The organism is Rhodococcus sp. UYP9, assembly GCF_040547235.1.
GTDB lineage: Bacteria > Actinomycetota > Actinomycetes > Mycobacteriales > Mycobacteriaceae > Rhodococcoides.
In genome coordinates this window covers 172,586-230,256 of record NZ_JBEPPH010000003.1, presented here as the reverse complement: position 1 = coordinate 230,256, position 57,671 = coordinate 172,586, and the positions used below count along the sequence as shown (strand labels likewise).

Sequence of the window (57,671 nt, the reverse complement as noted above, 5' to 3'; positions counted from 1 at the left end):
TTTGATCAGGGGTCTCCAGCCCATCAAAGAGCGGGCCGTCCAGCCTGTATCAGGTGTTCTCACATCGAAATTCGGGTCACGTTGGGGCGCGCACCACGGTGGTCTCGATATCGCTGCTCCGATCGGAACACCGATTTTGGCCGCGACCGACGGCCAGGTGACCGCAGCGGGCCCGGCCTCCGGATTCGGCCTGTGGGTAAAGGTGCTGCACGAGGACGGTACCGAGACCGTCTACGGGCACATCAACGATTATTCGGTGACACCCGGACAGCATGTGACGGCAGGTCAGCAGATCGCCACGGTGGGTAACCGCGGCGAATCCAGCGGCCCGCACCTACATTTCGAGGTCCACGATCCGAGTGGCGTGAAGGTCGATCCCGCCGAGTGGCTCTCCATGCGTGGAGTCGCGGTCACATGGACCGACCCGGCGCTCAACGCCTGATCTCGAAGGTCGTTTTCCGGCGCGCGCAGCGCTGTAGAACCCTCGCCGAGAACGTGAGGTAGTAGCGGGCGCTAGTGTGGAGCCTGCTCTACACGACGTTCAGGCCCCATTCGCAATCGGCTCAGGAGTGCAATCGGTGTTCGAATCCCTTTCCGACAGGTTGACCGGGACCCTCAAAGACCTGCGTGGCAAGGGGCGTCTGTCGCCTGCCGATATCGATGCCACCGCCCGCGAAATTCGACTTGCCCTGCTCGAAGCCGACGTGGCGCTTCCAGTGGTGCGCGAGTTCATCACGCGAATCAAGACGCGAGCCAAGGGTGCCGAGGTTTCGGGTGCGCTCAATCCTGCCCAGCAGGTCGTCAAGATCGTCAACGAAGAACTCGTCGGGATTCTCGGCGGTGAGACCCGCCGACTGACTTTCGCGAAGACACCTCCGACCGTCGTCATGCTGGCAGGACTGCAGGGCTCCGGTAAGACCACACTTGCCGGCAAGCTCGCCAAGTGGTTGAAGGATCAGGGGCACACGCCCCTTCTGGTTGCCTGCGATCTGCAGCGGCCGGGTGCCGTCAGTCAGCTTCAGATCGTCGGAGAACGCGCGGGCGCGGCAGTGTTCGCCCCGCACCCTGGCACGTCCATCGGAGGCGGGGATAACGCGCTGGGAGTCTCGGCAGCCGATCCTGTCGAGGTTGCTCGCGCCGGTGTTGCCGAGGCCAGGAACAAGCAGTACGACATCGTCATCGTCGATACGGCGGGCCGCCTCGGCATCGATACCGAACTGATGAATCAGGCCGCAGGCATCCGAGATGCGGTCCAGCCGGACGAAACCCTGTTCGTCCTCGATGCGATGGTCGGCCAGGACGCCGTGAGCACGGCGCAAGCTTTCCGTGACGGTGTCGGTTTCACCGGTGTCGTGCTGACCAAGCTCGACGGTGATGCACGTGGCGGCGCTGCACTGAGTGTGCGCGAGGTGACCGGCGCCCCGATCATGTTCGCTTCAACGGGTGAGAAGCTCGAAGACTTCGACGTGTTCCACCCCGACCGGATGGCCAGTCGGATTCTCGGAATGGGTGACGTTCTCAGCCTCATCGAGCAGGCAGAGCAGCATTTCGACGCGGAACAGGCCGAAGCGACCGCGAACAAGATCGGGTCGGGGCAGCTGACGCTGGACGACTTCCTCGAACAGATGATGGCCGTTCGCAAAATGGGCCCGATCGGCAATTTGCTCGGCATGCTTCCCGGTGCGGGCCAGATGAAGGAACTGGCCAATGTGGACGAGAAGCAACTCGATCGCGTGCAAGCGATTATTCGTGGCATGACGCCACTCGAGCGCACCGACCCGAAGATCATCAATGCCTCCCGCAGGCTGCGTATCGCGAACGGATCCGGTGTCAAGGTTTCCGACGTCAACCAACTCGTCGACCGCTTCTTCGAAGCGCGCAAGATGATGTCGGCCATGGCAGGTCGCATGGGGATGCCGGGCGCACGCAAGCAGGTCCGCAGCAAGAAGGGCAAAAAAGGTAAGAAGGGCGCTCGTGGCCCAACCCAGCCGAAGATCCGTGGTGGCTTCCCGGGGATGCCGGGTGGCATGCCCGCCGGTATGCCCGATCTATCCGGTATGCCCAAGGGGCTCGATCAGATGCCGCCGGGCCTCGAAGGCCTCGACCTGTCCCAGCTGAAGCTGCCCAAGAAGTAGACCGGAATGGTCGGATTCAGAGTTCGGGGCCGGGTGCTGCCGTCCGAGGAACTCGTCGAACTGTGGATCGTGGATGGCCTCGTCTCGGTCGAACCGGTGGTGGGTGCGCAGACTCTGTGCGAGGACGGCTGGATTCTCCCCGGACTCGTCGACGCGCACTGTCACGTCGGTATCAAGTACGGCGGCGGCCATGAGGACCTTCCCGGCGCAGTCGAGCAGGCGAAGACCGAGCGTGATGTCGGAGCACTGCTGCTTCGCGATGCAGGATCGCCCATCGACACCAGAGAACTCGACGAGTACGAAGATCTGCCGCGGATAATTCGCGCTGGACGGCACATCGCCATGCCCAAGCGGTACATCCCGGGGTTGGCCGTCGATATCGAGGACGAATCGCAACTGCCGGAAGCTGTTGCGCAGCAGGCGCGATCGGGTGACGGTTGGGTCAAGCTGGTCGGTGACTGGATTGACAGAAGCGTCGGGGACCTCAGCCCACTGTGGGACGAGGCGATCCTGAAGAAGGCAATCGATGCAGCGCACGCCGAAGGTGCTCGGGTTACCGCGCACGTGTTCGGTGAGGACGCGCTCCCAGGCTTGATCGGGGCCGGGATCGACTGCATCGAGCACGGCACCGGGCTGACGGACGCGACGATAGAGCAAATGGTCGAGCACGGGACCGCCCTTGTACCGACGCTGATCAATATCGAGACGTTTCCCGATATAGCGGCTTCGGCCGGCAAGTATCCGGTCTACGCGCGACACATGCGGGAACTTCACGGTCGAGTGGCGTCGACCATCGGACGAGCACACGATGCCGGTATACCGATCTTTGCGGGGACCGATGCAGGCGGATCCATTCGGCATGGACGGATTGCCGAGGAGGTGCAGGCACTCGAACGCGTGGGAATGACCGCGACCGAAGCCCTGGGAGCAGCGTGCTGGGACGCCAGATCGTGGCTCGGTCATCCCGGACTCGAGCACGGAGCGTCCGCCGATCTGCTGATCTACACGGCGGATCCACGCAAGGGGCCGGATGTGCTGTCGGCGCCCGACGTCGTAATGCTTCGTGGTGTCCCGATCGAACGAAAATGACCCGACCGGGTCCGAGTGAACCCGAGAACCTTCCGCCGAGTTGGGCCGGGATGGCCCCGATGAACGCTGTTCATCACCAGAGCACCGGGTACTCGGATCGCTACTGGCGGGCCGAGTTGCTGGCTGCGAAACGGCGAAGCGGTCAGAGATGGGGGATTCCAGCAGCGGCGGCCGTGCTTGCCCTCAACCTCGCGGGCTTTCTCGCTTTGCCGTGGTTGATCGACACCGACTCCTCGCCCGCATACGTGCTGGCGATCATGCTTCCCAGTGTCCTGGCTGCGAGCCTTGCATTCGTGATCACCGCGCGCCGAGGGAACGGCCCCGTCGTGGACTTCGGCCTGCCGACCTCGCTGTCCGAATGGGGAGTTCAGGTTCGATCCGGAATCGCCTGGGGAGCCGCTGCCTTGGCGGGCGGTCTGTTACTCGCGCTGCTTGTCTTGGCTCGTACCGATCTCGAGAGTGGATCACCGCTCGGAAACCTGGTCGCCATACCCACACCCTGGAAAGTCGCGTTGGTGGCGTGGATCTGGATCGGCGCCCCGTTCTGCGAGGAAGTGATGTTCCGGGGGATGCTGTGGGGTGCGCTCGAACGGCGTGCAGCGCCGATGAGGATGTCTTGGTTGGGAAACAGATGGGTGGTTCTGGTGGTCACGGCAGTCGTGTTCGCGCTGTGGCATCGCGAAGGATGGCGTTTCCTAGTGTTGGTGTGGGGCGGATTCGCTATCGGCATCGCCCGAATGCGGACCGGTTCGGTAGTGGCATCCACCACCGCTCACTCGGTGAACAACACCCTGCCGGCGCTGGCGATTCTCTCTCTGGCAGAATAAGCAGCTGTTCGCCCGTCCAACGGTTACGTACCGCACGGCGGTCACAACACCTCCATCGCAAAACCGGGTGCGCATCCCAAGCGCACCGCAGAATTGCGGCGTGACCAACTCGAGAGGCTCTATTTTTCATGGCTGTCAAGATCAAGCTCATGCGTATCGGCAAGATCCGCACCCCGCACTACCGCGTCGTCATCGCTGACTCTCGCACTCGCCGCAACGGCCGTGCGATCGAGACCATCGGCAAGTACGAGCCCAAGCAGGACCCCAGCATCATCGACATCGATTCCGAGCGCGCGCAGTACTGGCTCGGAGTCGGCGCTATCCCGACCGAGCCGGTCGAAGCACTGCTGAAGATCACCGGTGATTGGCAGAAGTTCAAGGGCCTTCCGGGCACCGAGGGCACGCTTCGCTTCGCAGAGGCCAAGCCTTCCAAGCTGGACCTCTTCAACGCTGCACTGGCTCAGGCCGACGCCGAGCCGCTCGGCGACGCTACGACCGCCAAGAAGAAGAAGGCTCCGAAGGCCGACGAGGCTGCAAAGGCCGATGAGACGGCCAAGGCCGATGATTCAGCTGCGGCCGAGACCGCAGAAGCTCCGGCCGCCGAGGCTGCTGAGAAGTGAGTGCCGTTGTCGCCGACGCCGTCGAACATCTCGTTCGTGGCATCGTCGCCAATCCTGACGACGTTCGCGTCGAACTGATCACCGGACGTCGTGGGCGCACCGTGGAAGTTCACGTGCACCCAGACGATCTGGGAAAGGTCATCGGACGCGGCGGTCGGACGGCAACTGCGTTGCGTACCTTGGTCTCCGGAATCGGCGGTCGCGGCATTCGCGTCGACGTCGTCGATACCGATCAGTAGGTAATCTCGCAATGGAGCTCGTAATCGGTCGTGTCGCCAAGTCGCACGGCATCAAAGGTGAAGTGGTAGTCGATGTTCGCACCGACGAACCGGACGAACGCTTTGCTGTAGGAACGGTGCTGCACGGGCGCAAGCCGCGAGTATCGACCGATACAACCGAATACACGGTGGAGGCCGCCCGGGACCACTCCGGGCGGCTTTTGCTGCGCTTGAAAGGCGTCGACGACCGCAGCGTGTCCGACGCTCTTCGCGGCACACTGTTCGTGATCGATTCCAAGGATCTGCCGACCTCGTCGGACGATGACGACGAATTCTACGATCATGAGCTCGAGGGCCTGTCGGTCCGTCTGTCCGACGGTACTGTCGTCGGTACGATCCGAGAGGTGCTGCACTCGGCGGCGGGGGAGTTGTTGTCCATCCGCCCCGCCGACGGCAGCCGCGCAGAGTTACTCGTCCCGTTCGTTGCCGCGATCGTGACGTCGGTGTCGCTTGCCGGCGGTGTCGTCGTGATCGATCCGCCCGAGGGTCTACTGGATCCGGAGTAGCGCAGTGCAGCTCGATATCGTAACGATATTTCCCGAATACCTGACACCCCTTCGAACTGCTTTGCTGGGCAAGGCAATCGACAAGGGGCTCGTCTCGGTAGGGGTTCACGATCTGAGGTCGTGGACCAATGACGTGCACAAAGCCGTCGACGATTCGCCCTACGGTGGTGGACCAGGAATGGTCATGAAATCCACTGTCTGGGGTGACGCACTCGATGACGTACTCGCAGAAGACTCACTACTCGTAGTTCCGACGCCTGCTGGCGTGCCCTTCACGCAGCGAACCGCCGAGCGGTGGGCGGGCGAACGCCATCTGGTGTTTGCTTGTGGCCGGTACGAAGGCATCGATCAGCGAGTCTTCGACGACGCAGCTCGACGTGTGCGCGTCGAAGAAGTGAGTATCGGTGATTACGTCCTCATCGGCGGCGAGGCCGCAGTCCTGGTGATGAGTGAGGCCGTGGTACGGCTCCTGCCGGGTGTGCTCGGCAATCAGCAATCGCACCAACAAGATTCGTTCTCCGATGGATTGCTCGAGGGCCCCAGCTACACCAGGCCGGTGAGTTGGCGTGGACTCGAGGTCCCCGACGTACTTCTCTCCGGCGACCATGCGCGGATCGCAGCGTGGCGCGCCGAGCAGTCCCTCCGGCGTACCGCCGAGCGTCGACCGGATCTGTTGTCGGACTGAACTGTTCGGTTCAGGGGAGAGGCTAGCTGCCGATCGTTCCGTCCGGAAACAGCATCGTCACGACGCCGGTGAGCGTGTCGCGAGCGTGCTGAGCGCTACTGTCGTCGGTGACGTCTACAACCGCGGTGTCAGGATAGTGCTCCATATCGTCCTCGTAATGAATCTCCTCGCGAGAAACTAATGCCAACACGTAGCGATTGTCGATGCCTATGGTGCCCGTCGACAGATGAATCCATCGGTCGGCGATGCAGCACATCCACCCCTGTTTGACCGCGTAGACCGGCTCGGCCGGTAGGCCGTCGACAATTCCGAAATGCTGGTGATACCCATCGGTGGCCACCGGAGCCGACTGTCGGAGAAGCCCGATCATCGTTGCGGTCGATGCGGGTGAGAGTCCGCCGATGCCGTCGAGCAGTCGTGTGTAGTAGGCAACGAGGTCGGCAGCGGTCGACATCGTGTTCCACCACAGGTCATCCCACGGCGGTGTGGTCGCGGTCAATCCGTAGCGCTCGGTCACGCGCGTGATGATCTCGGACCCACCGTACTTGTCCCACAAGTAGTTTGCGGCAAAGTCGTCCGAAGACTCGAGCATCGTCGTCAACGACTCCAGGTCTTCTTCGGCAACCGGGACCTGGCTCACATCCGCCCCGTGCAGAACGTCGTCGGCGATGAACAGCTTGGATACCGACGCTGTTTCGATCGGTTCGGCATCGCCGCTGGCAAAGTACGCACCGGTCTCGCGATCGAGGAAAGCAAAATCGACCTCCGCGCCACGCCCGAGGGCCGACGCCACGGCTTCGGGGATACGCGAGTCGATGGACATGTCATCGACGGTGGCCGTGTCGGGAAAAGGTGATTCGGAGGTATCGATCGCGAGCGCGGCCGGAGTGTCGTCGGGGGCGCTGCATCCAGTGGAAAGAATCGATACCGCGGCGACAAGTGCCGTGACCGACACCGCCAGGACTTGCAACGGCCTGGACATGTCGGCAATCTCCCACGATGGTCACTGATGATCTCGTCATACAGTAGCGGTAGGGTCCAACGCCGTGACGACTGCTCTGAAATCTGTGAACAAGCGCATAGCCGAAGAACTCGACGTCCGCGAGGAGCAGGTCCGCGCGGCCGTGGATCTGTTGGACGGCGGTTCGACCGTTCCGTTCATCGCTCGGTATCGGAAGGAGGTTACCGGCAGCCTCGACGACGCCCAGCTCCGGCAGCTCGACGAGCGTCTGCGGTACCTCCGCGAACTCGACGAGCGACGTGATGCGGTCATCGAATCGATTCGATCCCAAGGCAAGCTCGATGAGACACTCGAGCAGTCTCTGATGTCGGCCGAGACGAAAGCCCGAGTCGAGGACATCTACCTGCCGTTCAAGCCGAAGCGCAGAACGAAGGCTCAGATCGCGCGGGAGGCCGGGCACGAGCCTGTCGCCGATGCACTCATCTCCGATCCGAGTACCGACCCGGCGCAGTACGACACCGAACAACTCGACGGTGCACGCGCAATCCTTGTCGAACGTTTCGCAGAGGATCCGGATCTGGTGGGCGAACTTCGTGAGCTCATGTGGACCCGCGGCAAGTTGACGGCATCGGTCCGTAAGGGCAAAGAGGATGAAGGCTCCAAATTTGCGGACTACTTCGAATTCTCCGAACCCTTCACCAGATTGCCTTCGCACCGGATTCTCGCTGCATTGCGCGGAGAGAAGGAGGAGATTCTCTCCCTGGGCCTCGAACCGGAGCAGGAGGAAACGCAGCCTGGAGTTCCCACGGTCTACGAAGGGCGCATCGCGAGTAAGTTCGACATCGCCGATCGTGGCCGCGCCGCTGACCGCTGGCTCCTCGACACCGTGCGTTGGGCGTGGCGGACCAAGCTTCTGGTGACCATGGCGATCGATGTTCGGATGCGTCTTCGGCAGTCCGCCGAAAAGGACGCGGTGGATGTGTTCGCGTCCAATCTGAAGGACTTGTTGCTTGCCGCCCCTGCAGGTAACCGTTCGACGATGGGTCTCGATCCGGGATTTCGGACAGGCACCAAAGTTGCAGTGGTGGACTCGACGGGCAAGGTCGTCGACTACGACACGATCTATCCTCACAAGCCTCAAGGAAAATGGGACCAGGCGCTCGCGACCCTGGCGGCGTTGGCCTCGAAGCACTCGGTTCAGTTGATCGCAATCGGAAACGGCACGGCCTCACGCGAAACCGACGCGCTCGCGGCGGAGCTCATCGCCAAATACCCAGCGGCAGGATTGACCAAGATCGTTGTTTCCGAAGCGGGCGCATCGGTGTACTCCGCATCGGCATACGCCTCGAGCGAGTTGCCCGAGCTGGACGTGACTATTCGCGGCGCAGTTTCCATTGCGCGACGGCTCCAAGATCCGTTGGCGGAACTGGTGAAGATCGATCCGAAATCCATCGGGGTCGGTCAGTACCAGCACGATATTTCCGAGGCATTGTTGGCCAGGTCCCTCGGTGCCGTCGTGGAGGATGCCGTGAACGCTGTCGGGGTCGACGTCAATACAGCCTCCGTTCCGCTGTTGTCCAGGGTGTCGGGAATTGCTGGTTCACTCGCCGAAAGCATCGTTGCGCATCGTGATCAACACGGTCCTTTCGCTAGCCGCTCCAAGCTCAAAGATGTCGCACGGCTCGGTCCGAAGGCGTTCGAGCAGTGTGCAGGATTCCTGCGCATCGTCGACGGGGACGATCCGCTCGATCGGTCGAGCGTCCACCCTGAGGCATACCCGGTAGTTCGGCGCATCGTCGACACGGCCGGTGTGGGGGTACGCGAGGTGATCGGCAACAGCACATTGCTGCGCGCGCTCGATCCACGAAAGTTCGCCGACGATCGATTCGGCCTACCGACCGTCACGGACATCATCGCCGAACTCGAAAAGCCCGGTAGGGATCCGCGTCCGGAGTTCAAGACCGCAACCTTCGCGGCTGGTATCGAGAAGATCGCAGATCTGAAGCCGGGGATGACGCTCGAAGGCGTCGTGACGAACGTTGCGGCATTCGGCGCCTTCGTCGATGTCGGCGTTCACCAGGACGGGTTGGTGCACGTTTCGGCGTTATCGCACAACTTTGTCAAGGATCCACGTGAGGTGGTCAAGTCGGGCCAGGTGGTCAAGGTCAAGGTCATGGAGGTCGACATCGCCCGTCAGCGCATCGGCCTGAGCTTGCGCCTCGACGACGAGCCTGGTGCCGGATCGAAGGACAAGTCTCGTGGCGGTCAGTCGGAGCGGCGCCAAGCGCCACGCAAGGAAGACCGCGGCAACGATAATCGCGGAGGTGACAACCGTGGAGGGCGCGGAGGTGACAACCGTGGAGGGCGCGGAGGTGACAACCGTGGAGGGCGCGGAGGTGACAACCGTGGAGGGTCTGGGCCCCAAGTCAGTACTCCCGCAGGTGGCTCCATGGCAGACGCGCTCCGGAACGCAGGATTCGGCAAATAGAGTTCGGCGTAGTAGTCAGCGAGCTCAGAATCGTGCGCATTCGACAGATGTCGAACCGACTGTGAGAAGGGTGGGTCACGGTGAGTGAGTGGCTGGATCGGGAGATCATCGAGCATGGCCGACTCCCTCTCCTGTGCTTCCTCATCGGTTTCTTGGTCGGGTTCGCTGTCATTCGACTCAGCGTTCGATTGATCCGGGCGCAGGTGAAGTGGTGGCCGGGAAACATCACTCCCGGTGGTCGGCACATCCATCACGTTGTGTTCGGGATCGTGCTGATGCTCGTCGCCGGCGTTGCACTTATCACGGTGTACGAGGACGGAACGACCGAGACAGGTGCCGCACTCGCTTCGTTGTTCGGGGTCGGTTCGGCGCTTGTTCTCGACGAGTTCGCGTTGATCTTCTATCTCGAGGATGTCTACTGGTCCGAACAAGGCAGAACGTCGATCGATGCGGTGTTCGTCGCGACGGCGGCAACAGGGTTGCTTCTGCTGGGATTTCACCCACTCGAACTTCTGAACGTCACCGACATTCGCCGCGACCCCAACCCCTGGGTCAGGGCGGGGTACACAGCGCTTGCCCTATTTCACCTCGCTGTCTGCGCAGTCGTTGTGCTCAAGCGGAAGATCTGGACGGGATTGATCGGTTTGTTCGTAGCGCCGATTCTTTACGTCGGTGCGATCCGGCTGAGCAGGCCCGGAGCGCCCTGGGCGCGCTGGTACTACACGAGCAGGCCCAAGCGGATGGAGCGAGCACTTCGGCGCGAGCGCACCATCAGACGTCCGACGATCAGGGCCAAGGTCTACCTTCAGGACCTGATTGCCGGGAAACCGAGTATTGGCCACGCCGTCGAAGCGACCGAATGCGAACTGGACAGGACCGTTCGTCCGGCGGCGCCACCTCCAGTGCCGGTGGCCTCTGCAGAGTGATTCGATTTCGCAACCAGGGTCTCTCTCTGGCACAATAGGCGGGTTGCCTGTGCAAGGCACAACCCTAATCGGAGTACGAACCAGCCGAGCCCCGTTCGCGGGGCCGCTCGGTTCCTCTGCTCATGCGAAGAACGCAAGGATGGACCTACCGATGAACACTCTGGACTTCTTGGACAACAAGTCGCTTCGCAGCGACATTCCTGCCTTCCGCCCAGGCGACACGTTGAACGTGCACGTCAAGGTTATCGAAGGCTCGAAAGAGCGCATTCAGATCTTCAAGGGCGTCGTGATTCGTCGCCAGGGTGGTGGCGTTCGTGAGACGTTCACCGTCCGTAAGGTTTCGTTCGGTGTCGGTGTCGAGCGCACCTTCCCGGTTCACAGCCCGAACATCGCCGAGTTCGAGGTTCTGACTCGTGGAGATGTTCGTCGCGCGAAGCTCTACTACCTCCGTGACCTTCGTGGCAAGGCTGCCAAGATCAAGGAAAAGCGCTGATTGCGGTCACTTCCGCCCAGCTTTGAAAAGCGCCGCATCGCCCCTCGGGTCGGTGTGGCGCTTTCTTGTTCTCATCACCGCTGCTCGTTTGGTCGCCACGCGTCGATGCACCGTTCGAAGCTCGGAGAGACTGCGGCTAATAAACACACGAAGACTGGGGCTAATCTAGTGCCGTGACAGATTCCCAGCAGGATCCGAACCGGCCGTCCGATTCGCACAGTGAGAAGTCGGAAGAGACGCGTCGTGAGAAAAAGCCTCGATCCTTCTGGCGTGAACTGCCGATACTGATACTCGTCGCGTTGGTTCTGAGCTTCCTGCTCCAGACATTCGTTGCCCGCGTGTATCTGATTCCGTCCGAATCGATGGAACCGACGCTGCATGGCTGCGCCGGGTGCACCGGAGATCGCATCGTCGTGGAGAAGATCGGCTATCGCTTCGGAGACCCCAAGCCGGGTGACGTCATCGTCTTCCGTGGCCCTGACTCGTGGAACAGCGAATTCACCTCCCACAGGTCGTCGAACGCGATAATCCGTGGCGCCGAGGAAGTCGGCTCGCTGATCGGTGTCGTCGCACCGGACGAAAACGATCTCGTCAAACGTGTGATCGCCACCGGGGGACAGACCGTAGAGTGCTGCGACGCTCAGGGGCGTGTTCTCGTGGACGGTAAGCCGCTCGACGAACCCTATATTCAGATGGACTTCCCGTTTACGCCTGACGTCATGACCTGCGATACCGAGCTGAAGTCCGGTCGTTGCTTTGCGCCCGTGACCGTGCCCGAGGGCAACGTCTGGGTCATGGGTGACAATCGAAGCAATTCGGCCGATTCGCGGTTCCATGTCTCGGACGAGCTGATGGGGACCGTGCCGATCGACAATGTGATCGGCAAGGCGTTCCTCATCGCACTGCCGCCATCGCGGTTCGGCACCCTCGACTCGCCCGACATCCAGGGACAGTGAGCTGAACACGGGCAATGAGTAGTTCGAGTCGATCACGAGGTCGTCCACCGTGGCCACCGCGTCCTGTCATTCGTCGCTCTTCGGGGCTGCGGACGATGGAGTCCGCACTCGAACGCAATGGACTGGGGCCGGTGGCAGGCGTCGACGAAGCAGGGCGGGGTGCATGTGCCGGACCGCTGACCGTCGCCGCCTGTGTGCTCGGCGGGAAAGCACACCCCGCGCTGGCAGATCTGAATGATTCGAAGAAGTTGACCGAGAAGCGTCGTGAGGAACTGTTTCCGAAGATCCAACGGCTGGCGCTCGCCTGGAGTGTGGTGTTCATCGATGCCGATGAGATCGATCGAATCGGTGTCCATGTCGCCAACATCGAGGGAATGCGAAGAGCTGTGGCAGGTCTTTCGATGATGCCCGGATATGTTCTCACCGACGGATTTCGGGTGCCTGGACTGCCGGTTCCGTCGCTCCCGGTGATCGGCGGCGACGCGACGGCCGCGTGCATTGCTGCGGCCAGTGTTCTCGCCAAGGTATCGCGAGACCGAGTGATGGTCGAGATGGATGCAGAAATCCCTGGTTACGGCTTCGCGGTTCACAAGGGTTACAGCACCAAAGCTCATGCGGTAGCGATGTCGGAACTCGGGCCGTGCTCGCAACACCGAATGTCGTACGCCAACGTTGCGGCTGCCGCGGCAGGCAGGACCGACGAAGTAGCGTCGGTCCTGGGCCGAATGGACTGCGATGAACGCAATGCGCGATGATTGAACTTCATGCCAGCCGACGGAGGATGAGAACTAACCGATGAGTGCCGAGGATCTCGAAAAGTACGAAACCGAGATGGAGCTCTCGTTGTATCGGGAGTACCGGGACATCGTCGGTCAGTTCAACTATGTGGTCGAGACTGAGCGCCGGTTCTATCTCGCCAACTCCGTCGAACTCATTCCCCACAACGCGGACGGCGAGATCTATTTCGAGCTGCGAATGTCCGATTCCTGGGTGTGGGATATGTACCGACCGGCACGTTTCGTCAAGCATGTTCGGGTGATCACGTTCAAGGACGTCAACATCGAGGAACTCGAGAAAACCGACCTGCGTTTGCCCGAGTAGACCATTTCCCGTGTCGGTAACACTGTGGCTGCTGTTGATTGCGGCCGGCACCTATCTCGTGGGCCGGCGACGCTCGCGCAAGACGCTCGTCATGTGTGCTCAATTGATCGGTGCAGCCGCGCTATGCTTCGTACTGGGTCAGGTTTTGTGGTCGATTGTGCAGCAGTAACTTTTCAGCTCAGTGAATCGCCGCAATCGGTGATCGAATAGCGTGAGAGTCAATTCCATATTGAGTGCAGGACAAGGGAATTGGCTGCTCGCCTGTTTTGCGGATGTCTCGAAATCGGCTGTCTTTGCTCAATATGAAAGCTGAAACGTTGCTGTGGATTTCTGTCCAATGTTGGGAGAATGAGCCAATTGGTGGTAGAAACGGCTCTATAAGCACTTCCCTCGACTGTTAGAGGTTCGGACATGGCACGCAAGACACTCGTCCAAATGATCGATGATGTCGACGGTTCGGTCATCAAGGACGGACAGGGTGAGACCATCGAATTCAGTATCGGTGGCAATCAGTACAGCATCGACCTGAACCTGAAGCATGCAAACGAACTGCACGAGCAGTTGGCATTCTGGATCGAGCATTCAGAGAAAGTATCGGGTCGTCGAGCACGCAAGACTTCACCGGCCTCCGCCCGTGGCAAGGTCGACCTGCAGGACATTCGCGCATGGGCGCGGGAAAATGGTTATGACGTGAGCGCACGCGGTCGAATCAGCCAGGACGTGCAAGCAGCGTACGAAGCAGCGCATTGAGTTCATTTCACGCAGGGAGTTAATCTCGCGTAGGGATTTCATCCACGTAGCTGGACTTCGAGCAATGCCCCGACCAAGAAGGTTGGGGCATTGCTTTGTTTGTGGTGCCTTCGGGGGTGTGGTGCCATGCACATGGGTACGTCACGTATGCCCCCCGACGAGTTGAATTTCAGTGGTAATCCACAGGCGATTCGCTTGTCCACAGGGTGATTCTCGAGCTGCGAGGATGCGGATCCTCGGTCCTTCCTTGGCGCATCGTCGGTTGTGGGTTCGGCAGATCGGCGAACCGACGACCGTGGGGAGTGCGATGTCCAATTCGGACTTGGGGGCGCGCGGGGAGGCTTTGGCCGCTCTGCGTCTGGTCGATAGCGGAATGGAAATAGTCGAGAGAAATTGGCGATGCCGGTACGGGGAACTCGACATAGTCGCGCGTGAGGGCGAGGTTCTCGTCTTCGTCGAGGTGAAAACCCGTTCGGGGACCGGCTACGGAACTCCGGCAGAGTCGGTGACGTACGCGAAACAGCAGCGGATACGTAAGCTCGCGCTGGCCTGGCTGGAGAACCGTGACAGCCCCTGGGTGAGAATGCGTTTCGACGTGGTCGCTATCGTGATGGCACGAGGTGCCGATCCGGTCGTGACGCATTTGCGTGGGGTGTTCTGATGGCACTGGGCCGCGCTTTCTCGGTGGCCGTGTCCGGTGTGGATGGCCAAGTAGTGGAGATCGAAGCAGATATCGGCCGCGGATTGCCGGGAATTCATTTGGTAGGACTCCCGGACACAGCGTTGAACGAGTCACGAGACCGAGTAAAGGCGGCCGTAACGAACTCTGGCAATAGTTGGCCGGATTCTCGTGTAATTCTGGCACTATCCCCAGCTACTTTGCCGAAAGTAGGCTCCGTCTACGACCTCGGCCTTGCGTTGGCGGTTCTGGATGCAGCCAGACAGATCCCGCGGCGATCGCTCGAAAAGACCGTTTTCCTAGGCGAATTGGCATTGGATGGACGCCTTCGTCCGGTGCGCGGCGTTCTGCCAGGTGTGTTGGCAGTCAAACGGGCGAGGTGGTCACGAGTGGTGGTGCCGATCGCGGCACTGGCAGAAGCAGGTCTTGTCGACGGTATCGAAGTGCTCGGGGCAGGGTCGTTGAAGGAAGTCGTCCAATGGCTCCGGGGGGAAGTCGAATTGAGCCGGCCGATTCCCGGGCAATTCGGGCAAGACGTGGAATATCCGGATATGAGCGAGGTAGTCGGCCAGTCCGAGGCGAGGTGGGCCTTGGAAGTCGCTGCGGCCGGTGCGCATCACGTCATGCTGACCGGACCTCCGGGAATCGGCAAGACGATGTTGGCACAACGACTTCCAGGAATTCTCCCACCCCTGACCGAATCGGAGGCATTGGAGGTGACCGCAATTCATTCGGTTGCAGGCCTGTTGACCACAGAGCGGCCGTTGATTTCCTCGCCACCTTTCATCGCGCCTCACCATTCGACGTCGGTGAGCGCGCTCGTGGGCGGTGGAACCGGCATGGCGAAGCCAGGTGCAGTCAGTCGAGCGCACCGGGGCGTCCTCTTCCTCGACGAATGTGCCGAGATGGGTCTGAAAGTACTGGAGGCGTTGAGAACTCCGTTGGAGGACGGCGAGATCAGGATTGCGCGCCGCGATGGCGTGGCTCGGTATCCGGCACGTTTTCAATTGGTGTTGGCTGCGAATCCGTGCCCGTGTGCGCCGGCCAGAAATGCCGATTGTGTTTGTGCGCCGATGGTTCGGCGAAAGTACCTCGGCAAGCTGTCCGGTCCGCTTCTCGACCGCGTCGATCTGCGTATCGCCATGATGGGAGTGGCTACCGGTGCATTGACGGACGAGCTCGGAGAGACCACCGAGCACGTGCGTGCCCGCGTCATCGCGGCACGCGAGCAGGCAGCCGAACGTTGGCGCGAATACGGGTGGCGGACAAACGCCGAGGTTCCTGGACCTGCGCTGCGGCAGAAGTTCACACTCTCGCGTGAAGCCTTGGTTCCGGTCGAGAGAGCGCTTCGTAATGGTTCGCTGACCGCCCGAGGTGCCGATCGTGCTCTTCGCGTTTCCTGGACTTTGAACGATCTGGCGGGGGGAGACATGCCAGGCATCGGCGAGGTGGGAGCCGCTTTGGACTTTCGAGACAGGGGGACGAGGTGACGACGCACGATCCACGGCGCCTGGCCTGGGCGTACCTCTCTCGTGTTGCTCAGGGGCCACATCGGGTACTTCGCGACTTCGCAGCCGAGGCAGGTCCCGAAGGTGCCGCCGATGCCGTCTCCCGTGGGGCACTCGGTGAGCGATTGCAGGTCCGCTCGCATATCGACACTGCACGCGCGGACCTCGATCTTGTTGCATCTCTGGGTGGTCGGCTCATCACCCCCGATGATGACGAGTGGCCGATGTGGAAACTTCTCGCGTTCGACGGTGCTGGGATGCCGGTGGGCACCGATCAATGTGCGCCGTTGTCCTTGTGGGTTCTCGGCGCAGCTTCCGTGGCGGAGTTGACCGAGCGAGCCGTGTCGATCGTCGGTACACGTGCCGCCACGGCGTACGGCGAGCACGTGACTGCCGAGATTGCCGGAGATTTGGCAGTCGACGGCTGGACGGTTTTATCGGGGGCGGCATTCGGGATCGATGCGGCCGCCCATCGAGCTGCATTGGGCGTGGGCGGTTCGACCGTGGCGGTACTCGCGTGCGGAGTCGACCGAGCATATCCCTCGGGACACTCCCGGTTGCTTCACCGAATAGCACAAACGGGGGCCGTTATCAGTGAGTACGCCCCCGGCACGACGCCGGCCAAACACCGCTTTCTCGCTCGCAATCGATTGGTCGCAGGCCTCGGGTCGGCTGTGGTCATCGTGGAGGCTGGTTGGCGCAGCGGTGCACGCAACACAGCTGGGTGGGCTCGCAAACTCGGACGCCCGGTACTTGCAGTTCCGGGTCCAGTGACGTCGGCGGCATCGAAGGGTTGCCACCGGATGATTCGTGAAGGCGAAGCGCGTTTGGTTGCCGATGCCCACGATGTGGTCGCCGAAGCAGGAATGGCGGGGGAGACCGACGAGGGTAGGCCCTCGATGTTCCGCGATATCGATGCATTGTCAGAGTCGGCGTTGTTGGTGTACGAGGCGCTACCTGCGACCGGAACTCTTTCGCCGCGTGAGCTTTCCGATGTGTCGTCGTTGCCTCTGACTACTGTTCGATCGGTATTGCCTCTGTTGGAACTGGACGGGTTCGTAGCAAGTGACGAGACCGGGTGGTCCCGGGTGGTTCGCACGTGAGCAACCTGGGGAACCACCGGGAACGGTAGGGTGTTAGGTAACACTTACTCCTCTAGGCAGCAAAACTATGTCAACAGCTCGGAAAGGCTGAAAAGTGGCACGACGCAAAACCGTCCTGACCGTCCTCCGTACGGAATCACTGACACCGCACATGCAACGGGTGTATCTCGGCGATCCAGGATTCGAGGACTTCCAACCGGTTGACTTCACCGACTCGTACGTAAAGCTCGCATTCGGCTCGGAGGACGCGGAAGTCAAGCGCACCTACACGGTGCGCTCTGTCGATGTCGACGCTCGCGAGATTGCGATCGACTTCGTCGTCCACGGTGACGAGGGCATTGCCGGGCCTTGGGCGGCCAACGCGAAGGCAGGCGACCGCATCGGCCTCTATGGCCCCAACGGCGCTTACAAGCCGCGTCCAGAGGCGGATTGGCATCTCTTCGCCGGCGACGAATCTGCTATCCCAGCCATCTCCGCTGCGGTCGAGGCACTGCCGGAAGACGCGATTGCGAAGGTGTTCGTCGAGGTGTCGGACCGCAAGGACGAAATCTATATGGAGACGCTTGCGCTCGTGGACGTCACGTGGATTCACCGCGGGGCCGGTTCCGGCGAGGTCGGTGACGACAAGGCCGGGGACAACTCACCGCTGATCGAGGCCGTTCGAAATACCGAATGGCTACCGGGCCAGGCCCAGGTGTTCATTCATGGCGAAGCACAGGCCGTGATGCACAACCTGCGCGGCTACGTGCGTAAAGACCGAGGTGTTCCTGCTGAGTGGGCTTCGATCTCCGGCTACTGGAGACGCGGACGCACCGAGGAGACCTTCCGGGTGTGGAAGCGTGAGTTGGCCGAGGCCGAAGCGTGACCGGCTAGCGACGGACGTCCTGTCTCGGCGCATGAACAAGGTGAGAGGTCCGGCGCGGCTGGTTGCTCCCCGGCAGTGCAGCGGTAAGGCTGTGTGAATGGCCGAAGACGAGCTCCCACCGACGCTGCGCGTACACCTCGAGGAGTATGCCGAGCATCTCGAGATCGGACGCAACCGATCGGTCAACACCGTGCGTGCATACGTGGCCGATGCAGAGTCGTTGCTCCGTCATCTCATCCGGCGTGACGCGTCGGCAACGCTGGCCGACCTCGATCTGCGGGTACTCCGGTCCTGGCTGGCGGATCAGGCTCGGCACGGATCCGCTAGAACGTCGATGGCCAGACGCACGTCTTCGGCCCGTGCCTTCACCGCATGGCTCACTCGTAGTGCCCGCATGACCTCAGATCCAGCGTTGCGTTTGGCAACACCGGCGGTCCGGCGCTCACTGCCTTCGGTTCTCAAGCAGAGTCAAGCCTCCGAGGCGCTGACCCAGGCCCAATCCGGCGCGGCAGAACTCGATCCACTTGCACTGAGAGATCGCTTGATAGTGGAAATGTTGTACGCCACCGGAATCCGAGTCGGCGAGCTGTGCGGACTCGACCTCGACGACATCGATGCCGATCGACGATTGGTCCGCGTGATCGGAAAGGGTGACAAAGAACGTTCGGCACCGTACGGAGTTCCAGCGGCGCACGCCCTCGAGGCCTGGTCGTTGCACGGGCGTCCGGCGTTGAGCAACGATCGTTCGGGACGCGCGCTGCTGCTGGGTCGCAGAGGCGCCCGTATAGATCCCCGCCAGGCCCGGACGGCTGTGCACGAGGTCGTGTCGGCGGTACCCGGTGCACCCGACATAGGGCCGCACGGGTTGAGGCACTCCGCGGCCACCCACCTTCTCGAGGGCGGTGCCGATCTTCGGGTGGTACAGGAGTTGCTCGGGCATGCTTCCCTTGCAACCACTCAGATCTACACTCACGTGTCGGTGGAGCGATTGCGGGCGGTGCACGACCAAGCGCATCCGCGAGCGTGAACCACCCTTGTCGCGGGCGAGTTTGGTAGCGTCGTGGCGAAACAAACCGTACGCAAAGTATTGTGTTGCGTAACTGCTGCTCAGTTCGAAAACTGCAGTGGAGTCCAAAGCTGAAGTCGAAATCCGGATACGGGGGGACCGTGGACCGCGAACAACCACAAGGCGCTAGCGCCGCGTGGTCGATCCGTGCCCAGGCGAGTTCTGGTCATCCTTTTCGATCGAACTCGTCGCCGATCGAGCCGGTGTGGACACAGGCATCGTCCGCAGACTCGGGTTCGCGTAGCGACGAACCCGCGACCGGCGACCGGCAAGTGGCCCCGTGGCAATCGAGTCGGTCGACCGATCGCCAGGCGCCACCGCGCTACGCTCCACCCTCGCAAGTGGTTCCCGACCCTGCTCGCAACGATCGCGTCGATGACTGGACCCCACCGTGGTCGGGTCCTTCTGCCGTCCGTTCCCAGCAGGTTCAGCCCGTCAGCGGTCGAGCCCCCAGTAGTCGAACTCCTAGTAGTCGAACCCCCAACGGCTATCCGCCCAGCGATCCGGCCTCCGGTGCAACACCGGGACCGAATCAGCCGTTCGGAGCGCAGTACCAGCCGACCAGCCAGGATCTCGCTCCCGACACCCTCCTCAAGCGTCCGCGGCGCACTTCCTCGTCGGGCTGGCGCAAGGGGGTACATCGACTTACCGGTGGGGTGATCAATCCTGGTGAATCGACTGCTGAGGAGCGCTACCGCAACCAAGTGGAGCGCATAAGGCAACCGGTTCTGGGTGACTATCGCATCGCGTTTCTCTCGCTCAAAGGTGGTGTCGGCAAGACCACGACGACCCTGGGCCTCGGTTCGACTTTCGCGTCGCTGCGCGGTGACTGCGTAATCGCGGTAGATGCGAATCCGGATTTCGGAACCCTGGGTGAACGGGTCCCGCGTCAGACGTCGTCGACGGTGCGCGACCTGCTGGCGGATGCTCCCAACGTTCGACGCTATTCCGACATCCGTGCGCATACCTCGCAAGCGCCGAGTCGATTGGAAGTTCTTGCCGGGGAACGCGATCCCGCGGCATCGGAAATGTTCGGCGAAGAGGACTATCGTTCCGTCATCGATATGCTCCAGGTCTATTACAACTTGATATTGACCGACTGCGGCACGGGCATCATGCACTCGGCGATGAACGGCGTGCTGCAACTGGCAAACGCACTCGTGCTCGTCTCCTCACCCGCTGTCGATGGCGCGCGTAGCGCAGCGGCCACGCTCGATTGGCTTCAGCTGCACGGTTATGGGCACTTGGTCGAGCGCACGGTGGTCGTGATCAGTTCGGTTCGGCCCGGTTCGTCGGCGGTCGATATGAACTTGCTGACTCAGCATTTCTTGGAACGGTGCCGCGCAGTGCTCGTCGTACCGTTCGACGAGCATTTGGCCGAGGGTGCCGTGGTCGATCTGGACCTTCTTCGTCCGCAGACGCGCTCGGCGTTCGTCGAGCTTGCGGCGATGGTGGCCGATGATTTTCCGGCAGCATCCGGACGGCATTCGGGCCCGAGTTGGCGCTGAATCGGGTGCGTCTGGCTCACGCGGATTTGTCCCTCGATTCGTGGGCCCATTCGAATTCGGTTGTACTCGAACCTCGTTCGAGCTAGCTCGCGTGAAGAGGCTTGAGTCGAATCGGTGTGAAGTGGACCAGCGCCAACGGGTCGAGGTACTCCCGGCCTCGTCGCACACCCCAGTGCAGACACACTTCCGTGCAGCTGGGATGACCCGGTTCGAGCTTGCCGACGATCTCTGAGGCTCTGACCCGCATCCCGGCGTGGACCGAGGCGGTCACCGGTTCGTAAGTGGTGCGAAGTCCGCCTGGGTGGTCGATCGAGACCACGGGTTTTCCTGCTACTCGGCCCGCGAACACGACTGTGCCAGGCCCTGCTGCGCGGACTGCCTGATTGGAGCTCCCTGCCAGGTCGGCGCCGCGATGGCCGGGGAGCCAGTCATGCTCGGGAGGGTCGAAAACGGTGATCACTGCGGGTCGCGGCGACAACGGCCAGTGAAATGCCTGCGACGGGCTCGGAGGGGAAGCTCCGGACGGGGAGGCGTCGGCCGGGCCGGCGGCGGCCGAGATCAGCGTGATGACGAGGGCTGCTGCCAGGACTTTCATGGTATTCAGAATGTCGGTTCAGGCAATTCTTCAGGGTGCGGTTGTACTGCCTGTGGACAGACGGAAAGTTTGTCCACATATCTCGTCGTCCCTTGACCTCCGCCCTGGTTATGAGCTGCGGCTTTCAGGCCGTACACTGTCGGAGCGACCTGTGCCCACACGGGTCGACTTCGCGCGTCCGCGTCTTGAGGCAGCCATTTCGTTAATGGAAGTCACATACCCGGTTGTCGGCGGTCCCACTTTATTTCGAGTGGGTTCGGCAACCAGCGGTCGCCAGGGCAGGGGTCGAACGACACTCTGCGTCAACCGGCAAATGAAAGCGAGTTATTCAGCCATGGCTGTAGTAACTATGAGGCAGCTGCTCGACAGCGGCACTCACTTCGGACATCAGACCCGTCGTTGGAACCCGAAGATGAAGCGATTCATCTTCACCGACCGCAACGGCATCTACATCATCGACTTGCAGCAGACTCTGACCTTCATCGATCAGGCCTACGAGTTCGTCAAGGAAACCGTCGCCCACGGTGGCACGGTTCTGTTCGTCGGCACCAAGAAGCAGGCTCAGGAGTCCATCGCCGCTGAGGCAACTCGCGTGGGAATGCCCTACGTGAATCAGCGCTGGCTCGGTGGCATGCTCACCAACTTCCAGACGGTCCACAAGCGTCTCATCCGCCTCAAGGAGCTCGAGGCAATGGAGCAGACCGGTGGCTTCGAGGGACGCACCAAGAAGGAAATCCTCATGCTGACGCGTGAGATGACCAAGCTGGACCGCACCCTCGGCGGAATCCGTGACATGGCCAAGGTTCCCTCGGCCATCTGGATCGTCGACACCAACAAAGAGCACATCGCCGTCGGCGAGGCGCGCAAGCTGAAGATCCCGGTCATCGCGATCCTGGACACCAACTGCGACCCTGACGTCGTCGACTACCCGATCCCGGGCAACGATGATGCAATCCGCTCCGCAGCACTGCTGACCAAGGTCGTTGCATCTGCAGTGGCCGAGGGTGTACAGGCTCGTGCGGGTCTCAACACTGCTACCGACGCGAAGCCCGAGGTCGGCGCAGGCGAGCCACTTGCAGAGTGGGAGCTCGAGCAGCTTGCACAGGCATCGCCCGCAGCGGCTGAGACGCAGGAAGCTGCAGCAGAGGCACCCGTTGCCGATGCTGAGGCGCCTGCCGCGGAAGCACCCGCCGCTGATGCGCCTGCCGCAGAAGCACCGGCAACGCAGGCTTGATCGATGGGGTCCTGATAGGCGTGAACCACGCCTATCAGGACCTTTTCTGCAGTATTCGAGAACTTTTATGCTCTGCCCACCCACAGCATTCGAGGAGGCTCGCTCAACATGGCGAACTACACCGCCGCTGACGTCAAGCGGCTCCGTGAGCTCACCGGCTCCGGAATGATGGACTGCAAGAACGCTCTAGCCGAGGCCGAGGGAGACTTCGACAAGGCTGTCGAGCAACTACGCATCAAGGGCGCCAAGGACGTCGGCAAGCGTGCCGAGCGGTCCACCGCCGAAGGTCTCGTGGTCGCCAAGGGCGGCGTGCTACTCGAGATCAACTCCGAGACCGACTTCGTCGCCAAGAACGAAGAGTTCCAGACGTTCGCGAACTCCGTCGCCGCTGTTGCCGCCGAAGGCAAGCCCGCCGACGTCGAGGCCTTGAAGGCACTGAACCTCGACGGAAAGACCGTGGACGCGGCGCTGGGCGAGCTGTCGGCCAAGATCGGCGAGAAGCTCGAACTCCGACGAGTCGCTTCGTTCGAGGGCCCGGTTGCGATCTACCTGCACAAGCGCAGCGCGGATCTGCCGCCGGCTGTCGGCGTGATCGTCGAATACACAGGTGAGGGCGAGGCTGCTGCTGAGGCTGCTCGCAGTGCTGCGATGCAGGTTGCCGCGCTCAAGGCCAAGTACGTCACGCGCGACGAGGTTCCTGAGGGCATCGTCGCTTCCGAGCGTCGTATCGCCGAGGAAACCGCTCGCGAAGAGGGTAAGCCAGAGCAGGCACTCCCGAAGATCATCGAAGGCCGTGTCAACGGATTCTTCAAGGATGTCGTGCTCACCGAGCAGTCCTCGGTTCAGGATTCCAAGAAGTCCGTGAAGGCGATCCTCGACGATGCCGGCGTCAAGATCACGCGTTTCGCACGGTTCGAGGTCGGCGCAAGCTGATCGCGGATACCGAGCAAATTTTTTGAGGTTGCCGTTCGCTCGACTCCGGTCGAGCGGACGGCAACTTTTTGTTTGCTGCCACGCCAGGATGTGTCGCGTCAGGCGGGTGTTTAGTCCGTGGCGGCTTCGATAAGGCAGGATATGGGTAGTGGGTGCCTTTGGAGTGCCCTTGATTCACCGTGCGCAATCGACCGGCGAGAACCGAGGAGAGTTATGACCGATCCCGCCACCGACAGGCCCGGATTCAAGCGAGTGATGCTCAAACTGGGTGGAGAGATGTTCGGAGGAGGCCAAGTAGGTCTCGACCCTGACGTCGTCACCAACGTTGCCGAGCAGATTGCCGAGGTCGTAGCCACCGGAGTTCAGGTTGCTGTCGTCATCGGCGGAGGCAACTTTTTTCGGGGTGCCGAACTGCAGCAGCGGGGGATGGACCGTTCCCGCTCCGACTACATGGGCATGCTCGGAACTGTGATGAACTGTCTTGCTCTGCAGGACTTTCTGGAAAAGCAGGGTGTGGCCACCCGTGTGCAGACCGCGATAACGATGGGGCAGGTCGCCGAGCCTTATCTGCCGCTTCGCGCGCGTCGCCATCTGGAGAAGGGCCGAGTCGTCATCTTCGGTGCCGGAATGGGTATGCCGTATTTTTCGACCGACACGACGGCTGCGCAGCGTGCTCTCGAGATCGGGGCAGAGGTGCTTCTGATGGCGAAGGCCGTCGACGGCGTCTACTCGGCCGACCCGAGGCTCGACCCGGACGCAACGATGTTCGAATCGATCACACATCGTGAGGTCATCGAGAAGGGCTTACAGGTCGCCGACGCCACCGCCTTCAGTCTCTGCATGGACAATCAAATGCCGATCATGGTGTTCAACCTGCTCATCCAGGGGAATATTGCCCGCGCTGTCGCGGGTGAGAAGATCGGGACACTGGTCACATCGTGATCGTTTCCGATCACGTACTCGAACATGCTGGATCATCAGCAAAGACGATGGAGGTCAAGCCGTGATAGACGAAGCGCTTTTCGATGCCGAGGAAAGGATGGAGAAGGCGGTCACCGTTGCACGCGACGACCTGTCGTCCATCCGAACCGGCAGGGCCAATCCAGGCATGTTCAACCGTATTGTGATCGAGTACTACGGTTCCCCGACGCCGATCACCCAGCTGGCGAGTATCAGTGTCCCCGAGGCCCGGATGGTAGTGATCAAGCCGTACGAGCCTGCACAGCTCGGGCCGATCGAGACTGCGATTCGCAACTCCGATCTCGGTGTGAACCCGACGAACGATGGCAACCTCATTCGTATCAGCATTCCTCAGCTGACGGAGGAGCGCCGCCGCGAGTTCGCCAAGCAGGCCAAGGGCAAGGGCGAAGACGCCAAGGTGGCGATCCGCAATGTGCGTCGAAAGACGATGGAAGAGCTCAAGCGTATTCAGAAAGATGGCGAGGCGGGCGAAGACGAGGTCCTACGGGCCGAGAACGAGCTCGACAAGACCACCTCGAAGTACACCGTGTCGATCGACGAATTGGTCAAGCGTAAAGAAGCGGACTTGATGGAGGTCTGATTCTCCCGGAAGAGTCGGACATAGATGATGAAGCAAGGAGATGGCGTCGTGGTGGGATCGGAACGGCCACTGGGCTCTGCCGTACCCGACCCCTCGACGCCAGGGGAGTCGGTCGACGCTACCCACGTCGAGCCGAAGTCGATAGGGGATCCGGTGCCGAAAGCGACGGGCAAAGCGGGTCGCAATCTGCCGGCGGCAATTGCGGTGGGCGGTGGCTTGGGTATTTCGCTGATTCTGATCATGGTGTTCGCGCCGCTGGTCTGGATCGGCGTTGTTGCGGTCGCGCTCGCCATCGCTACCTATGAGGTGGCCAGGCGCCTTCGTGAAGCCGGAGTGCTCGTTCCGCGGATTCCGTTGATCGTGGGCGGTCAAGCGATAATCTGGCTCGGCTGGCCATGGGGAACCACCGGAGTGCTGAGCGCTACCGCAGGCACTGTTCTGGTGTGCATGGTCTGGCTGCTGTTACAGCAGGGCCTCGGTTCGGCACCGAAAAACTATCTCCGCGAACTTGCGGTCACCATCCTGGTGGCATGTTGGCTGCCCCTGCTGGCATCCTTCGCGGTTCTGATGGTTCTGCAGGAGGACGGAGCAGGCCGCGTTCTGGTGTTTCTCATCGCCGTCGTGTGTTCGGATGTCGGCGGTTACGTCGCCGGGGTGCTGTTCGGTAAGCATCCGATGGCGCCTGCGATCAGTCCTAAGAAGTCGTGGGAAGGACTCGCTGGGTCGCTCCTTTTCTGTGTCATCGGCAGCCTGCTCACTGTCACACTCATTCTCGATGCGAACTCGATGATCGGTGTTCTGCTCGGCGTCGTCCTCGTTGTGACCGGCACGCTGGGCGACCTCATCGAATCTCAGGTCAAGCGCGATCTTCGGATCAAGGACATGGGGACCTTGTTGCCGGGCCACGGCGGCATCATGGATCGCCTCGACTCGCTCCTGCCGTCGGCGTTCGTCGCGTGGTTGATCTTCACAGTCCTTCTCTGAGATACCGACCCTTCTCTGACATACCGACGATGTCGCCGCCGTTTCGTTCGATTCCGAGTCCTAACATCTGGCATTGGCCCGAGGTTTACGAGTCGGAGAATCGTGCACAGGACGTCGACGGGCGTATACCTGCAGAACTGCAAAGGATCGCGCCCTGGGACGGCCGGACCATCGTCGATGTGGGATGTGGCACCGGCTTCCATCTGCCGCTGTTCGCCTCGCGGGCTCACCGAGTCGTGGGTGTCGAGCCGCATGGCCCTCTAGTGGACGCGGCGAGGACCCGAGTTGTCGGGCTCGAGAACGTCGAGGTCGTGTCGGGCAGCGCCGAGGCGTTGCCGCTCGACGACGCCTCGGTGGATATCGTGCACGCGCGGACAGCGTATTTCTTCGGGCCAGGATGCGGCCGCGGTGTATCGGAAGCGATGCGTGTGCTCAGGCCGGGTGGAACGCTCGTCGTGGTGGACCTCGACGTCGGGGCATCGCCCTACGGTGACTGGATGCGGGCGGACCTACCGAAATACGACTGTGCGGCCGTCGAATCGTTCTTTGCAGCCCAGGGTTTCGATCTGACCCGGGTCGATACGCGCTGGGAGTTCGCCGATAGAGCGACCCTGGATGCGGTTCTGGGTATCGAATTCACGGCGCGCACAGCGGCCAGGGCTGCACGGAGCATCCCCGGCCTGGGTGTCGATGTGCGATATCGAGTTCACTCGCGACGCAAGCCCGTTGGACTCGAACGAATCTAAGCGGGGTTGTTCTCGGCCGTGATGCCGAATATTCCAGCCGCTTCGCGAATTTTGATTGCCTTGGCGAGTCGTGGCAGGTCGCTGCCGTCCTTCACGTGCACGCCATCGACGCCCAGTGTGTCGATGACCTCGTCGGCCCAGGTGACATCTCCTGGGGCTGGAGCGAGTACACGGTTGACGACGGGAGCCTGTTCCGCATGCATACACAGTTTTCCGGTCATGCCCATCGAGACGGTAAGGGCCGAATCGCGCGCCAGGATGCTGTCGTTGGCGGTCAGAGTCGGGCCGTCGATGGGTCCGGGAAGGCGTGCAGCGCGACTCGACACCACCAGCCGTGAGCGTGGGTACGCCATGGCGAGTGGTTCGTCGCTCATCCCGGTGTCTCGACGGAAGTCGCCGCTGCCGAAAGCCAACCGGAAGGTGGAGTCCGCGCGAGCGATCTCCGGTGTCGCCTCGAGGCCGACTGCGGACTCGACCAGAGCGAGAATGCGTGTCCCAGCTGTCACTCGTGCCGCTGTGGCATCGACCTGGCCGCCGCTCTCGGTTTTCGCGAGCATGATGCCTGCCAGGCCGCGAAGGCCGGAGAGCGCTTCGAGGTCGTCGGCCCAGTACGGCGTCGTCGCATCGTTGATGCGGACCCATGCCGAGTTGCCCGCTTCGAGCCACGCGACGACGGCGCCGCGTGCCGCAGGCTTTGCATGCGGTGCCACAGCGTCCTCGATGTCGAGGATTACCGCGTCCACTTCCGATGCGGCTGCGGTCGCGAATGCTTCGGGCTGGGTAGCGGGTACCAGCAACCACGAGCGTGCTCGCTCCGGTGCTACGCCAAATGTCACTGGGGTCTCCATGAAAGTGGTCACGTCGGGCTCCTTGCGGTGAGATCGGGCACGACCGACATTATCGATTCAGTACGGCGTTGCCATTCTTCTGTGCATTCTGTTCACCGCGGGTTAGTTTACTTGCGTTTGGCGGCTCGCCTGACCTGGAGGATGCGAACCCTTCGTACGAGAGCGATGATCGAAGCCCTCGCGAGGGAAGATTCGGAGCAGAACGACGCCGTTCGGCTACCCCTCGCCGTGGGGCTGGAAATTGCGCGCTGAATAGGAGAGAAGTGCCCAGTAGTGGGACACTGGATTTATTATGAGTGATTCTGCTATGACCGCCGACGAATCCACAGCCGAGAGCGCCCGCCCGCGAACGAGGCCGACACTGCCGTTGGTGTTCGCGGATCGCCGTCGCGGGATGCCGTCACGACACCTCGCCGACCTGGATCGCGAAGGACTGAAATCGGCAATCAAGGATCTGGGGCTTCCTGCCTTTCGTGCCGACCAACTTGCGCGCCACTACTACGGCAGGCTCGAAGCGGATACGACCAAAATGACCGACCTTCCTGAAGCGATCCGGGAAAAGGTCGGAGCGGACCTGTTCCCGCCGCTGCTCACGGCAATCAAGCACTTGTCGTGTGATGATGGCGACACCCGAAAGACGCTGTGGAAGGCCAACGACGGCACGCTGCTGGAAAGCGTTCTGATGCGGTATCCGGATCGGGCGACTCTGTGTATCTCGAGTCAGGCCGGCTGCGGGATGGCCTGCCCATTCTGCGCCACCGGGCAGGGGGGACTGGATCGCAACCTTTCCACTGCCGAGATCGTCGACCAGGTTCGATCGGCGGCAGCGGATCTACGCGACGGCGTCGTGCCAGGAGGCGAGGGACGCCTGTCGAACGTTGTGTTCATGGGCATGGGTGAGCCTTTGGCCAACTACAAGCGTGTCGTCTCCGCTGTGCGCAAGATCGTCTCGCCGGCACCCGATGGACTCGGACTGTCGCAGCGGTCGGTGACCGTATCGACCGTGGGTTTGGCCCCTGCTATCCGCAAACTCGCCGACGAGGGCTTGTCCGTCACGCTTGCAGTATCGCTGCATACTCCGGACGACGAGTTGCGCGACACCTTGGTGCCGGTGAACAACCGGTGGTCGGTGGCCGAGGTGCTGTCGGCGGCGAGATACTACGCAGATCAGACAGGCCGTCGAGTGTCGATCGAGTACGCGATGATCAGAGATGTGAACGATCAGCCGTGGCGTGCGGACCTGCTGGGTAAGAAGTTGCACAAGGCGCTCGGTTCGAGAGTGCATGTCAACCTCATTCCGCTCAACCCGACCCCGGGAAGCGAGTGGGACGCCAGCCCGAAGCCTGTCGAACGTGAATTTGTGAGAAGGGTTATTGCACAGGGTGTTTCGTGCACCGTTCGTGATACTCGCGGTCAGGAAATCGCTGCCGCTTGCGGTCAGCTCGCCGCTGAGAACTGACGAACAGCGCAAAAAGAACCCGATATCTGCTCCGTGCAGCTATCGGGTTCTTTTGGTTCTGCGTGCTATCGAGGCTTCCGGCGGACGATGATGTCGCGAACCACGATGCCGACGAGCGCAATGGCGAAGCCGATGAGGTACAGGTCTTCGATTCCGCCTGTGTGGTTTCCGTGGATCATGAGCAGCAGGAAGACCGCGACGGCGATAGCGGCGATCCGCATCGCCTTGTTCGACTCACCGCTCCAGCCCCAATCGGCCGAAGGTACCTCTGCTATGTCCTCGTGGGTGTACTCGACCGGGTCGTACGAAGCGGGGTCCAGTTCGGTTTGTGCCACCGGTCGATCCTCTCGGGTCAGGGTGCAGCCGAAAGTCCGGCATGCGTGTGCGCACTCAGTTTGGCATACGACCGGCAGTAGTAGCGAGTAGGGGCGCAAGTAGCGGACGACGGCGCGAAGTCACACCGCGTAAGCACGCAAAGCGGCCAGATACCTGTCGGTGAAGAGTCTTTGGACCCATCTTCCGACAGGCCCGCCGAGTGCAGTGAACCAGCGACCGGGTCGTGAGAACGCGCGGATGTGCGCGAAGACATCGCCGTTCGTCGGATCGAATTCGACAGCGAAACACTCCTCGCCCTGCTCTGGGTGTCCAGTCAAGGTGCCGTACGCGAACCCCCGTCGATCGGGCGAGTCGATGAGGTACACGACGCGGCAGGGAATCCGAATCGGACCCAGCCTCAGCACTACGACGGTGTCCACCTCGGCTGTCGGGGTCGATGCGTCGACACCGAGTCCCGACTTTCGATGCATCTGCCATCCCGACAGCGCGTCGGCTGCTGTTTCGAATGCATCGCGTCCGGTGCCGATGTGCACTCGACGATCGAGGTGGTGGTAGCCGGCGGGCAACGGGCCCTTGGTGCCGCCGATCTCGGGATAGGTGAGCTCCATGAGAGCCCAGCGTGCCACGGATGGCGGCCGCACAGGTGACTCTCAGAGTCGATCAGGAACAATGAACGAGTGCCCGAGCATCGAACACCTCCAGTATCGCGTCCTGTCCGGGTGTTGCTCCTGGGCAGCACCGGTTCCATCGGAACTCAAGCCCTCGAGGTGATCGCTGCCAATCCCGAATTGTTCGAGGTGGTCGGGCTCGCTGCGGGCGGTCGCAATATCGACCTGCTCGGACGTCAGATCCGCAATACCGGGGTCTCGTCCGTCGCGGTCGCAGACCCGAATACGGGTGCCGAAGTGGAACTGGCGAACGTCCTGACCGGCGATCGGGCCGTCACCGAACTCGTCGAGTCGGTCGAGGCCGACGTCGTGTTGAACGCTTTGGTCGGCTCGCGTGGGCTCGAGCCGACACTCGCGGCGTTGAAATCCGGAGCAACGCTGGCCCTGGCGAACAAGGAATCCTTGGTCGCGGGCGGGGAGCTCGTCCTCAGGGCTGCTGCTCCCGGGCAGATCGTGCCAGTGGACTCCGAACATTCTGCTCTTGCACAGTGTCTTCGAAGTGGCCGAGCCGAGGAGGTGGAGCGCCTGGTGTTGACAGCGTCGGGTGGCCCGTTTCGCGGTTGGTCGGAGGAGGAGTTGAAAACTGTCACTCCTGAGCAGGCAGCGGCGCATCCGACCTGGTCGATGGGACAGATGAACACGCTGAACTCCGCGACGATGGTGAACAAAGGGCTCGAACTGATCGAAACCCATCTGCTGTTCGGTATCCCGTACGAGCGGATCGATGTCACGGTTCATCGGCAATCGATCGTGCATTCGATGGTCACCTTCTTCGATGGATCGACCATCGCGCAGGCCAGTCCGCCCGATATGCGTCTTCCCATCGCGCTCGCATTGGGATGGCCGAACCGGGTCGCGAATGCTGCCCGACCCCTCGATTTCACGACCGCGTTCTCCTGGGATTTCGAACCGCTCGACGATCGAGTGTTTCCGGCTGTCCAACTGGCGCGTGAGGCGGGAATTCTCGGGGGTTGCATGACGGCGGTCTACAACGCCGCGAACGAGGTCGCGGCCGAGGCGTTCCTCGCAGGCCGTATCGAATTCCCCCGGATCGTCGACACCGTCAGGGAGGTCCTCGGGGCCGGCAGCGGCGAGTGGACTGCCACTCCCACTACCGTGGACGAGGTACTCGAAGCCGATTCCTGGGCTCGTCGTCACGCCCGCGCACTTTTGAAACAGAAGGATTGATCGAAGATGGTGTTCGCATTCGGCGTCATTCTGTTCGCCCTGGGAATCACGGTATCCATCGCCCTGCACGAGGCAGGTCACATGTTGACCGCCCGCGCCACGGGCATGAAGGTTCGACGCTTTTTCATCGGCTTCGGTCCGAAGGTGTTCTCTTTTCGGCGCGGTGAGACGGAGTACGGACTCAAGGCGATACCGGCAGGTGGGTTCTGCGACATCGCCGGGATGACCGCGATCGACGAGCTTGCGCCCGACGAAATCGAGCGTGCGATGTATCGACAGAAGACGTGGAAGCGTCTCGTCGTCATGCTCGGCGGAATAGCGATGAACTTCGTTCTCGGTTTCTTACTCATCTTCACGCTCGCTGTGGGCTGGGGACTGCCGAATCTCAATCAGCCGAGCAACGCGATGGTGGGCGAGATGCCCTGTGTGACAGCGACACAGAACGAAGATCTCACTTACCCGGAATGCAGTGGACCCAGTCCGGCCTATTCCGCGGGTATCCGTGAGGGGGACGTCATCGTCTCGGTGAACGGCACTCCTACTGCAGACTTCGCCGATGTTGTCGCGGCCACCCAGCCGCTGTCCGGAACCGCAGACTTCGTGGTCGAACGTGACGGGCGTGAGCTGACCTTCCCCGTATCGATCCAGCAGGTCCAGCGTTGGGTACGCGACGGCACCGAGACCGGGCGTAAGTCGACAACCGTGGGTGCGGTGGGCATTCAGCTCGCGTATTTCTATCCGACCCAGTACAACCCGCTCGCGGCGATACCTGCATCGTTCGCGTTCACCGGCGACATGTTCGTCGAAACCGCACATCGGCTGGTGCAGATGCCGAGCAAGGTCGCGGACTTGTGGACCTCGGTCACCGGAGGGGAAAGAGACCCGGAAACACCGATCAGCGTGGTCGGTGCCAGCGTGATCGGCGGGCAACTGGTGGAGAGGTCGTTGTGGCCGGTATTCGTCCTGCTGCTCGCGAGCCTGAACTTCTTCCTCGGCATTTTCAACCTGCTGCCGCTGCTTCCCCTCGACGGCGGACACATGGCCGTCACCATCTACGAGCGGATCCGCAATTTCTTCCGCAAGCGTCGTGGTCTGGCAGACGGTGGACCCGTCGACTACATGAAGTTGATGCCCGTCACGTATGTGGTGATCGTGATCGGTGGTGCGTACATGTTGCTCACTCTCACAGCGGACATCGTGAACCCGATCCGATTGTTCTAGATACACTCGTGCTCATAGCTAGGGAAGAAGGCAACGAAGTGACTGTGTCAGTCGGATTGGGAATGCCGGCGCCGCCGGTTCCCGTACTCGCTCCTCGACGTAAGACTCGTCAACTGCAGGTCGGCACCGTCGGTGTCGGCAGCGACCACCCGATCTCGGTGCAGTCGATGACCACCACCAAGACCCACGACATCAACGCGACACTGCAGCAGATCGCAGAGTTGACGGCGTCGGGATGCGACATCGTGCGGGTGGCATGCCCCACACAAGAGGACGCCGACGCGCTATCCATCATTGCCAGGAAGAGCCAGATACCGGTCATTGCCGATATCCACTTCCAGCCCAAGTACATCTTCGCGGCGATCGATGCCGGGTGCGCGGCCGTCCGAGTCAATCCTGGCAACATCAAGGAATTCGACGGGCGTGTCAAAGAGGTCGCGAAGGCGGCCCGCGAGGCCAACATCCCCATCCGGATCGGCGTCAATGCTGGTTCGCTCGACAAACGGATGATGGACAAGTACGGCAAGGCCACACCCGAAGCGCTCGTGGAATCGGCGCTGTGGGAAGCAGGACTGTTCGAGGAGCACGGCTTCGGAGACATCAAGATCTCGGTCAAGCACAACGACCCCGTCATCATGGTCGCTGCCTACGAGCAACTTGCGGCGCAATGCGACTATCCGCTGCACCTCGGAGTCACCGAGGCCGGACCCGCATTCCAGGGGACGATCAAGTCAGCGGTGGCGTTCGGGTCTCTTCTCGCGCGGGGGATCGGGGACACCATTCGCGTGTCACTGTCGGCACCGCCGGCCGAGGAGATCAAGGTCGGCAACCAGATACTTCAGTCGCTCAACCTTCGCCCACGCAAGCTGGAGATCGTCTCGTGCCCGTCCTGTGGGCGCGCGCAGGTCGATGTCTACTCACTCGCAGACCAGGTGACCGCAGGCCTCGAGGGCATGGACATCCCGCTGCGCGTAGCGGTCATGGGATGCGTCGTCAACGGACCGGGCGAGGCTCGCGATGCAGACATCGGAGTCGCGTCGGGCAACGGCAAAGGACAGATCTTCGTCAAGGGGAAGGTCATCAAGACGGTCCCCGAAGCACAGATCGTCGAGACCTTGATCGAGGAAGCAATGCGAATCGCCGAGGAATTCGGCGATGATACGGACGCTGAGGCCGGTGCGCCGGTTGTGACCGTCAGCTGATTGGCACACTTGCGCCCGTAAGTCTGGCAATCTGGTCTTCGATGTCAGTGGATGTGTTGGTCGAGGAGGTGGCGTAGGTGCTCAAGCTCTTGGGCGCGAAGCCGCTGAGCGGGAAGGACACGGCGCATGTTCTCCGTGTCCTCGACGCCGACCCGGTTGCCTCGTGCATGATCGCGGCTCGAGTGCAGGATTCGGGGCTCGACCCTCGGTCGTTCCACGGCGAGATGTGGAGCCGAGGTGGCCCGGACGAGTCCTTGTGCTTCTACGGTGCCAACCTCGTTCCGCTCCTCGGTTCGGTCGATGATCTCCGCTCGTTCGCCGACCGCGCTTGTCGTGGTCCGCGGATGTGTTCTTCGCTTGTCGGCCGCGCCGAACTGACATTGCCGTTGTGGGAGATGCTCGAACCCGATTGGGGTGCGCCGCGCGAGCTGCGCAGCGAGCAACCACTGTTGGCGACATCGACGTATTCGGTATTTCCTCCCGACCCTCTGGTCAGACTCGTGCACGCCGACGAGCTCGACGTCTACCTCAGTGCCGCCGTAGCCATGTTCATCGAGGAAGTCGGTGTCGATCCACAGGCAAACGACGGCGGAAGGGGTTACCGCCGTCGGATCGCCAGTCTCATCGCCGCTGGCCGGGCATGGGCGCGATTCGAGGACGGACAAGTCATCTACAAGGCCGAAGTCGGATCACAGTCCGCATCGGTCGGCCAGATTCAAGGTGTGTGGGTTCACCCGCTCTACCGTGGACAGGGTCTCGGATCGGCGGGTACAGCTACCGTCGTCGACTCCGTGGTGCGGAGCGGTCGTATCGCCAGCCTGTACGTCAACAGCTTCAATTGGCCTGCGCGCCGCGCGTACAGCCGTATCGGCCTCGAGCAGGTCGCCACGTTCACCACAGTCCTTCTGGACTAGACCGCGATTCGCTGCGCTCGCGTGCACTGTCGCCGAACTACGATGAGCGCGATGAGGTTCTCGGATATGCGGCGCGTTCGACGACCCGCGGTGGCAGCGCTGGTATGTGTCTTCGTCGTCGGCACTGCCGTCGGGTGTACCCCCGCGCCGGATGGTCCCGAACCTGCAGCTCAGGAATTTCTCTCGGCCTTCGCCTCGAACGACATCGAGGCAGCCTCGGCGAAGACCGATATTCCCGAATCGGCGGCAGCAGCGCTGGCCGATACCTGGCAGAACCTGCAAGCGGAATCCATGGAGGCCCGAACAACATCGGTGCGCGTCGATGGTGACACTGCGCTGGTCGGCTACACCTACCAGTGGCACCTTCCCAAGGGCCGAGTCTGGTCCTACGACGGAGAACTGCAAATGGGCCGTGCCGACGGCAACTGGGGAGTGCGGTGGACGTCGACCGATATTCACCCTGGTCTCGGTGACACCCAGACCATGGAATTGCGCTCGACGTCGCCACCGCGGGCACGCGTCAACGAGCGGTCGGGGTCGGACGTCCTGGTGCCCGGTGTGGTGCACCGCGTCAAGGTGAACGCTGAAGAATCCGGCAACATCGTCTCGTCTGCGACCGGACTGGCATCCATTCTCGCGCCGTTCGATTCGGATATCTCGGCGCAAAGCATCGTCGAGTCGGCGACATCGACCAAGGGTGACTATCCAGTTGCCCTGCTCCGCGCCGAGGACTACGAGCCCGTCGCGGCGTCGCTGGCTGCACTGCCGGGAGTGACCGTCTCCGGCGAGTCCGATCTGCTCACGACCGATCCGACGTTCGCCCCCGATTTGATCTCTCAGGTGAAGAAAACCGTCATCGACGAGGTCGACGGTAAAGCCGGGTGGAGCGTGGTCACGGTGAACCGGAACGGGGTCGACGTCGATGTACTGACCGACACTGCTTCACAGCCCGCGCCCTCGGTGTCCATCAGCCTCGATCGCAACATTCAGGTGGCAGCACAGAATGCGGTGAACGCGCGGATCGAGCAAGCCATGATGGTGGTAATTCAGCCGTCCACGGGTGCGATTCTTGCAGTTGCCCAGAACAAGGAAGCCGATCGCGACGGTCCTGTTGCATCCGCCGGGCTGTACCCGCCCGGGTCTACCTTCAAGATCATCACGGCCGGCGCAGCCATATCGTCGGGACTCGCGACGCCGGACACGACGGTGCCGTGCCCGGGGCGCATCGTGATCGGTGAACGCAGCATCCCGAACTACAACGAATTTTCGCTCGGGAACGTATCGATGGGAACCGCGTTCACTCGCTCCTGCAATACGTCCTTCGCCAAGCTCGCCAGCGAGATGCAACCGGATGCGCTCACCGTGGCAGCCTCGCAGTTCGGGGTCGGTCCGGACTACGACGTCGTGGGATTGCCCACCGATTCCGGGTCGGTGCCACCGGCCGAAGACTTGGTCCAGCGGACCGAGGACGGATTCGGGCAAGGCAAGGTCGTGGTCTCGACGTTCGGAATGGCGCTTGCGGCTGCCACCGTGGCACACGGATCGACACCGGAACCGAATCTGATCGTGGGACGGGAAACTCGGATCGAGGGTGACCATCCACCGATCTCGCCGCTGATGGTCGACGGGCTTCGAGGAATGATGCGCTCGGTCGTCACCAGCGGTACCGCCGAGCGGATCGCCGATCAGGGCGAGGTGTACGGCAAGACGGGGGAGGCCGAGGTCGAGGGCGGTTCGCATGCGTGGTTCGTCGGCTACCGCGGCGATCTGGCATTCGCGACGCTCGTCGTTCGCGGCGGAAGCTCCGACAACGCGGTGGCGGTCACCAGGGAAATGTTCGAGCAGTTGCCCCTGGACTACTAGGGCAGTAGCCCGCGACGCCGCGCGGTGACCACTGCTTCGTGCCTCGTCTTGGCGCCCGTCTTGTTCATGGCGGTGCGCAGGTACGACTTGACTGTCTCCTGACCGAGTGACAAGCGTTGCGCTGCTTCGGCATTGGTACATCCGAGGGCGATCTGAGCCAGGACGTCGATCTCGCGAACCGAGAGTCGGACCTCGGTGTCGGGCTGCCGGTCCGCCGATAGAAGAGACGCCGACATTCGGTCCGACAGCATTCTCAGCTCGGCCCGCGTGGAGGCATCGGACGTCGTACTCGCGAGTGTCCTCAGTTCGGCGTAGATGTCGCGCAATTCCGCGGTGGCCGCCGCGTGCCCGGCGAAACCGGCTTCGGTGCCGGTGCTGGAATCGAGCAATCTGAGGCGCATGTCCACCTCGTCTCGAATGGCGATCTCGTGACTCAGCCGTCGAGACGCCTTCACCATCATCTCGGCAATTCGGTCGCCGATGGGGCCGCGCTCGCGGACAGCCGCGTACATCACCGCGCGTGAGGCGCCTGCGACGACGACCGGAACAGCGAGGATCGAGCGCAGGCCCTCGCCGAGAACGGGTCGGTCGTAGTCGTGCGTGATGTATAGCGAGCTTCCGTAGTCGCTGACCGCCGCAGGTTGTTGCTGGTCGAGGACGCGGCCGCCGAGGCCGGATCTACTCGGGATCAACAGTCCGTCCAGTCCCTTTGTGCGGGTGCCGTGGAATTCGCTCAGGTACAAGGTGTTGCCGGCGGATACTTCACCGCCGAAGACAACCGGCACTCCGGACGATGCCACGATCTGCCGCAGTTCCGCGCGAAGCGCATCACCGTCTCGCGGGCGCAACACGTCGGTGGTCGGCATGGTCACCTCTTTCGCAAACGTCAGTTCATTTTCCGAACTTCAGTGATCTGAATCATAGATGGCGCATCGACGTCGGTACATGCGCGGTCGGTCCGGGGACCGACTACGCATACACCGATGCACAGCGCATACGCTGGAGCCATGTCTGTGACAGCCGAGAGCAAGCCCCGTCAGCCACTCGTGCCAGGCGTCGTGTCGCCCACACTGCCCGTGCCGAATTCGATCGAACGCCCCGAGTACGCCTGGAAGCCGACGGCGAACGAGGGAAACGAGCCTTGGGTTCAGACGCCCGAGGTCATCGAAAAGATGCGTGTCGCCAGCAAGATCGCTGCGCGAGCACTGCAGGAGGCGGGCAAGGCGGTTGCGCCCGGGGTCACGACCGACGAACTCGACCGGATCGCTCACGAGTACATGATCGACCACGGTGCCTACCCGTCGACGTTGGGTTACAAGGGTTTTCCCAAGTCGTGCTGCACCTCTCTCAACGAGGTCATCTGCCACGGCATCCCGGACTCGACGGTGATTCAGGATGGCGACATCGTGAACATCGACGTCACGGCATACATCGACGGAGTGCACGGCGATACCAACGCGACCTTCCTCGCTGGCGACGTGTCGGAGGAGGCACGCCTGCTGGTGGAGCGCACTCATGAGGCGACGATGCGGGCCATCAAGGCAGTCAAGCCGGGTCGGGCGCTCAATGTGATCGGCCGAGTCATCGAGTCGTACGCGCATCGTTTCGGATACGGCGTCGTGGAGGACTTCACCGGCCACGGCATCGGCACCACGTTTCACAGCGGTCTCGTCGTTCTGCACTACGACCAGCCTTCGGTCGAGACGATCATCGAGCCCGGGATGACCTTCACCATCGAGCCGATGATCAATCTCGGAGGAATCAACGCCGAGATGTGGGACGACGGCTGGACGGTGGTCACCCACGACCGGAAGTGGACTGCGCAGTTCGAGCACACCCTGGTGGTCACCGAGACCGGTAGTGAGATCCTCACGTTGCCGTGAGTGGAGCCTGCGGAATGAACCGACGGGCCGTGAGTGGTTCGGGGCGCGGGGGCGCGTTGTTGGTGGCTGGGACGACGTCGGATGCGGGTAAGAGTGTTCTGGTGGCCGGTCTGTGTCGTTTGTTGGCACGCAGAGGTATGTCGGTTGCACCGTTCAAGGCCCAGAACATGTCGAACAATTCGGTGGTGACGCTCGATGGTGGTGAGATCGGGCGGGCGCAGGCGTTTCAGGCGCGGGCCTGTGGTCTGGAGCCGAGTGTGCGTTTCAATCCGGTGTTGCTGAAGCCGGGGAGTGATCGGACGTCGCAGTTGGTGGTTCGGGGTCGAGCTGTCGCGAATGTGTCGGCGTCGAGTTACGTCGAGCATCGTCAGTCGCTTCGTGCTGTCGTCGCCGCCGAGTTGGATTCGCTTCGCAGGGATTTCGATTTCGTGATCTGTGAGGGGGCTGGATCACCGGCGGAGATCAATCTGCGTGAGACGGATCTTGCGAATATGGGGTTGGCCACGGCTGCAAGGCTTCCGGTCATCGTGGTGGGGGATATCGACCGTGGGGGAGTGTTGGCCCACCTCTACGGCACGGTGGCGATACTCGATGAGGCTGATCAGGCGTTGATTGCAGGCTTCGTGATCAACAAGTTTCGCGGCGATCCGTCGTTGCTGGCTCCTGGACTCGTCCAGCTCGAAGCTTTGACGGGTAGGCCCACGTATGGGGTGGTTCCGTACGCCGACGATCTATGGATGGATGCCGAGGATTCGCTCGGTGTCGTCGCGGACGCTCCGGTGGGCAGGCCACGTCCGCCTGCGGGGTCGCAGTGGTTGCGTGTCGCTGCGGTGCGGTTGCCTCGAATCTCCAACACGACCGATGTCGAGGCCCTCGCGTGTGAGCCGGGGGTTTCGGTCAATTGGGTGACCGAGCCGTCTCGATTGACCGACGCCGATCTGGTCATCGTTCCCGGCAGCAAAGCGACACTGTCGGATTTGCATTGGTTGCGGAAAACTGGTCTGGCCGAAGCCATCCAGGACCGGGTGGAGGCTCGGCGCCCGGTTCTCGGAATTTGCGGTGGGTATCAGATGCTCGGTCGAACGATCACGGACGGAATCGAATCCGCGGATGTTCGGGCTTCGGGACTTGGATTGCTCGATCTCGATATCGAGTTCGAGGCCGACAAGGTTCTTGCGGGCGTGGGCGGGGAATCACCGTTTTTCGGCGTCGGTGATGTCACGGGTTACGAGATTCATCACGGACGCGTCGTGCACAGCGGCGATACGCCACTGTTTCGATATCGTGACGGCCGGCCGGAGGGGAGTGTGCGGGAGGCAGTGATGGGTACGCATTGGCACGGTGTACTCGAATCCGATTGTTTCCGTAGAGAATTCCTCCGATGGGCAGCCGCTCGTGCTGGACGCAATGATTTTGTCGTAGCACCGGACACCTCGGTGGTCGGGTTGCGTGAGGAGCAACTCGACCTGTTGGCGGATCTGGTCGAGAACAACGTCGACGTCGACGCCGTGCTGGCAGTGATCGAAGGCGGCGTCGACGCGCAGTAGCGGGTCGAGCCCTACGAGGAGTGCAGTAGCGTGATATCCCATGGAGTACAAGCAGGTATCGACGGGCGGCGGGACTCGCACGGTGCGTATCGCCGGACCGGAATCCAGACATGTCGTGCTGTTGCTTCCGGGTCTGGGGGATAGCCCCGACGTATTCGACGGCGTATCCGAGCGGTTGCACAATTCGGACCTGAAAACCGTTGCAGTGGAGGATGTGCGAGGACTCGACGGCGATTCCATGGTGGCAATCCTCGACGAACTGTCGTTGCCCTGGGTGCACCTCGTCGGCAATCGCGAAGGCGCTGAGCTGGCATGGACACTGGCAGCCCGAACGTTCGGTCGATTCGCGAGCCTTGTCGCATGCGACCGCGGTCATCCGGCCGTCGCAGATCAGGATGGGGTCATCCTCGCTTCTGACTGCTCGCCCGTCGAACTGCCGACCACGATCGTGATCGGCAGTTCGCTGAAACGAGCGAGTGCGGACGGTAGCGGGCGGCTGGTCTATTCGGACTTCCGGGTCGTTCAACTCGACGGCGTGGACAACATCCCGAGCGATGCAACAGCCGAACTTGCTACCGAGATCGCGCTCCGCACCAACCCTTGGTGATGCGGAGCACTCTCGCAGTTACACGTCGAGACCGAGCAGTGCGTTCTCGACCACTTCGGGCAGGCCGGGGTGAATCCAGTACTGCCCGCGGGCCATGTCGAGGGCGGAGGTTCCGAAGCTCATGGCCTGGATGAGCGGTTGTATGACCGTCGGTGCCTGAGCGCCGATGACGTGGGCTCCCAAGATGCGACCGGTCTTCTTTTCCGCAATGATTTTGCAGAAGCCGTCTTGGTCCTCCATTGCCCAGCCGTACGCGACGTCGCCGTAGTTCTGGATCTTGACCGTGATGTCGAGGCCTGCGCTGCGGGCCTGTGCCTCGGTGAGTCCGACCTCGGCGATCTGGGGGTGGGTGAACACGGCCGCCGGCACGAAGCGGTGATCGTACTTCCACAGATTCGTCGTATCCTGCCAAGCATTGTTCGACAAGTTGTGCTGCACTACTCGCGCTTCGTGGTTGGCCACGTGCTTGAGTTGGAACGGCGACGACACATCACCGAGTGCAAAGACTCCCTCGGCGCTCGTACGACCGTATTCGTCTACTCGAATGCGACCTTCCGCGTCGAGTTCGACTCCGGCCTTGTCGGCGCAGAGGCGATCACCGTTGGGCCGGCGTCCGACAGCGACGAGGAGTGCGTCACCGAGGATCCGGGTACCGTCACCGAGTTCGAGACCGACGCTGGTGCCTTCGGAGATCGCGTTCGCCTCCCCGCACTCGAGGTGGACGTCCCAGTTTTTCTGTGCAAGTTCGGTGAAGCGAGCCGAAATGTCACTGTCGAGACCGCGGAGCAGCGTGCTCTTGCGTGCGACGATCGATACCTTCGATCCGAGCGCGCCGAATACATGCGCAAACTCTGCTGCTATGTAGCCGGATCCAAGGATGACGAGATGTTCGGGCAGTTCGGGCAATCTCATGAGGTCGTCGTTGGTATGAAACGGCACACCGCTGTCGAGTATCTGTCGAGGAATCACCGGTCTGGATCCGGCTGCGATGACGACCTGGTCAGCGGTGATCACCTCACCGGCGCCGGTGTCGATGGTCCGGGGACCGACGAACGACGCGTGGCTCGAAAACAGGGTGACGTTGGGGCTGCCGCTCTCGCGGTAGTGCTTGCCGCCCGCTGAGATGGGATCGATACGGCCGAATACTCGGCTCACGATATCGCACCAGCGGACTCGCTCGATCGAGGAGTCGATTCCGTAGCGCGACGATTCGCGGATCGTCCTCGCGACCTCGGCGGCGTAGACGAACATCTTCGTGGGAATGCAACCGACGTTGAGACAGGTGCCCCCGAACGGTGAATGCTCTTCGAAAATTGCCACCGTCTTGTCCGAGAACTGCTCGTTCGCGATGGAGTTGCCCGAACCTGATCCGATGATCGCGATGTCGAAATGACGACCGCTTGTTTGACTGCTCACGAAATGGTCCCTAGTTCGTTGTGGTTTCGGCCGGAATCTCGTTCGATGTGCTCACTTCGATGTAACCACTCGAGCCACTCGTCGACCTCGTCGAATGCCCGTGCCCGCGGTACGTCCTGTGAGAGAAAGACGTCGTGGCGGGCGCCCTCGATGGGAACGATCGTCGTACGATCGCCCAGGCAGCCTGCCCAGCGCGCGATTTGACGAACATCGAGCACCGCATCGGCAGCGTCGATCGCGGAACTGTACTTACGGGAGAAGTGCGTCACTTTGGACCGCAGAATCAGCGAAGGAATACCGATGTCGAGACCTCGATGCAGCTTTGCATGTCCATGTCGGATCGCGCGGATCCAACCGAAGGTGATGGGGAAGCCGGACAGCGGCTTCCAGTCGAGGTTGTAGTCCCACTCGCCGTGCTCGGACGCAGCAAGCGAGAGACCATAGGTGTCCAGACCCATCCCTGGCAACGCCGTCTTGGCCTTGACCTTGCCGATGACGCCGATCGCGGTGGTGCCGACGCTACGAACCGCTGCGGGGCCCTGCAGGTCGAACCAAGGACTGTTCAGGATGACACCGTCGATGCCGAGTCCGGTAGTGCCGCCGTCCTGACGGTTGAGGCGATCGAGCCACAGCGGAAGAATCAGCCCGCCCGTGGAATGAGCGAGGAGCAACACCGACTTACCGCTCGGCTCCCGGCGAACCAGCGAGAGCGCTTCGTTCAACTCGTCGTCGTAGAACGCCAGATCGGTCACGAAGTGCGGTGTCTGGCCTTCACGCAGAGACCTTCCGCACTTACGCAGGTCCAGCGCGTAGAACGCATAGCCTTTGGCTGCGAAATGTTCTGCCAGATGCTGTTGGAAGAAGTAGTCGGTGAAGCCGTGAACGTAGATCACCGCCCGGTCGAAAGACGGTGTATCTGCCGGTTGGTACCGAACGAGAGTCGCCTCGACCTGGCCTTCACCATCCGGATCTGCGCCGAGGGGAATGGTCGTCTGCTCGTAGCCGTCGCCGAGGACATCGGGTACCCAGGTAGTCACAGATCACAACTGTAGTAGCAGGTGCAAAGTGCACTTCGAGAGCACAATCGAAGAAGAGCTTGAAAGCGCTTCGAGTCGGGTATCTACGGCCGGGTAATGTAGCCGCCACCTGAGCAGAGTTTCCTCACGCGAGTACTCACGAACAAGGAAGTCGAATCTCCAGTGTCAAATGAACAGCGCTCCAATCAAGAGCAGGTCAAGCGAGTGAAAACCGATGTGGTCCTCGTCGGCGCCGGAATCATGAGCGCAACTCTCGGGGCACTGCTTCGACAGTTGGAGCCCGATTGGTCGATCGATGTGTACGAGCGTCTCGACGCCGCTGCCGCCGAAAGCAGTGACGCATGGAACAACGCCGGCACCGGCCATTCCGCGCTGTGTGAGCTCAATTACACGCCGCAGAACAAAGACGGTTCCGTCGACATCGCCAAGGCGCTCAACGTCAACGAGCAGTTCCAGGTTTCCCGTCAGTTCTGGGCGCACAGCCTGGAAACGGGCATTCTGAGCGACGCGAAGAACTTCATCAATCCGATCCCGCACGTGAGCTTCGTGCATGGTAAGGACAACACCAAGTACCTGAAGGCTCGATACGACGCCCTGGCTTCGAATCCGCTGTTCGAAGGTATGGAGTACATCGACAGTCCGGACGAGTTCACGCGTCGACTTCCCCTCATGGGTGCGGGCCGCGACTTCTCCGATCCCGTCGCCCTCAACTGGAGCGACAACGGAACGGACGTCGACTTCGGCGCGCTCACCCGCCAACTTCTGAACTACCTCTCCGGCGCCGGCGCCACCGTGCACTTCGGAAACGACGTGCGCAACATCTCGAAGCAGTCGGACGGAACGTGGGACGTCAAGGTGGCAAACCTTCGCACCGGTTCCAAGAAGACGGTCAACGCCAAGTTCGTGTTCGTCGGCGCGGGTGGCGGTGCTTTGCATCTGCTCCAGAAATCGGGCATCAGCGAGATCAAGGGCTTCGGAGGGTTCCCGGTCAGCGGTGAATGGCTGCGCTGCACCAACCCCGAGCTCATCGATCAGCACTCGGCCAAGGTGTATGGCAAGGCGTCGGTAGGTGCGCCCCCGATGTCGGTGCCCCACCTCGACACACGTGTCATCGGCGGGAAGCCCGGTTTGCTCTTCGGTCCGTACGCAGGATGGTCGCCGAAGTTCCTCAAGGAAGGAAAGTTGACCGATCTTCCTTCGTCGGTCAAGCCGGGGAACCTGATGTCGATGCTCGGCGTGGGCGTCACCGAGCTCGGACTCGTGAAGTACCTGCTGAGCGAACTGTCGCAGTCGCAGGCCGATCGCGTGGACACGCTTCGTGAATTCGCACCCAAGGTTCTCGACAAGGACTGGGAGATCGTCACCGCCGGGCAGCGAGTCCAGGTGATTCGAAAGAAGGGCCGCGGCGGAGTTCTCGAATTCGGCACTGCGGTGATCAACGCTGCAGACGGAACGATCGCGGGCCTGCTCGGTGCGTCGCCGGGTGCTTCCACCGCGGTACCGGCGATGCTCGATGTGTTGCAGCGTTGCTTCGGCGACCGCTACGAGGCGTGGCAGCCCAAGCTCAAGGAAATGGTGCCTTCGCTCGGGGTCAAATTGGCAGAGGATCGTTCGCTGTTCCGCGAAATATTCGACTGGACCTCGCGTGCGCTCGAGCTGGACGAGTCGTCCCAACTCGCACAGCACACCGGCGTGTGATAGCAACAGGCCTATGACAACGCAAGCTGCTGCCCTCAAGCGCTCCTGGGCATTGGACCTGTCCAACAAGACCCTGTACGACCTGCTGAAGCTGCGTGTCGAGGTTTTCGTCGTCGAGCAGGCGTGTGCCTACCCCGAACTCGACGGTCGAGATCTGCTCACCGAGACGAGGCACTTCTGGCTCGAACGTGACGGCGAAGTGGTGTGCACGCTGCGTCTGCTCGAGGAGCACGACAACGGCGAGAAGGCCTTCCGCATCGGCCGTCTGTGCACGCAGCGCTCGGCGCGGGGGCAGGGGCACACCACGCGTATCTTGCGTGCTGCCCTTGCCGAGGTCGGGTCCTCTCCTTGTCGTATCAACGCACAGAGCTACCTGGTGGACATGTACGCGAAACACGGCTTTCTTCCCGATGGTGAGGAAGTTCTCGAAGACGGGATTCCGCACACGCCCATGCGTCGGGGCGGCGGAACCCCGTGGGGAGAGGCGTCGGGCGGCAGTAAGGTCGAACGACGGTAGGGTTCGATCAACGGAGCTGATGCGGGGAAGTCCTGTGTGATTCAGGCGCGGTCCCGCCACTGTGTACGAGTAGGCCGATTGTCGGCAGCCTCGTAAGCCAGATCACCGCACAGCATCGAAATTACTTTGTCCACTTCTTCGGTGGGCATCGAAAGTCCTCGGCGCGGAAACCGAGGAATGAAGGGGATCGAAAGTGCAGCAGGCCGTTGGATCTTCAGAACCCGGTTATCCGTTCAGCGCGATAGTCGGCCAAGACCAGCTTCGATTGTCATTGATCCTGTGTGCGGTGCACCCAGGAATCGGTGGTGTCCTCGTCCGCGGTGAGAAGGGGACGGCGAAGTCCACTGTCGTACGCGCACTCGCGACGCTGCTTCCGAACATCGAGGACGATGGCGAGAGCCGACCAGCCCGGTTGGTAGAGCTTCCGGTCGGCGCGACCGAGGACCGCGTGGTCGGTTCGCTCGATCTCGAGAAGGTGCTGCGAGACGGCGAACGTGCATTCCAGCCGGGATTGTTGGCCGCAGCCCATCGGGGAGTGCTGTACGTGGACGAGGTGAACCTTCTGCATGATCACCTGGTCGATGTTCTGCTCGACGCCGCTGCGATGGGGCGTGTCCACATCGAACGCGACGGGGTTTCACATTCGCATCCCGCGCAGTTCGTCCTCGTGGGAACGATGAATCCCGAAGAGGGCGAGCTTAGACCACAGCTGTTGGATCGCTTCGGGCTCGCCGTGGAGGTCACTGCCTCTCGCGACGTGGACATCCGAATGGACGTCGTGCGAAGGCGTCTGAACTACGAGCGCGACCCCTTTACGTTTGCTGCACGCTATGCCGACGAGGACGCGGACATCGCCGCACATATCGTCGCGGCTCGACTCGTATTGGATCAAGTGGAACTCGACGACACCGAACTTCGTCGAATTGCGGCATTGTGTGCGTCGTTCGACGTCGACGGGATGCGAGCGGACCTCGTAGTCGCAAGGACCGCTTCGGCGCACGCGGCATGGCGAGGCTCGCCGAAGGTCGAGGAGTCCGACGTGCGGGTCGCTGCGGAATTGGCATTGCCGCATCGCCGCAGGCGTGACCCGTTCGACGAGCCGGGGATCGACGAGAGTGCACTCGACGATGCCATGCGCGAGGCCGCAGAACAGGCCGACTCCGCGAAGCCGGAATCCGGCCAGAAGTCCGACGAACCGACCGATCCCGAACCGACCGATCCCGAACCTACCGATCCCGAACCTACGGATTCAGGACCTGATCCGGATGACGACGGCGGTGGTGCACCCAGACCGGACCAGTCGGATCCACCGTCCGGCAACGGATCTCGTGACCGTGATGCAGCAGCTCCCGGATCGCAGTTTCGCGCGCGGTTGATGGAAGTTCCCGGTGTCGGCGAGGGAGCGCCCGGCCGTCGCTCCCGGTCGCGTGCTGCGCAGGGGCGGGTGGTGCGCCCGACCACCGAGCGCGGCAAGGGACTTCACCTCATCGGGACATTGTTCGCCGCGGCCGAGGATCAAGTCGCGCGCGGACGAACATCCGGAAAGTTCCGACTCGAGCCCGCGGACCTACGCGGGGCGATTCGTGAAGGTCGCGAAGGCAACCTCATCGTGTTCGTTGTCGACGCATCCGGATCGATGGCTGCACGTGATCGGTTGTCCGCCGTGACGGGAGCAGTGCTGTCGCTACTGCGCGATGCATACCAACGGCGCGACAAGGTTGCGGTCATCACTGTTCGAGGGCGCGAGGCCGAGTTGGTTCTCCCGCCGACGTCGAGCGTCGACGTCGCTGTCACCCGCTTGCGCAGAATGAAGACCGGTGGGAAATCGCCACTGGCACAGGGCTTCCTGCGGGCACGTGAGGTCGTCCTTCGAGAGAAGGTCAGAGATCCGCTGCGCCGTGCGCTCGTCGTCGCGATGACCGATGGGCGAGCGACGGGCGGTGTCGATCCGGTCGGGCGCGCACGTATCGCTGCGTCGCGTCTGGCAGCCGACGGGACTGCGTCGGTTGTCGTGGACTGCGAATCGGGCATGGTCCGTCTCGGACTGGCCGCCGATTTCGCCCGGCATCTACAGGGTGGCTACGTGCGGCTTGCCGACCTTTCGGCAGAGCATGTGGCCGCCGTCGTTCGCGCAGCGGCCTGAGAGGACGAGCAATGCCACAGGGAGTACCACTTGCGGGAACCGTTCCCGACGACGGCCTGACTACGCGTCAGCGCCGCAATCAAGCACTTCTCGCAGTGCACACCGGGCCGGGCAAGGGCAAGTCTACGGCGGCCTTCGGGATGGCACTGCGGGCGTGGAATCAAGGATTCGACGTCGGAGTGTTCCAGTTCGTGAAGAGTGCGAAATGGAAGGTCGGCGAGGAATCGACATTCAAACTACTCGGCGAACTGCACGAGACTCAGGGCACCGGCGGGGCCGTCGAGTGGCACAAGATGGGCGAGGGGTGGTCCTGGACGCGCAAGAAGGGTTCGGACGTCGACCACGCCGCCGCAGCTGCTGAAGGCTGGGCCGAAATCTCTCGAAGATTGAGCGAGGAGACGCACCGCTTCTACGTGTTGGACGAATTCACCTACCCACTCAAGTGGGGGTGGGTGAATATCGACGAGGTGGTCGAGGTGCTCGTGAACCGGCCGGGTAATCAACACGTCGTCGTCACCGGACGTGACGCACCGCAGGCGCTGATAGATGCCGCCGATCTCGTCACCGAAATGACCAAGGTCAAACATCCGATGGATGCGGGCCGAAAGGGTCAGCGCGGTATCGAATGGTGAGCCGTCCCGCTCCCGCCGTCGTCATCGCTGCGCCCGCATCGGGGAGCGGAAAAACGACGGTAGCCACCGGGATGATGGCTGCTCTCCGCGCCATGGGGGACCGGGTAGCGCCGTTCAAGGTGGGACCGGACTATATCGATCCTGGATACCACTCTCTCGCAACGGGGTTGCCGGGCCGCAACCTCGATGCAGTGATGGTGGGGCGAGAGCGCATAGGCCCGCTCTTCCTACATGGCAGTGCCGGATGCGACATCGCGATCGTCGAGGGAGTCATGGGGCTCTTCGACGGCAAGATCGACATGACGGGGGCCGGACAGGCCTCCGCGGAGGGATCGACGGCAGCGGTGGCCGCGATGCTCGGCGCACCGGTCGTTCTCGTCGTCGACGCTCGCGGCCACAGTCAGAGTCTTGCCGCTGTACTGCACGGGTTCTCGACGTTCGACCCGTCGGTGCGGATCGGTGGCGTCATATTGAATCGGGTCGGTAGCCCGAGGCACGAAGAGGTTCTGCGTCAGGCCTGTGAGCGTGTCGGTGTCCCCGTTCTCGGGTCGTTACCGCGGATGTCGGAACTGGCGGTCCCCTCGCGGCACCTGGGACTGATCACGGCACTCGAACACGGGAGCCGAGCCGGCGCGGCAGTGGACGCAATGGCCGAACTGGTGACACGTCACGTCGACCTTGCGGCCGTCCGAGCGCTGGCGAGGTCGTCGGTCACCGGTACCGCCTGGAACCCGAACGACGAAGTGGGTGAGCCGAGCGGCGCGGGGGCAGTCGTCGCCGTGGCCGGGGGTCCCGCCTTCACATTCGGTTACGCCGAGCATGTGGAACTGCTGCGCGCTGCGGGCGCTGAGGTGGTGGTGTTCGATCCCCTCACCGACGGATTGCCCGAGCGCACGGCGGGTGTCGTTCTGCCGGGCGGGTTTCCGGAGGAACATGCCGAGCAGTTGGCGTCGAATGAGCCTCTGCTGTCAGATATCCGCAGGGCCTCGGCAGCCGGATTGCCGATCCACGCAGAATGCGCCGGTCTGCTGTACCTGGCGCGATCCCTCGACGGCCACGCGATGGCCGGTGTCATCGACGCGGAAGCGCAATTCGGATCGAAGCTGACACTCGGCTATCGCGATGCGGTCGCACTGGGTGATTCGGTGTTGTTCGAGGCGGGGACTCGGGTGACGGGCCACGAGTTTCACCGCACTGCGCTCGTCGACTTCGCCGCCGAACTCGCACCGGCATGGGGTTGGCAGAACCCGAGCGCAGCTGCCGGCAAACGCATCGTCCGGGAGGGGTTCGTCCACGGCCGTGTCCATGCTTCGTACTTGCATACGCACGCGGCAGGCAGCCCTCGGTCGGTTCTGAAATTCGTCGAGGCGTGTGACCGGTTCGCGCCTGTCGATGTCTGAACCTGACCGCGCTGAACCTGACCACGCTGAATCGATCGTCGTAGGAGTGGGCGCGACGGCGGCTGCGACGGACTCCGAGATCGCGGCCGGGTTCGCTTCGGTCGCCAGGCCGCACTGGACCGTGGTCGCAGTTGCGACCCTGGATCGAAAGCATTCCGCGGTGGAGTCTTTTGCTCGTTCGCTTTCAGTGCCGCTGAGCAAGTGGACGGCTGCCCAATTGGCCTGCGTCGTCGTGCCGGCCCCGTCCTTACTGGTCGACGACGCCGTCGGGACTCCGAGCGTGGCAGAGGCCGCAGCAGTATTGGGGAGCGGCGGAGGCACGCTGATTCTGGGCAAGACGAAGGTGGGTCCGGTGACCATTGCGGTGGCGATAGCACCGGTGCCCGCGGAATAGAAGCCTTGCGCGCCCGACTGCAACACGTTCTAATGTTGCATGCGCTTCGGTCTCGTTCTGTTCACCTCCGATCGTGGAATAACGCCTGCGGCAGCGGCAGCAGCGGGCGAGCGATTGGGATTCGACTCGTTCTACGTACCGGAGCACACGCACATCCCCGTCAAGCGTGAAGCGGCTCATCCGCAGACGGGTGATTCTTCGTTACCGGACGATCGATACTCCCGAACTCTCGATCCGTGGGTGGCGCTGGCCGCAGCGTCCGCGGTGACGAAACGAATCGCATTGGGCACCGCAGTCGCGATACCGGTGGAGCACGATCCGATTACGCTCGCCAAAACCATTGCCTCACTCGACCACCTCAGTAATGGTCGTGTGGTTTTGGGAGTCGGGTTCGGTTGGAACGTCGACGAATTGGTCGATCATGGAGTACCTCCGGCCAGGAGACGGACCATGCTCCGTGAATACCTGGAGGCGATGCGTGCACTGTGGTCACAGGAACAGGCGGAGTTCTCGGGTGAGTTCGTCGAGTTCGGTCCCAGCTGGGCGTGGCCGAAACCTGCTGCGGGACGCCATATCCCGACGCTCGTCGGTGCTGCGGGTACAGACAAAAATTTTGCCTGGATAGTTCGATCGGCGGACGGTTGGATCACCACACCGGGCGAGCAGGACATCGAGTCGCGGGTCGTTCGACTCCAGCAGTTGTGGCGCGACGGCGGTAGGGACGGTGCGCCACACATCGTCGTGCTCGACTTCAAGCCCGATGCAGAGAAGCTGGCGAGATGGGAAGAAATGGGCGTGAGTGAAGTGGTCTACGGAATGCCCGACAGATCCGAACCCGAGGTCCTCGCATATCTCGAGCGTCTCGCTGTGAAGTTGACCGGTCGATTGTCGTTCGCCGGCAGTTGAGAAGCCCCGTGAGCAGCTGAGACGCCCGTGATGACCGGCAACGGTGGCGTCTGCGTCCGAGTACAGGCACTGTAGGCACAATGAAGTCCTCTTCGCTCGTACTCGGCCCACTCGTCCGTTACGTCGGCGTCGACTCGGCGACGTTCTGGTTCGAATTCGATGTGCCCGGAACGGTGGCTGTGCGTACCGCCGTCGGCGTGGTGGGAGAAGCGCACACCTGGGGCCTGCACGGACACCACTACGCATTGGTCGCACTGACGGGTCTGCCGGCGAACACCGCGATCACCTACGACGTGACATTCGACGACACGAGGATCTGGCCCGAACCTGGCGCGACCTCGGCTGTTCACACCGGAGATCCTGTCGGCCCCGTGACCTTCGCATTCGGATCATGCCGGCGAGGTGACAACTACGGTGAAGACTCACTCCGACGAATCGGTGCCGACGCACTTGCCGGTCTGGGCAATCGAATGTCCACCCAAGATCCGTCGGAATGGCCGCAAGCGCTGCTGTTACTCGGTGACCAGGTGTACGCAGACGACCCGTCACCCGAAATCTTGGAAAGACTCCACGCGCGACGGGAAGGCGGGCAAGGGCCCGGCAGTGCACGGGGTACCGACGCCGAGAACGAGATCTGCGACTTCGAGGAGTACTCCTGGCTCTACCACGAATCGTGGGGTGCCGAGCCGGTGCGCACGTTGTTGGCCAGCGTCCCGTCGTGCATGATTCTCGACGACCACGATCTGCGCGACGACTGGAACTCGTCCGCGTCCTGGCGAAAGGACATAGAGACCCGGCCGTGGTGGAACGATCGCGTGGTCGGCGCCTTCTCCTCGTACTGGGTTTATCAGCATCTGGGTAATCTTTCACCCGAAGAGCTCGCTCGCGACGAGTTGTACGAGGCGGTCCGCACAGCCGCCGACGACACGGCGCGTGAACGCCTTCTTGCGGACTTCTCATTATTGGTCGATCGGGATCCGGCGGCTGGAAGGTGGAGCTTCTATCGCGACTTCGGTGACACTCGACTGCTCATGATCGATTCTCGTTGTTCGCGCAATCTCGACCCGAACGATCGGGCAATGGTGGACGACGCGGAATGGGCCTGGGTCCGAGAGCGCGCTCTGGAGGGCTCACCCAAACACCTCCTCTTCGGATCTTCCCTGCCGTTCTTGATGTTGCCCGCGTTGCATCACCTGGAACAATGGAACGAGGCTGTAGCGCAGGGGAGTTGGGGCAAGAAGGCGGCCCGCGTGGCAGAGAAACTGCGTATCGCGCTCGATCTCGAACACTGGGCAGCATTCGGAAAGTCGTTCTCGGATATGGCAACTCTGACGCGCGAGCTGTCCAGGTCGAAAAATCCACCGGCCAGCATCCTGTGGTTGTCGGGTGACGTGCACTGCTCCTATGTAGCGAATGCAGACTTCGGTGTCGGGGGAAAGGGAATCCCGGCCACCTACCAACTCACGATGTCGCCGTTTCGGAACCCGTTGAATCTGCCGATTCGGGCGGTCAACCGGTTGGCAATCAAACGGCCAGTTGCAACCCTGATGGAGAAACTCGCCCGCGCTGCCCACGTGGGGCCGGACGACGTCCACTGGGAAGCCGAGGCAGGCCCATGGTTCGACAACGGCGTCATGTTGCTCACCACGGAAGGAGACTCAGCGCGGCTCCGCGTCGAGCATGCGCAGCTCGATTCGGCCCGAAAGCAGATCCTGACGACGACTGCAAAGATCGTATTGGCGCCGTGACATAGAATTTGTCTCCGTGGCTCACCTCGAACTCACCGACATCGACTACTTTCTTCCCGACGGCAGACAACTGCTCAGCGGGGTCGGGTTTCGAGTCGGAGACGGCGCGAAGGCCGCTCTCATCGGTCCGAACGGCACCGGAAAAACCACGCTGACACGGATCGTGGCCGGCGACCTCGCACCAGATGACGGAAACGTCGCCAGCTCGGGATCGCTCGGAGTGATGCGCCAGTTCGTCGGGCAGTTGCGCGACGACTCGACTGTGCAGGACCTACTGTTGTCCGTTTCACAGCCGGGGGTACGTGCCGCAGCGAAAGCACTCGATGATGCCGAGAACGCGATGATCGACGTCGACAACGAGAAGACTCAACTCAAATACGCGAACGCGCTGTCGGATTGGGGTGACGTCGGCGGGTACGACCTGGAGCCGTTCTGGGACAAAGCGACAATGGCTGCGCTCGGGATGTCGTTCGACCGGGCGAAGTGGCGTGCGGCTTCGACTCTCAGTGGCGGCGAACAGAAGCGCCTCGTTCTGGAAGCCCTGTTCGGGGGACCGGATCAGCTGCTGCTGCTCGACGAACCGGACAACTATCTGGACGTACCGGGCAAAAGGTGGCTGGAGAAGACGATTCGCGAGTCCGACAAGTCGGTCCTCTTCATCAGCCACGATCGTGAGCTCATCGCCAACGCCGCGACCCGAATCATTACGCTCGAGCCGGGAATCAACGGCGCGACCTCGTGGGTGCACGGTGCCGGGTTCGAGACGTATTACGACGCTCGCGAGGATCGAAATGCCCGACTCGACGAGCTTCGTCGTCGTTGGGACGAAGAGCGCGTCAAACTCCGTGCGCTCGTCCTGCGGCTTCGGGAGAAGGCGAAGTTCAACGACGGCATTGCTGCTCGCTATCACGCTGCACAGACGCGGCTTGCGCGGTTCGAAGACGTCGGACCACCGGAGGCAGTGCCGGTCAAGCAGAAGGTCACAGTACGACTGCACGGCGGCCGAACGGCGAAACGCGCGCTGGTATGTACCGATCTGGAGCTGACCTCGCTCATGAAACCGTTCGACGCCGAAGTCTGGTTCGGTGACCGAGTCGCGGTCCTCGGGTCCAACGGATCGGGCAAGTCACACTTCCTCCGGTTACTGGCCGCGGGCGGCACCGATCCCGAACGGGAGCACGAGCCGGTCACCGAACTCGTCCTCGATCCAGTCCCGCACACCGGCACAGCAGTACTGGGAGCTCGCGTGCGCCCCGGGTTGTTCGCTCAGACCCACACCCGGCCCGACCTGAACGGCAACACCTTGCTCGACATCCTGCACCTGGGCAACGAGCACCGTGACGGCATGGGCCGCGAGGCGGCGAGTCGGGCACTCGATCGCTACGGACTCGCCCGCGCTGCCGAACAGCTCTACGACAACCTGTCTGGTGGCCAACAAGCGCGCGTTCAGATTCTGCTGCTCGAGTTGTCCGGTGCGACGCTCTTGCTTCTCGACGAGCCCACCGACAACCTCGACCTGATGTCGGCGGACTCCCTCCAAGACGCCATCGCGGCATTCGAGGGGACCGTCATCGCGGTCACCCACGACCGTTGGTTCGCCCGCAGCTTCGAGCGGTTCTTGGTCTTCGGATCCGACGGCAACGTCTACGAATCCAACGAGCCAGTATGGGACGAAACCCGAGTCGCGCGGGCGCGGTAGCGTTTGCACTCGTGGATGCGACTGATTCTCCTTACCTCGTCGGCCTGAATCTGTCAGGCAAACGCGTCGTTGTGGTCGGCGGCGGGACCGTCGCGCAGCGGCGACTGCCCCTGTTGATCTCTTCCGGCGCCGAAGTGCACGTCATCACCCGGGTTGCGACTCCGGCCGTCGAAGCGATGGCAACTGCTGGTCAGGTGACGATGGAGCTGCGTGACTTCGCCGCCGGTGACATCGACGATGCCTGGTACGCCATTGCCTGCACCGACGAGGCCGAGACGAATGCCGCGATCGTGGCCGAGGCCGAGAAGTCGAGAATTTTCTGCGTTCGCGCCGACATCGCTCGTGACGGAACTGCGGTCACCCCAGCATCTGCGGACTACGACGGACTCACTCTCGGCGTTTTGGCGGGCGGTGAGCACCGGCGCTCGGCAGCGGTGCGCAATGCTGTTCTCGAAGCTCTCCAGTCGGGCCTCATCACCGATTCGGCGCACGCCCCGCTGAGCGGGGTGGCCCTCGTCGGCGGCGGCCCGGGAGATCCGGATCTGATCACCGTCCGCGGCCGCCGACTCCTGGCGTACGCCGACGTCGTCGTCGCCGATCGTCTGGCGCCACCGGAGCTGCTCGCCGAACTAGGCCCACACGTCGAAGTCATCGATGCGTCGAAGATTCCGTACGGCCGCGCAATGGCACAGGAGGCGATCAATCAAGCATTGATCGACGGAGCCAGGGCCGGCAAGTTCGTCGTCCGCCTCAAGGGCGGCGACCCGTACGTGTTCGGTCGTGGATACGAAGAACTCGAGGCTCTCGCCGAGGCCGGGATACCGGTGACGGTGGTCCCCGGCATCACGAGTGCGATTTCGGTGCCGTCGGCGGCAGGAGTTCCAGTGACGCACCGAGGCGTCACCCACGAATTCGTGGTCGTGAGCGGCCACCTCGCCCCGGAACATCCCGACTCACTGGTCGATTGGGGCGCGCTCGCACGCTTGAAGGGCACCATCGTGCTCCTGATGGCGGTCGAACGCATCGACAAATTTGCCGCGGTGCTCATCGAAGGTGGACGGCCCGCCTCGACGCCGGTGTTGGTGGTGCAGGAGGGGACGATGCGTACTCAGCGTGAGGTCAGAGCCGATCTCGCCACGGTGGGCCTGCGCGTGAAAGAAGAGGGAATTCGCCCACCGGCAATCGTCGTAATTGGAACCGTTGCGGGTTTCTCCGTGGACCCTCGGTAACGTTGACTTCCGTGTCTGACCAATCGCAGCCCGCAGCGCCCACGACGGACATCGTGTACCCGGTGACGACCAGGGCTTTCGGCCTGGCAATCATCGTGCTCAGCGGCCTTCAGTTGATGGTGGTTCTCGACGGGACGGTGGCAAACCTGGCGTTGGCGCCGCTGCAGGCGGATCTGGGTTTGAGCGACGCCGGCCGCAACTGGGTTCTCACCTCGTACGCATTGGCCTTCGGCGGACTGATGCTTCTCGGTGGAAGGCTCGGTGATGCGTTCGGACGAAAAAAGATGTTCCTCGGTGGCGTCGTACTGTTCACCGTGGCATCTCTGCTCTGTGGGTTGGCCATCAACGAGGCGACGTTGGTGGCTGCGCGTGCCCTTCAGGGCGTTGGAGCGGCGGTAGCGTCGCCGACGGCGTTCGCCTTGGTCGCGACGACCTTTGCGCCCGGACCGGTTCGGAATCAGGCAATTGCGATCTATGCGGCGATGACAGGCGTCGGATCCATCGCAGGCCTCATCATCGGCGGTGCCTTGACCCAGGTTTCGTGGCGTTGGATCTTTCTCATCAACGTGCCCATCGGCATCGCCATCGCAATTCTGGCCATGGTGTCGCTGAAGGAAACTGCGGGCGTACGGCTTGCCCTCGATTTCCCCGGCGCTATCCTCGGCACACTCGGCTGTACAGGTGTCGTGCTCGCCTTGAGCGAGGGAACCGAACTGGGGTGGTCGAGCCCGCTCGTCATCGGCTCGCTGCTCGGCGGCCTGATACTGCTCGGACTGTTCCTTGCTGTCGAGCGAAGGGCCGAAAATCCGCTGTTGCCGTTTTCTCTGTTCGCGAACAAGAACCGCGTGGCCACGTTCGTCGCGATCTTCTTCGCAGGCGGAGTGATGTTCTGCCTCGCCGCGTTCGTTGCGCTGTTCGTCCAGGACATCCTCGGCTACAGCCCACTCAATGCGGGTCTGGCGTTCGTTCCGTTCGCATTCGGCTTGGGTGCTGCAGCGTTCATCACCTCGAAGCTCGTAGTTCGAATACAGCCGCGATGGTTGGTCATGTCCGGCAGCGCCATCATGGTGGGTTGGTTGTTGTTCTCGGTCGCGACGATGAACGCGGACTCGTCGTACTTCCCTGGCATCTTCTTCCCGGTCATCGGGATCGGCTTCGGCGTCGGTATGGCGTCGATACCGCTGCCGCTGTGTGCCATCGCCGGCGTCCGAGCAACCGAGATCGGCCCACTGACAGCAATCGCTCTGGTGGCTCAGACCTTGGGTGGTCCCGTTGCGCTGGCAGTGGTGGGTGCTTTGGCCACCTCGCGAACGATCTCACTCGGTGGAACCACCGGCCCCGCAACTCTGATGAACGAGAACCAACTCACTGCACTGAGCTCCGGCTACATGTTCGCCCTGTTCTGCTGCGCAGTCGCTGCAGTGGTCGCCGGACTCGCCGCGTTCTTCATCAAGTTCACCCCGCAGCAGGTCGCTCAGGCCCAGGCTGCGCAGGAAGACGTGCTCGCAACGTAGCGGTCAAAGGCGGTCCACGGTCAGACGCCGAGAACGCTCTTGGCGATGAGAAAGTAGATGACGAGTCCGGTGGAGTCGCAGAACGTCGAAATGAACGGCGTCGAGAAGACCGCTGGATCGACGCCGATCTTCTTCGCGAGCAGCGGCATCGCACCGCCGACGGTCGCAGCAAGTGTGCAGATCGCAAACAGGGTCGACCCGATGACGAACCCCAGATTCCAGTCGTAGACCAGCCCCGCGATGGTGAATCCGAGCAACCCGAGCATTCCTCCCATCGTGGCGCCCACGCGTACCTCCCGAAACAGCACTGCGGCAATGTCACGTGGGCGCACATCGCCGACGGCCAGTGAGCGTGTCACCGTCGTTGCCGCCTGCGCCCCGGTGTTGCCGCCGGTACCCGTCAACAGCGGAATGAACAAGGCCAAGGTCACCACCGCGGCCAGCGCATCCTCGAACACCTCGAGTACTTGTACGGTCAGGATTGCCGACAGTGCGAGAACCAACAGCCAGACAATGCGAGATCGCACGATCGACATGACCGGCGTACCGAGATACGGCCTGCGGAGTGGTTCGGATCCGCCTGCCCTCGCGGCATCCTCGTCCTCTGCCTCTTCGATGACGCGAGCTGCCTGCTCGATGGTGAGAATCCCGATCAGTCGATTTTCGGAATCGACCACGACGACAGCCGGGCTCCGATACTCCAGGCACATGCGCGCGGCGTCCTCCGCGGGCGCATCGGCAGTGACCACGGGCTGCGCCGACGCGAGATCCTGGACTCGATCTGCCGGATCGGCGGTGGCAATATCGGCCAGGGTGACGACACCGATGAGACGTCGACTCCCGTCGGTGATCGGTAGCAGATACACCGACTCGGCTTCGGATCCGGTTTCTCGAACCTGCGCCAGCGCTTCACCAGCGGTGGTCGTTGCGTGAACGCGGATGTATTCCGGACTCATCCGCCTGCCGGTTGAGCCCTTCGCGTACCCGAGCATGGGTGCGGTCAAG

The 57,671-nt window shown here is 62.2% G+C and carries 57 protein-coding genes and 1 riboswitch (2 of these 58 running past the window's edge); of the genes, 48 read left to right on the top strand and 9 right to left on the bottom strand.

Features of this window, described 5'->3' with window-relative positions:
- From ABIB36_RS10805 to trmD, 8 genes are all read left to right on the top strand, one after another.
- On the top strand, positions 1-442 hold the 3' portion of the coding sequence (locus ABIB36_RS10805; protein ID WP_084348588.1) for a M23 family metallopeptidase. The gene continues 374 nt to the left of window position 1, outside the view; 442 of the gene's 816 nt are visible here — the last part of the coding sequence; its start codon lies beyond the left edge, outside the window; its stop codon occupies positions 440-442.
- Between the two features lie 136 nt (positions 443-578).
- Entirely contained in the window at positions 579-2,135 is a 1,557-nt protein-coding gene (gene ffh / locus ABIB36_RS10800) for a signal recognition particle protein (RefSeq protein WP_084348939.1), read from the top strand.
- 6 nt (positions 2,136-2,141) lie between these two features.
- Positions 2,142-3,224: an amidohydrolase family protein gene (locus tag ABIB36_RS10795; RefSeq protein ID WP_084348589.1), complete on the top strand. Its 1,083-nt coding sequence runs from the start codon at positions 2,142-2,144 to the stop codon at positions 3,222-3,224.
- Positions 3,221-4,051, top strand: a complete 831-nt coding sequence (locus ABIB36_RS10790) for a CPBP family intramembrane glutamic endopeptidase (protein WP_084348590.1) — start codon at positions 3,221-3,223, stop codon at positions 4,049-4,051. Before ABIB36_RS10795 ends, ABIB36_RS10790 begins: the two co-directional genes overlap by 4 nt.
- A gap of 128 nt (positions 4,052-4,179) precedes the next feature.
- A complete protein-coding gene (gene rpsP / locus ABIB36_RS10785) occupies positions 4,180-4,671 on the top strand; it encodes a 30S ribosomal protein S16 (RefSeq protein WP_084348591.1) in 492 nt (163 codons plus the stop codon).
- Entirely contained in the window at positions 4,668-4,910 is a 243-nt protein-coding gene (locus ABIB36_RS10780) for an RNA-binding protein (RefSeq protein WP_003939023.1), read from the top strand. The genes rpsP and ABIB36_RS10780 overlap by 4 nt, the downstream gene beginning before the upstream one ends.
- An 11-nt stretch (positions 4,911-4,921) precedes the next feature.
- A complete protein-coding gene (rimM, locus tag ABIB36_RS10775; RefSeq protein ID WP_084348592.1) occupies positions 4,922-5,455 on the top strand; it encodes a ribosome maturation factor RimM in 534 nt (177 codons plus the stop codon).
- A 4-nt stretch (positions 5,456-5,459) separates the two neighbouring features.
- The gene (trmD, locus tag ABIB36_RS10770) at positions 5,460-6,140 is read left to right on the top strand and encodes a tRNA (guanosine(37)-N1)-methyltransferase TrmD (protein ID WP_084348593.1); all 681 of its coding nucleotides are present in this window, start codon (positions 5,460-5,462) and stop codon (positions 6,138-6,140) included.
- A 22-nt stretch (positions 6,141-6,162) separates the two neighbouring features.
- Here trmD and ABIB36_RS10765 read toward each other — a convergent pair whose 3' ends face one another.
- The gene (locus ABIB36_RS10765) at positions 6,163-7,122 is read right to left on the bottom strand and encodes a serine hydrolase (RefSeq protein ID WP_354559513.1); all 960 of its coding nucleotides are present in this window, start codon (positions 7,120-7,122) and stop codon (positions 6,163-6,165) included.
- A gap of 64 nt (positions 7,123-7,186) precedes the next feature.
- Here ABIB36_RS10765 and ABIB36_RS10760 point away from each other — a divergent pair, with 64 nt between their 5' ends.
- The 14 genes from ABIB36_RS10760 to ABIB36_RS10695 all read left to right on the top strand — a co-directional run bounded on the left by ABIB36_RS10760 (position 7,187) and on the right by ABIB36_RS10695 (position 20,544).
- The gene (locus tag ABIB36_RS10760) at positions 7,187-9,589 is read left to right on the top strand and encodes a Tex family protein (RefSeq protein ID WP_354559515.1); all 2,403 of its coding nucleotides are present in this window, start codon (positions 7,187-7,189) and stop codon (positions 9,587-9,589) included.
- A gap of 80 nt (positions 9,590-9,669) precedes the next feature.
- Positions 9,670-10,515, top strand: a complete 846-nt coding sequence (locus tag ABIB36_RS10755) for a hypothetical protein (RefSeq protein ID WP_354559517.1) — start codon at positions 9,670-9,672, stop codon at positions 10,513-10,515.
- A 151-nt stretch (positions 10,516-10,666) separates the two neighbouring features.
- Positions 10,667-11,008, top strand: coding sequence for a 50S ribosomal protein L19 (gene rplS / locus ABIB36_RS10750; RefSeq protein ID WP_084348942.1), 342 nt, complete (start codon positions 10,667-10,669; stop codon positions 11,006-11,008).
- A 173-nt stretch (positions 11,009-11,181) separates the two neighbouring features.
- Positions 11,182-11,964 carry a signal peptidase I gene (lepB, locus tag ABIB36_RS10745; RefSeq protein ID WP_084348595.1) on the top strand — a complete coding sequence of 261 codons (783 nt, stop codon included), beginning with the start codon at positions 11,182-11,184 and terminating at the stop codon, positions 11,962-11,964.
- 14 nt (positions 11,965-11,978) lie between these two features.
- Positions 11,979-12,719 carry a ribonuclease HII gene (locus ABIB36_RS10740; RefSeq protein ID WP_084348596.1) on the top strand — a complete coding sequence of 247 codons (741 nt, stop codon included), beginning with the start codon at positions 11,979-11,981 and terminating at the stop codon, positions 12,717-12,719.
- Positions 12,720-12,759: 40 nt separating this feature from the next.
- Positions 12,760-13,065 (top strand): DUF2469 domain-containing protein, encoded by a 306-nt coding sequence (locus ABIB36_RS10735; RefSeq protein ID WP_084348597.1) that lies wholly within the window; start codon positions 12,760-12,762, stop codon positions 13,063-13,065.
- A gap of 10 nt (positions 13,066-13,075) precedes the next feature.
- Positions 13,076-13,234 carry a hypothetical protein gene (locus tag ABIB36_RS10730; RefSeq protein ID WP_168708264.1) on the top strand — a complete coding sequence of 53 codons (159 nt, stop codon included), beginning with the start codon at positions 13,076-13,078 and terminating at the stop codon, positions 13,232-13,234.
- 242 nt (positions 13,235-13,476) lie between these two features.
- Entirely contained in the window at positions 13,477-13,815 is a 339-nt protein-coding gene (locus ABIB36_RS10725; protein ID WP_084348598.1) for a histone-like nucleoid-structuring protein Lsr2, read from the top strand.
- A gap of 307 nt (positions 13,816-14,122) precedes the next feature.
- The gene (locus ABIB36_RS10720) at positions 14,123-14,476 is read left to right on the top strand and encodes a YraN family protein (protein WP_084348943.1); all 354 of its coding nucleotides are present in this window, start codon (positions 14,123-14,125) and stop codon (positions 14,474-14,476) included.
- Positions 14,476-15,984 carry a YifB family Mg chelatase-like AAA ATPase gene (locus ABIB36_RS10715; RefSeq protein ID WP_354559521.1) on the top strand — a complete coding sequence of 503 codons (1,509 nt, stop codon included), beginning with the start codon at positions 14,476-14,478 and terminating at the stop codon, positions 15,982-15,984. The genes ABIB36_RS10720 and ABIB36_RS10715 overlap by 1 nt, the downstream gene beginning before the upstream one ends.
- The gene (gene dprA / locus ABIB36_RS10710; RefSeq protein ID WP_084348600.1) at positions 15,981-17,105 is read left to right on the top strand and encodes a DNA-processing protein DprA; all 1,125 of its coding nucleotides are present in this window, start codon (positions 15,981-15,983) and stop codon (positions 17,103-17,105) included. Before ABIB36_RS10715 ends, dprA begins: the two co-directional genes overlap by 4 nt.
- A 94-nt stretch (positions 17,106-17,199) precedes the next feature.
- A complete protein-coding gene (locus tag ABIB36_RS10705) occupies positions 17,200-17,970 on the top strand; it encodes a siderophore-interacting protein (RefSeq protein WP_084348601.1) in 771 nt (256 codons plus the stop codon).
- Positions 17,971-18,067: 97 nt separating this feature from the next.
- On the top strand, positions 18,068-18,997 hold the full coding sequence (locus ABIB36_RS10700) for a tyrosine recombinase XerC (RefSeq protein ID WP_354559524.1): 930 nt from the start codon (positions 18,068-18,070) through the stop codon (positions 18,995-18,997).
- 380 nt (positions 18,998-19,377) lie between these two features.
- Positions 19,378-20,544, top strand: coding sequence for a MinD/ParA family ATP-binding protein (locus tag ABIB36_RS10695; protein ID WP_502944879.1), 1,167 nt, complete (start codon positions 19,378-19,380; stop codon positions 20,542-20,544).
- An 82-nt stretch (positions 20,545-20,626) separates the two neighbouring features.
- Here ABIB36_RS10695 and ABIB36_RS10690 read toward each other — a convergent pair whose 3' ends face one another.
- A complete protein-coding gene (locus tag ABIB36_RS10690) occupies positions 20,627-21,139 on the bottom strand; it encodes a M23 family metallopeptidase (RefSeq protein ID WP_084348604.1) in 513 nt (170 codons plus the stop codon).
- Between the two features lie 334 nt (positions 21,140-21,473).
- Between ABIB36_RS10690 and rpsB the strand changes: the two genes are divergently transcribed.
- The 6 genes from rpsB to ABIB36_RS10660 all read left to right on the top strand — a co-directional run bounded on the left by rpsB (position 21,474) and on the right by ABIB36_RS10660 (position 26,597).
- Positions 21,474-22,373: a 30S ribosomal protein S2 gene (rpsB, locus tag ABIB36_RS10685; RefSeq protein ID WP_084348944.1), complete on the top strand. Its 900-nt coding sequence runs from the start codon at positions 21,474-21,476 to the stop codon at positions 22,371-22,373.
- A gap of 108 nt (positions 22,374-22,481) precedes the next feature.
- Entirely contained in the window at positions 22,482-23,306 is an 825-nt protein-coding gene (gene tsf, locus ABIB36_RS10680) for a translation elongation factor Ts (protein ID WP_354559529.1), read from the top strand.
- Between the two features lie 213 nt (positions 23,307-23,519).
- Complete coding sequence (gene pyrH / locus ABIB36_RS10675) at positions 23,520-24,248, top strand: UMP kinase (RefSeq protein ID WP_084348606.1); 729 nt, start codon at positions 23,520-23,522, stop codon at positions 24,246-24,248.
- Between the two features lie 61 nt (positions 24,249-24,309).
- Positions 24,310-24,867 carry a ribosome recycling factor gene (frr, locus tag ABIB36_RS10670; RefSeq protein ID WP_084348607.1) on the top strand — a complete coding sequence of 186 codons (558 nt, stop codon included), beginning with the start codon at positions 24,310-24,312 and terminating at the stop codon, positions 24,865-24,867.
- A gap of 24 nt (positions 24,868-24,891) precedes the next feature.
- Entirely contained in the window at positions 24,892-25,851 is a 960-nt protein-coding gene (locus ABIB36_RS10665) for a phosphatidate cytidylyltransferase (RefSeq protein WP_084348608.1), read from the top strand.
- A 29-nt stretch (positions 25,852-25,880) separates the two neighbouring features.
- Entirely contained in the window at positions 25,881-26,597 is a 717-nt protein-coding gene (locus ABIB36_RS10660; RefSeq protein ID WP_084348609.1) for a class I SAM-dependent methyltransferase, read from the top strand.
- Here ABIB36_RS10660 and ABIB36_RS10655 read toward each other — a convergent pair.
- Positions 26,594-27,445, bottom strand: coding sequence for an HpcH/HpaI aldolase/citrate lyase family protein (locus ABIB36_RS10655; RefSeq protein ID WP_084348610.1), 852 nt, complete (start codon positions 27,443-27,445; stop codon positions 26,594-26,596). The genes ABIB36_RS10660 and ABIB36_RS10655 overlap by 4 nt on opposite strands.
- 307 nt (positions 27,446-27,752) lie before the next feature.
- Between ABIB36_RS10655 and rlmN the strand changes: the two genes are divergently transcribed.
- The gene (gene rlmN, locus ABIB36_RS10650; protein ID WP_354559714.1) at positions 27,753-28,904 is read left to right on the top strand and encodes a dual-specificity RNA methyltransferase RlmN; all 1,152 of its coding nucleotides are present in this window, start codon (positions 27,753-27,755) and stop codon (positions 28,902-28,904) included.
- 65 nt (positions 28,905-28,969) lie between these two features.
- On the opposite strand, the gene ABIB36_RS10645 is transcribed toward rlmN, so the two are convergent.
- Positions 28,970-29,239: a DUF2631 domain-containing protein gene (locus ABIB36_RS10645; protein WP_084348612.1), complete on the bottom strand. Its 270-nt coding sequence runs from the start codon at positions 29,237-29,239 to the stop codon at positions 28,970-28,972.
- Between the two features lie 120 nt (positions 29,240-29,359).
- A complete protein-coding gene (locus ABIB36_RS10640; protein ID WP_084348945.1) occupies positions 29,360-29,848 on the bottom strand; it encodes a DUF1990 domain-containing protein in 489 nt (162 codons plus the stop codon).
- A 69-nt stretch (positions 29,849-29,917) separates the two neighbouring features.
- On the opposite strand from ABIB36_RS10640, the gene dxr reads away from it, so the two are divergent.
- From dxr to ABIB36_RS10615, 5 genes are all read left to right on the top strand, one after another.
- Entirely contained in the window at positions 29,918-31,096 is a 1,179-nt protein-coding gene (gene dxr, locus ABIB36_RS10635) for a 1-deoxy-D-xylulose-5-phosphate reductoisomerase (RefSeq protein WP_306294120.1), read from the top strand.
- 6 nt (positions 31,097-31,102) lie between these two features.
- Complete coding sequence (locus ABIB36_RS10630) at positions 31,103-32,317, top strand: M50 family metallopeptidase (RefSeq protein WP_084348614.1); 1,215 nt, start codon at positions 31,103-31,105, stop codon at positions 32,315-32,317.
- Between the two features lie 62 nt (positions 32,318-32,379).
- Positions 32,380-33,519 carry a flavodoxin-dependent (E)-4-hydroxy-3-methylbut-2-enyl-diphosphate synthase gene (gene ispG, locus ABIB36_RS10625; protein ID WP_084348946.1) on the top strand — a complete coding sequence of 380 codons (1,140 nt, stop codon included), beginning with the start codon at positions 32,380-32,382 and terminating at the stop codon, positions 33,517-33,519.
- A 77-nt stretch (positions 33,520-33,596) separates the two neighbouring features.
- Positions 33,597-34,433, top strand: coding sequence for a GNAT family N-acetyltransferase (locus tag ABIB36_RS10620; RefSeq protein ID WP_084348615.1), 837 nt, complete (start codon positions 33,597-33,599; stop codon positions 34,431-34,433).
- Positions 34,434-34,484: 51 nt separating this feature from the next.
- On the top strand, positions 34,485-36,296 hold the full coding sequence (locus tag ABIB36_RS10615) for a penicillin-binding transpeptidase domain-containing protein (protein WP_084348616.1): 1,812 nt from the start codon (positions 34,485-34,487) through the stop codon (positions 36,294-36,296).
- Here ABIB36_RS10615 and ABIB36_RS10610 read toward each other — a convergent pair.
- A complete protein-coding gene (locus tag ABIB36_RS10610) occupies positions 36,293-37,162 on the bottom strand; it encodes a LuxR C-terminal-related transcriptional regulator (RefSeq protein WP_354559533.1) in 870 nt (289 codons plus the stop codon). The two genes, ABIB36_RS10615 and ABIB36_RS10610, sit on opposite strands and share 4 nt — an antisense overlap.
- 141 nt (positions 37,163-37,303) lie before the next feature.
- On the opposite strand from ABIB36_RS10610, the gene map reads away from it, so the two are divergent.
- From map to ABIB36_RS10595, 3 genes are read left to right on the top strand one after another with little or no spacing between them, the layout of a single operon-like run.
- A complete protein-coding gene (map, locus tag ABIB36_RS10605; RefSeq protein ID WP_084348618.1) occupies positions 37,304-38,179 on the top strand; it encodes a type I methionyl aminopeptidase in 876 nt (291 codons plus the stop codon).
- 14 nt (positions 38,180-38,193) lie between these two features.
- On the top strand, positions 38,194-39,726 hold the full coding sequence (locus ABIB36_RS10600; protein WP_354559535.1) for a cobyric acid synthase: 1,533 nt from the start codon (positions 38,194-38,196) through the stop codon (positions 39,724-39,726).
- Between the two features lie 40 nt (positions 39,727-39,766).
- Positions 39,767-40,333 (top strand): alpha/beta fold hydrolase, encoded by a 567-nt coding sequence (locus ABIB36_RS10595; protein ID WP_354559537.1) that lies wholly within the window; start codon positions 39,767-39,769, stop codon positions 40,331-40,333.
- A gap of 18 nt (positions 40,334-40,351) precedes the next feature.
- On the opposite strand, the gene mtr is transcribed toward ABIB36_RS10595, so the two are convergent.
- Complete coding sequence (gene mtr, locus ABIB36_RS10590) at positions 40,352-41,749, bottom strand: mycothione reductase (RefSeq protein ID WP_354559538.1); 1,398 nt, start codon at positions 41,747-41,749, stop codon at positions 40,352-40,354.
- Positions 41,746-42,786 (bottom strand): alpha/beta hydrolase, encoded by a 1,041-nt coding sequence (locus tag ABIB36_RS10585; RefSeq protein ID WP_084348621.1) that lies wholly within the window; start codon positions 42,784-42,786, stop codon positions 41,746-41,748. Before ABIB36_RS10585 ends, mtr begins: the two co-directional genes overlap by 4 nt.
- A gap of 162 nt (positions 42,787-42,948) precedes the next feature.
- On the opposite strand from ABIB36_RS10585, the gene mqo reads away from it, so the two are divergent.
- The 11 genes from mqo (at position 42,949) to ABIB36_RS10530 (ending at position 56,666) form a co-directional block, all read left to right on the top strand.
- Positions 42,949-44,484, top strand: coding sequence for a malate dehydrogenase (quinone) (gene mqo / locus ABIB36_RS10580; protein ID WP_084348622.1), 1,536 nt, complete (start codon positions 42,949-42,951; stop codon positions 44,482-44,484).
- Positions 44,485-44,497: 13 nt separating this feature from the next.
- Positions 44,498-45,001 carry a GNAT family N-acetyltransferase gene (locus ABIB36_RS10575; RefSeq protein WP_179142406.1) on the top strand — a complete coding sequence of 168 codons (504 nt, stop codon included), beginning with the start codon at positions 44,498-44,500 and terminating at the stop codon, positions 44,999-45,001.
- 13 nt (positions 45,002-45,014) lie between these two features.
- Positions 45,015-45,117, top strand: a riboswitch (adenosylcobalamin-variant (AdoCbl-variant) riboswitch).
- 77 nt (positions 45,118-45,194) lie between these two features.
- Positions 45,195-47,144: a magnesium chelatase subunit D family protein gene (locus ABIB36_RS10570; protein WP_354559541.1), complete on the top strand. Its 1,950-nt coding sequence runs from the start codon at positions 45,195-45,197 to the stop codon at positions 47,142-47,144.
- An 11-nt stretch (positions 47,145-47,155) separates the two neighbouring features.
- Positions 47,156-47,776, top strand: coding sequence for a cob(I)yrinic acid a,c-diamide adenosyltransferase (cobO, locus tag ABIB36_RS10565; RefSeq protein ID WP_084348624.1), 621 nt, complete (start codon positions 47,156-47,158; stop codon positions 47,774-47,776).
- Positions 47,770-49,176 (top strand): cobyrinic acid a,c-diamide synthase CobB, encoded by a 1,407-nt coding sequence (locus tag ABIB36_RS10560; protein ID WP_179142407.1) that lies wholly within the window; start codon positions 47,770-47,772, stop codon positions 49,174-49,176. Before cobO ends, ABIB36_RS10560 begins: the two co-directional genes overlap by 7 nt.
- Positions 49,169-49,570 (top strand): cobalamin biosynthesis protein, encoded by a 402-nt coding sequence (locus tag ABIB36_RS10555; RefSeq protein WP_354559543.1) that lies wholly within the window; start codon positions 49,169-49,171, stop codon positions 49,568-49,570. Before ABIB36_RS10560 ends, ABIB36_RS10555 begins: the two co-directional genes overlap by 8 nt.
- A 39-nt stretch (positions 49,571-49,609) precedes the next feature.
- Positions 49,610-50,476: an LLM class F420-dependent oxidoreductase gene (locus ABIB36_RS10550; RefSeq protein ID WP_084348627.1), complete on the top strand. Its 867-nt coding sequence runs from the start codon at positions 49,610-49,612 to the stop codon at positions 50,474-50,476.
- An 80-nt stretch (positions 50,477-50,556) separates the two neighbouring features.
- Positions 50,557-52,224 (top strand): DUF7800 domain-containing protein, encoded by a 1,668-nt coding sequence (locus ABIB36_RS10545; RefSeq protein WP_084348628.1) that lies wholly within the window; start codon positions 50,557-50,559, stop codon positions 52,222-52,224.
- 16 nt (positions 52,225-52,240) lie between these two features.
- Positions 52,241-53,923, top strand: a complete 1,683-nt coding sequence (locus ABIB36_RS10540) for an ABC-F family ATP-binding cassette domain-containing protein (protein WP_084348629.1) — start codon at positions 52,241-52,243, stop codon at positions 53,921-53,923.
- Between the two features lie 11 nt (positions 53,924-53,934).
- The gene (cobA, locus tag ABIB36_RS10535) at positions 53,935-55,152 is read left to right on the top strand and encodes a uroporphyrinogen-III C-methyltransferase (RefSeq protein ID WP_373270561.1); all 1,218 of its coding nucleotides are present in this window, start codon (positions 53,935-53,937) and stop codon (positions 55,150-55,152) included.
- Between the two features lie 11 nt (positions 55,153-55,163).
- Positions 55,164-56,666 carry an MFS transporter gene (locus tag ABIB36_RS10530; protein WP_084348631.1) on the top strand — a complete coding sequence of 501 codons (1,503 nt, stop codon included), beginning with the start codon at positions 55,164-55,166 and terminating at the stop codon, positions 56,664-56,666.
- Positions 56,667-56,686: 20 nt separating this feature from the next.
- On the opposite strand, the gene mgtE is transcribed toward ABIB36_RS10530, so the two are convergent.
- On the bottom strand, positions 56,687-57,671 hold the 3' portion of the coding sequence (mgtE, locus tag ABIB36_RS10525; protein WP_354559546.1) for a magnesium transporter. It continues 362 nt past the right edge of the window; 985 of the gene's 1,347 nt are visible here — the last part of the coding sequence; the start codon falls outside the window, past its right edge — the gene reads right to left on this strand; it ends in the stop codon at positions 56,687-56,689.

Bases quoted from the DNA above. Each gene is read 5' to 3' on its own strand.
- ABIB36_RS10575 (WP_179142406.1), top strand. From the start codon at position 44,498: ATGACAACGCAAGCTGCTGCCCTCAAGCGCTCCTGGGCATTGGACCTG.
- ABIB36_RS10665 (WP_084348608.1), top strand. From the start codon at position 24,892: ATGATGAAGCAAGGAGATGGCGTCGTGGTGGGATCGGAACGGCCACTG.
- tsf (WP_354559529.1), top strand. From the start codon at position 22,482: ATGGCGAACTACACCGCCGCTGACGTCAAGCGGCTCCGTGAGCTCACC.
- ABIB36_RS10720 (WP_084348943.1), top strand. From the start codon at position 14,123: ATGTCCAATTCGGACTTGGGGGCGCGCGGGGAGGCTTTGGCCGCTCTG.
- ispG (WP_084348946.1), top strand. From the start codon at position 32,380: ATGCCGGCGCCGCCGGTTCCCGTACTCGCTCCTCGACGTAAGACTCGT.
- ABIB36_RS10740 (WP_084348596.1), top strand. From the start codon at position 11,979: ATGAGTAGTTCGAGTCGATCACGAGGTCGTCCACCGTGGCCACCGCGT.
- rimM (WP_084348592.1), top strand. From the start codon at position 4,922: ATGGAGCTCGTAATCGGTCGTGTCGCCAAGTCGCACGGCATCAAAGGT.
- rplS (WP_084348942.1), top strand. From the start codon at position 10,667: ATGAACACTCTGGACTTCTTGGACAACAAGTCGCTTCGCAGCGACATT.
- map (WP_084348618.1), top strand. From the start codon at position 37,304: ATGTCTGTGACAGCCGAGAGCAAGCCCCGTCAGCCACTCGTGCCAGGC.
- ABIB36_RS10630 (WP_084348614.1), top strand. From the start codon at position 31,103: ATGGTGTTCGCATTCGGCGTCATTCTGTTCGCCCTGGGAATCACGGTA.
- ABIB36_RS10640 (WP_084348945.1), bottom strand. From the start codon at position 29,848: ATGGAGCTCACCTATCCCGAGATCGGCGGCACCAAGGGCCCGTTGCCC.
- ABIB36_RS10700 (WP_354559524.1), top strand. From the start codon at position 18,068: ATGGCCGAAGACGAGCTCCCACCGACGCTGCGCGTACACCTCGAGGAG.
- ABIB36_RS10555 (WP_354559543.1), top strand. From the start codon at position 49,169: ATGTCTGAACCTGACCGCGCTGAACCTGACCACGCTGAATCGATCGTC.
- rpsB (WP_084348944.1), top strand. From the start codon at position 21,474: ATGGCTGTAGTAACTATGAGGCAGCTGCTCGACAGCGGCACTCACTTC.
- ABIB36_RS10795 (WP_084348589.1), top strand. From the start codon at position 2,142: ATGGTCGGATTCAGAGTTCGGGGCCGGGTGCTGCCGTCCGAGGAACTC.
- ABIB36_RS10595 (WP_354559537.1), top strand. From the start codon at position 39,767: ATGGAGTACAAGCAGGTATCGACGGGCGGCGGGACTCGCACGGTGCGT.
- ABIB36_RS10725 (WP_084348598.1), top strand. From the start codon at position 13,477: ATGGCACGCAAGACACTCGTCCAAATGATCGATGATGTCGACGGTTCG.
- ABIB36_RS10660 (WP_084348609.1), top strand. From the start codon at position 25,881: ATGTCGCCGCCGTTTCGTTCGATTCCGAGTCCTAACATCTGGCATTGG.
- ABIB36_RS10610 (WP_354559533.1), bottom strand. From the start codon at position 37,162: ATGCCGACCACCGACGTGTTGCGCCCGCGAGACGGTGATGCGCTTCGC.
- ABIB36_RS10600 (WP_354559535.1), top strand. From the start codon at position 38,194: ATGAACCGACGGGCCGTGAGTGGTTCGGGGCGCGGGGGCGCGTTGTTG.
- ABIB36_RS10655 (WP_084348610.1), bottom strand. From the start codon at position 27,445: ATGGAGACCCCAGTGACATTTGGCGTAGCACCGGAGCGAGCACGCTCG.
- ABIB36_RS10735 (WP_084348597.1), top strand. From the start codon at position 12,760: ATGAGTGCCGAGGATCTCGAAAAGTACGAAACCGAGATGGAGCTCTCG.
- ABIB36_RS10615 (WP_084348616.1), top strand. From the start codon at position 34,485: ATGAGGTTCTCGGATATGCGGCGCGTTCGACGACCCGCGGTGGCAGCG.
- ABIB36_RS10765 (WP_354559513.1), bottom strand. From the start codon at position 7,122: ATGTCCAGGCCGTTGCAAGTCCTGGCGGTGTCGGTCACGGCACTTGTC.
- ABIB36_RS10545 (WP_084348628.1), top strand. From the start codon at position 50,557: ATGAAGTCCTCTTCGCTCGTACTCGGCCCACTCGTCCGTTACGTCGGC.
- ABIB36_RS10715 (WP_354559521.1), top strand. From the start codon at position 14,476: ATGGCACTGGGCCGCGCTTTCTCGGTGGCCGTGTCCGGTGTGGATGGC.
- rpsP (WP_084348591.1), top strand. From the start codon at position 4,180: ATGGCTGTCAAGATCAAGCTCATGCGTATCGGCAAGATCCGCACCCCG.
- ABIB36_RS10560 (WP_179142407.1), top strand. From the start codon at position 47,770: ATGGTGAGCCGTCCCGCTCCCGCCGTCGTCATCGCTGCGCCCGCATCG.
- pyrH (WP_084348606.1), top strand. From the start codon at position 23,520: ATGACCGATCCCGCCACCGACAGGCCCGGATTCAAGCGAGTGATGCTC.
- ABIB36_RS10790 (WP_084348590.1), top strand. From the start codon at position 3,221: ATGACCCGACCGGGTCCGAGTGAACCCGAGAACCTTCCGCCGAGTTGG.
- cobO (WP_084348624.1), top strand. From the start codon at position 47,156: ATGCCACAGGGAGTACCACTTGCGGGAACCGTTCCCGACGACGGCCTG.
- ABIB36_RS10550 (WP_084348627.1), top strand. From the start codon at position 49,610: ATGCGCTTCGGTCTCGTTCTGTTCACCTCCGATCGTGGAATAACGCCT.
- rlmN (WP_354559714.1), top strand. From the start codon at position 27,753: ATGACCGCCGACGAATCCACAGCCGAGAGCGCCCGCCCGCGAACGAGG.
- ABIB36_RS10690 (WP_084348604.1), bottom strand. From the start codon at position 21,139: ATGAAAGTCCTGGCAGCAGCCCTCGTCATCACGCTGATCTCGGCCGCC.